Annotated in this window: 42 protein-coding genes, 1 tRNA gene and 4 pseudogenes; 24 read left to right on the top strand and 23 right to left on the bottom strand. The window is 66.8% G+C overall.

Going from position 1 to position 43,609, the window contains the following annotated elements; all coding sequences use genetic code 11:
* Positions 1-209: pseudogene (locus tag AWB94_RS12215) on the bottom strand (TadA family conjugal transfer-associated ATPase); the annotation flags it as partial.
* 114 nt (positions 210-323) lie between these two features.
* Here AWB94_RS12215 and AWB94_RS12220 point away from each other — a divergent pair.
* From AWB94_RS12220 to AWB94_RS12230, 3 genes are all read left to right on the top strand, one after another.
* Entirely contained in the window at positions 324-1,532 is a 1,209-nt protein-coding gene (locus AWB94_RS12220) for a tyrosine-type recombinase/integrase (RefSeq protein WP_062657867.1), read from the top strand.
* Between the two features lie 1,349 nt (positions 1,533-2,881).
* Positions 2,882-4,198: a tyrosine-type recombinase/integrase gene (locus AWB94_RS35795; protein WP_234811720.1), complete on the top strand. Its 1,317-nt coding sequence runs from the start codon at positions 2,882-2,884 to the stop codon at positions 4,196-4,198.
* On the top strand, positions 4,188-4,778 hold the full coding sequence (locus tag AWB94_RS12230) for a hypothetical protein (RefSeq protein WP_062657866.1): 591 nt from the start codon (positions 4,188-4,190) through the stop codon (positions 4,776-4,778). Before AWB94_RS35795 ends, AWB94_RS12230 begins: the two co-directional genes overlap by 11 nt.
* 86 nt (positions 4,779-4,864) lie before the next feature.
* On the opposite strand, the gene AWB94_RS12235 is transcribed toward AWB94_RS12230, so the two are convergent.
* A complete protein-coding gene (locus AWB94_RS12235; protein WP_062657865.1) occupies positions 4,865-6,376 on the bottom strand; it encodes an IS1634 family transposase in 1,512 nt (503 codons plus the stop codon).
* A 223-nt stretch (positions 6,377-6,599) separates the two neighbouring features.
* Entirely contained in the window at positions 6,600-6,845 is a 246-nt protein-coding gene (locus AWB94_RS12240; RefSeq protein ID WP_062657864.1) for a hypothetical protein, read from the bottom strand.
* Positions 6,846-7,000: 155 nt separating this feature from the next.
* Between AWB94_RS12240 and AWB94_RS12245 the strand changes: the two genes are divergently transcribed.
* The 3 genes and pseudogenes from AWB94_RS12245 to AWB94_RS12255 all read left to right on the top strand — a co-directional run bounded on the left by AWB94_RS12245 (position 7,001) and on the right by AWB94_RS12255 (position 8,527).
* A complete protein-coding gene (locus AWB94_RS12245; RefSeq protein ID WP_084395290.1) occupies positions 7,001-7,321 on the top strand; it encodes a type II toxin-antitoxin system Phd/YefM family antitoxin in 321 nt (106 codons plus the stop codon).
* A gap of 256 nt (positions 7,322-7,577) precedes the next feature.
* Positions 7,578-7,868: pseudogene (locus tag AWB94_RS12250) on the top strand (ABC transporter ATP-binding protein); the annotation flags it as partial.
* Between the two features lie 101 nt (positions 7,869-7,969).
* Entirely contained in the window at positions 7,970-8,527 is a 558-nt protein-coding gene (locus AWB94_RS12255; protein ID WP_062657861.1) for a TetR-like C-terminal domain-containing protein, read from the top strand.
* Here AWB94_RS12255 and AWB94_RS12260 read toward each other — a convergent pair.
* The 3 genes from AWB94_RS12260 to AWB94_RS12270 all read right to left on the bottom strand — a co-directional run bounded on the left by AWB94_RS12260 (position 8,524) and on the right by AWB94_RS12270 (position 10,789).
* Positions 8,524-9,747 (bottom strand): globin domain-containing protein, encoded by a 1,224-nt coding sequence (locus AWB94_RS12260; protein WP_062657860.1) that lies wholly within the window; start codon positions 9,745-9,747, stop codon positions 8,524-8,526. The two genes, AWB94_RS12255 and AWB94_RS12260, sit on opposite strands and share 4 nt — an antisense overlap.
* Entirely contained in the window at positions 9,744-10,202 is a 459-nt protein-coding gene (locus AWB94_RS12265; protein ID WP_062657859.1) for an RrF2 family transcriptional regulator, read from the bottom strand. Before AWB94_RS12265 ends, AWB94_RS12260 begins: the two co-directional genes overlap by 4 nt.
* Positions 10,203-10,300: 98 nt before the next feature.
* Positions 10,301-10,789 carry a pentapeptide repeat-containing protein gene (locus AWB94_RS12270; protein ID WP_234811723.1) on the bottom strand — a complete coding sequence of 163 codons (489 nt, stop codon included), beginning with the start codon at positions 10,787-10,789 and terminating at the stop codon, positions 10,301-10,303.
* Between the two features lie 56 nt (positions 10,790-10,845).
* Here AWB94_RS12270 and AWB94_RS12275 point away from each other — a divergent pair.
* Positions 10,846-12,048 (top strand): annotated as a pseudogene (locus AWB94_RS12275) (IS256 family transposase); the annotation flags it as partial.
* On the opposite strand, the gene AWB94_RS12280 reads toward AWB94_RS12275, so the two are convergent.
* The 5 genes and pseudogenes from AWB94_RS12280 to ssd form a co-directional block, all read right to left on the bottom strand.
* Positions 12,021-12,341 (bottom strand): hypothetical protein, encoded by a 321-nt coding sequence (locus tag AWB94_RS12280; protein WP_062657857.1) that lies wholly within the window; start codon positions 12,339-12,341, stop codon positions 12,021-12,023. The pseudogene AWB94_RS12275 and the gene AWB94_RS12280 overlap by 28 nt on opposite strands.
* Positions 12,331-12,555 carry a type II CBASS E2 protein gene (locus AWB94_RS36415; RefSeq protein ID WP_473143623.1) on the bottom strand — a complete coding sequence of 75 codons (225 nt, stop codon included), beginning with the start codon at positions 12,553-12,555 and terminating at the stop codon, positions 12,331-12,333. Before AWB94_RS36415 ends, AWB94_RS12280 begins: the two co-directional genes overlap by 11 nt.
* A 407-nt stretch (positions 12,556-12,962) precedes the next feature.
* Positions 12,963-13,760 (bottom strand): adenylate/guanylate cyclase domain-containing protein, encoded by a 798-nt coding sequence (locus tag AWB94_RS12290; protein ID WP_165605352.1) that lies wholly within the window; start codon positions 13,758-13,760, stop codon positions 12,963-12,965.
* A 208-nt stretch (positions 13,761-13,968) separates the two neighbouring features.
* Positions 13,969-14,820 (bottom strand): annotated as a pseudogene (locus tag AWB94_RS12295) (TadA family conjugal transfer-associated ATPase); the annotation flags it as partial.
* Positions 14,817-15,899, bottom strand: a complete 1,083-nt coding sequence (gene ssd, locus AWB94_RS12300) for a septum site-determining protein Ssd (protein WP_272937613.1) — start codon at positions 15,897-15,899, stop codon at positions 14,817-14,819. The gene ssd and the pseudogene AWB94_RS12295, both read right to left, overlap by 4 nt.
* A gap of 415 nt (positions 15,900-16,314) precedes the next feature.
* On the opposite strand from ssd, the gene AWB94_RS12305 reads away from it, so the two are divergent.
* Positions 16,315-17,181 carry an HAD-IB family hydrolase gene (locus AWB94_RS12305; protein ID WP_062657855.1) on the top strand — a complete coding sequence of 289 codons (867 nt, stop codon included), beginning with the start codon at positions 16,315-16,317 and terminating at the stop codon, positions 17,179-17,181.
* A 427-nt stretch (positions 17,182-17,608) separates the two neighbouring features.
* On the opposite strand, the gene AWB94_RS12315 is transcribed toward AWB94_RS12305, so the two are convergent.
* Complete coding sequence (locus AWB94_RS12315; RefSeq protein WP_062657854.1) at positions 17,609-18,352, bottom strand: Fic family protein; 744 nt, start codon at positions 18,350-18,352, stop codon at positions 17,609-17,611.
* Positions 18,353-18,476: 124 nt separating this feature from the next.
* Between AWB94_RS12315 and acs the strand changes: the two genes are divergently transcribed.
* Complete coding sequence (acs, locus tag AWB94_RS12320) at positions 18,477-20,438, top strand: acetate--CoA ligase (RefSeq protein WP_062657853.1); 1,962 nt, start codon at positions 18,477-18,479, stop codon at positions 20,436-20,438.
* A 40-nt stretch (positions 20,439-20,478) separates the two neighbouring features.
* Here the strand turns inward: acs and AWB94_RS12325 are convergent, their stop codons facing one another.
* The gene (locus AWB94_RS12325; protein ID WP_062657852.1) at positions 20,479-21,219 is read right to left on the bottom strand and encodes a S1 family peptidase; all 741 of its coding nucleotides are present in this window, start codon (positions 21,217-21,219) and stop codon (positions 20,479-20,481) included.
* Between the two features lie 52 nt (positions 21,220-21,271).
* On the opposite strand from AWB94_RS12325, the gene AWB94_RS12330 reads away from it, so the two are divergent.
* Both AWB94_RS12330 and AWB94_RS12335 read left to right on the top strand, forming a co-directional pair.
* A complete protein-coding gene (locus tag AWB94_RS12330; protein WP_024454592.1) occupies positions 21,272-21,772 on the top strand; it encodes a phage holin family protein in 501 nt (166 codons plus the stop codon).
* Positions 21,773-22,750 carry an alpha/beta fold hydrolase gene (locus tag AWB94_RS12335; protein ID WP_062657851.1) on the top strand — a complete coding sequence of 326 codons (978 nt, stop codon included), beginning with the start codon at positions 21,773-21,775 and terminating at the stop codon, positions 22,748-22,750.
* Here the strand turns inward: AWB94_RS12335 and marP are convergent.
* The 4 genes from marP to nth are packed head-to-tail and all read right to left on the bottom strand — an operon-like array spanning position 22,747 to position 26,136.
* Positions 22,747-23,934, bottom strand: a complete 1,188-nt coding sequence (marP, locus tag AWB94_RS12340) for an acid resistance serine protease MarP (RefSeq protein WP_062657850.1) — start codon at positions 23,932-23,934, stop codon at positions 22,747-22,749. The genes AWB94_RS12335 and marP overlap by 4 nt on opposite strands.
* The gene (locus AWB94_RS12345; protein ID WP_062657849.1) at positions 23,934-24,719 is read right to left on the bottom strand and encodes an NUDIX hydrolase; all 786 of its coding nucleotides are present in this window, start codon (positions 24,717-24,719) and stop codon (positions 23,934-23,936) included. The genes marP and AWB94_RS12345 overlap by 1 nt, the downstream gene beginning before the upstream one ends.
* A complete protein-coding gene (locus AWB94_RS12350; protein WP_062657848.1) occupies positions 24,716-25,363 on the bottom strand; it encodes a TlpA disulfide reductase family protein in 648 nt (215 codons plus the stop codon). The genes AWB94_RS12345 and AWB94_RS12350 overlap by 4 nt, the downstream gene beginning before the upstream one ends.
* Positions 25,360-26,136 (bottom strand): endonuclease III, encoded by a 777-nt coding sequence (nth, locus tag AWB94_RS12355; RefSeq protein ID WP_084395286.1) that lies wholly within the window; start codon positions 26,134-26,136, stop codon positions 25,360-25,362. Before nth ends, AWB94_RS12350 begins: the two co-directional genes overlap by 4 nt.
* Positions 26,137-26,607: 471 nt before the next feature.
* Here nth and crp point away from each other — a divergent pair, with 471 nt between their 5' ends.
* Positions 26,608-27,282, top strand: coding sequence for a cAMP-activated global transcriptional regulator CRP (crp, locus tag AWB94_RS12365; RefSeq protein WP_019510750.1), 675 nt, complete (start codon positions 26,608-26,610; stop codon positions 27,280-27,282).
* A 55-nt stretch (positions 27,283-27,337) separates the two neighbouring features.
* Here crp and AWB94_RS12370 read toward each other — a convergent pair whose 3' ends face one another.
* From AWB94_RS12370 to AWB94_RS34130, 3 genes are all read right to left on the bottom strand, one after another.
* On the bottom strand, positions 27,338-28,138 hold the full coding sequence (locus AWB94_RS12370) for an MBL fold metallo-hydrolase (protein WP_109762371.1): 801 nt from the start codon (positions 28,136-28,138) through the stop codon (positions 27,338-27,340).
* 101 nt (positions 28,139-28,239) lie between these two features.
* On the bottom strand, positions 28,240-28,698 hold the full coding sequence (locus AWB94_RS12375) for a RidA family protein (protein WP_062657844.1): 459 nt from the start codon (positions 28,696-28,698) through the stop codon (positions 28,240-28,242).
* Positions 28,695-28,856, bottom strand: coding sequence for a Sp36 family protein (locus AWB94_RS34130; protein ID WP_109762369.1), 162 nt, complete (start codon positions 28,854-28,856; stop codon positions 28,695-28,697). The genes AWB94_RS12375 and AWB94_RS34130 overlap by 4 nt, the downstream gene beginning before the upstream one ends.
* 48 nt (positions 28,857-28,904) lie before the next feature.
* On the opposite strand from AWB94_RS34130, the gene bagA reads away from it, so the two are divergent.
* Positions 28,905-29,915 (top strand): ATPase BagA, encoded by a 1,011-nt coding sequence (gene bagA / locus AWB94_RS12380; RefSeq protein WP_234811721.1) that lies wholly within the window; start codon positions 28,905-28,907, stop codon positions 29,913-29,915.
* 7 nt (positions 29,916-29,922) lie between these two features.
* A complete protein-coding gene (bagB, locus tag AWB94_RS12385; RefSeq protein WP_024454602.1) occupies positions 29,923-31,053 on the top strand; it encodes an ATPase BagB in 1,131 nt (376 codons plus the stop codon).
* Between the two features lie 53 nt (positions 31,054-31,106).
* Here the strand turns inward: bagB and AWB94_RS12390 are convergent, their stop codons facing one another.
* A complete protein-coding gene (locus tag AWB94_RS12390; RefSeq protein ID WP_062657868.1) occupies positions 31,107-31,463 on the bottom strand; it encodes a WhiB family transcriptional regulator in 357 nt (118 codons plus the stop codon).
* Between the two features lie 225 nt (positions 31,464-31,688).
* On the opposite strand from AWB94_RS12390, the gene ponA2 reads away from it, so the two are divergent.
* The 7 genes from ponA2 to AWB94_RS12425 all read left to right on the top strand — a co-directional run bounded on the left by ponA2 (position 31,689) and on the right by AWB94_RS12425 (position 38,737).
* Positions 31,689-34,139 carry a transglycosylase/D,D-transpeptidase PonA2 gene (gene ponA2, locus AWB94_RS12395; RefSeq protein WP_062657842.1) on the top strand — a complete coding sequence of 817 codons (2,451 nt, stop codon included), beginning with the start codon at positions 31,689-31,691 and terminating at the stop codon, positions 34,137-34,139.
* Between the two features lie 50 nt (positions 34,140-34,189).
* Positions 34,190-35,137 carry a metallophosphoesterase gene (locus AWB94_RS12400; protein ID WP_062657841.1) on the top strand — a complete coding sequence of 316 codons (948 nt, stop codon included), beginning with the start codon at positions 34,190-34,192 and terminating at the stop codon, positions 35,135-35,137.
* Positions 35,134-36,237 (top strand): L-cysteine desulfhydrase Cds1, encoded by a 1,104-nt coding sequence (gene cds1 / locus AWB94_RS12405; RefSeq protein ID WP_062657840.1) that lies wholly within the window; start codon positions 35,134-35,136, stop codon positions 36,235-36,237. Before AWB94_RS12400 ends, cds1 begins: the two co-directional genes overlap by 4 nt.
* A gap of 240 nt (positions 36,238-36,477) precedes the next feature.
* Positions 36,478-37,590: a sensor histidine kinase gene (locus AWB94_RS12410; RefSeq protein WP_062657839.1), complete on the top strand. Its 1,113-nt coding sequence runs from the start codon at positions 36,478-36,480 to the stop codon at positions 37,588-37,590.
* Entirely contained in the window at positions 37,587-38,249 is a 663-nt protein-coding gene (locus AWB94_RS12415) for a response regulator transcription factor (RefSeq protein WP_062657838.1), read from the top strand. The genes AWB94_RS12410 and AWB94_RS12415 overlap by 4 nt, the downstream gene beginning before the upstream one ends.
* Before the next feature lie 79 nt (positions 38,250-38,328).
* On the top strand, positions 38,329-38,592 hold the full coding sequence (locus AWB94_RS12420; RefSeq protein ID WP_201029569.1) for an SHOCT domain-containing protein: 264 nt from the start codon (positions 38,329-38,331) through the stop codon (positions 38,590-38,592).
* Between the two features lie 71 nt (positions 38,593-38,663).
* A tRNA-Pro gene (locus AWB94_RS12425) sits at positions 38,664-38,737 on the top strand.
* A gap of 52 nt (positions 38,738-38,789) precedes the next feature.
* On the opposite strand, the gene AWB94_RS12430 is transcribed toward AWB94_RS12425, so the two are convergent.
* Positions 38,790-40,085: a tyrosine-type recombinase/integrase gene (locus AWB94_RS12430; protein ID WP_234811722.1), complete on the bottom strand. Its 1,296-nt coding sequence runs from the start codon at positions 40,083-40,085 to the stop codon at positions 38,790-38,792.
* Positions 40,086-40,127: 42 nt separating this feature from the next.
* Between AWB94_RS12430 and AWB94_RS12435 the strand changes: the two genes are divergently transcribed.
* From AWB94_RS12435 to AWB94_RS12445, 3 genes are all read left to right on the top strand, one after another.
* Complete coding sequence (locus AWB94_RS12435) at positions 40,128-40,325, top strand: helix-turn-helix transcriptional regulator (RefSeq protein WP_062657835.1); 198 nt, start codon at positions 40,128-40,130, stop codon at positions 40,323-40,325.
* Positions 40,326-40,458: 133 nt separating this feature from the next.
* The gene (locus AWB94_RS12440; protein WP_062657834.1) at positions 40,459-42,042 is read left to right on the top strand and encodes an AICE element replication initiation protein; all 1,584 of its coding nucleotides are present in this window, start codon (positions 40,459-40,461) and stop codon (positions 42,040-42,042) included.
* Between the two features lie 78 nt (positions 42,043-42,120).
* Positions 42,121-42,588: a transposase gene (locus AWB94_RS12445; RefSeq protein ID WP_131805338.1), complete on the top strand. Its 468-nt coding sequence runs from the start codon at positions 42,121-42,123 to the stop codon at positions 42,586-42,588.
* A 5-nt stretch (positions 42,589-42,593) separates the two neighbouring features.
* Here AWB94_RS12445 and AWB94_RS34610 read toward each other — a convergent pair whose 3' ends face one another.
* A complete protein-coding gene (locus AWB94_RS34610) occupies positions 42,594-43,391 on the bottom strand; it encodes a hypothetical protein (RefSeq protein ID WP_133052865.1) in 798 nt (265 codons plus the stop codon).
* Positions 43,392-43,609 lie beyond the last annotated feature (218 nt).

Raw genomic sequence — 43,609 nt, forward strand, 5'->3', positions numbered from 1 at the left:
TGTGTTCCTCGTTGATTCCGCACCCTCAAACCAAGGGCGGTCACTGTCTTACACACAGCGATTCCCGTTACAGATAAGACCGCCGCCGCCAGCTGGCTGTGCAGCCCCGCACGGCCCAGCCCGCCGGAGCCGGCCAACGCCTCGAGCCGGGCGGGCACCTCGGCGGGGCGATTGGCGTGTACGGTTCCCGCTCCCCCGTCGTGACCGGTCTTACCGCCCGGCTTGCACGGCGTTCGCGACGTTCTTGGCGAGCCTCACCGAGCATGTCGCGAACGCGTGATAAGACTGCGTTCGTAACAATCACCGCTCCGGAAGGAGTCTTGGTGGGAGAGTTCGCCCGGTTTTCGGTACGGAAGATCCGCCACCCTGGCGGCCGGGTGTCTCATTGGATCGTTGACGCGAATTCTGAGGTCCACCGTCGTTCGCTGGATGTGCTCAAGCGCTACGGCCCGGGGACCCAGGCAACCTACGCCTACGGTTTGGCTGACCATCTCAACTGGGCGGCAGCAAATGGCAAGACCCCCGATCGCGTTACCCTTGACGACTTGTTGCGCTACATGAATGGCCTCACAGGTGCAGCAGAAGACGTATACGGCATCGCCTGGCGGCGGGCGGATCAATTGCCGTTAGGCCCGTCCGCAGCTAACAACGTTGCGACCATCGTGAAGGCGTACTACCTGTGCGTCGCCGCGAAATCACCCCAAGCGGTTCATCCGACGTTGATCGAGGGTCTCGGAGCCACTTCTGCAACCGTGCGTGGTAGGCGTACCGCCGCTAATCCGCTTTCGCCGAGGAAGCCGGCCCGCCGACCCCGCTATTTGTCTGACCAAGTTGTCGCAGCACTGTATGAGCCGGGTGTACTGCTCACAGCTCGTGACGTCATGATCGTGACTTGGCTTCATGACGGCGGTTTTCGGGTGGGCGGGTTATGCGGCCTCCGCTTCTCGGACCTTCATCTGAAACGCCACCATCCATGCGGTCAGCGTGCTGATCCGCACGTGCACCTTGTATCGCGCGACGACAACCCAAACGGAGCTCGCGCCAAGTCCAGATTTGTGTCGGGCGCGAGGCTCAGCGCAGACGGCCACGTGGTCGATGGGGTTATCCGAGCCGTGAGCCCGGACATGGTCAGCACTTTCTATGCCTACTTACTTGATGAATACCATCCGGTCCAATACGCGGTGACCCATGAGCAGGTGCTGATCCATACGCAGGGCACAACGGTAGGCGCTGCACTGACTACCGCTGGCATCCGCAAAATGCTGCGACGCGCATGCGGTCGGGCAGCGATTGATGTTCGGGTCACGCCCCACAGTTTTCGGCATAAGGCGGCCGCCGCGTTCTACGTCGCCTCGGACTTCAACGCTGACATGGTCGCACAGGAATTTGGTTGGGCTAGTCCAGAAATGGTGACCGATCTCTACGGCAAGTCCGCCAACCGTCACGCCATCACCTTCCTCAAGCAGGCCTGGGAGGCGACAGCACGTCCTCCAGTCGACGCGCATCTCAAGGAAAGTGGGGACGAATGGTGACCGCCATAGCTGAATTCGATACCGCCGCCATCCCAGTCGTCGATGCAAGCCCATCACCAGGGTTGAGTTTCGAACGGCGGTACGAAATCGTCAGCGAACAGTTCGCCGATTGGCTTTTGATGGAACCGATTCAATTCCCTCCGCAGCATCCGACCTATGGGTGGGCGTGTCGCGTTTCCGAGTGCGAAGGAGCAGTTGCGCCAACTCACACGACCTACCTCTGCGATAAGCACGCCAAGCAATATTCGCTGAGCAACCCCACCGCCGACGTCGAAGACTTCATTTCCAGCGCTGAACCGATCGATCGGTCACGAATCGGTTTCGCGCTTAAGCGGTTCCCCGAGTGCACAGTGGAGCACTGCAGTCGCGAGGCGAGCGGACGCGGCCTATGCACTGCGCACGGAAACTCGCTTGCGAAGGAAATAAAGCGTGGAGGATGCGAGATAGCGTGGCGCCGGGGCGTCGTCAGCCGGTTACCGGCGTTACAGAGGTGCTCGTTGACCGGTTGCGCGCACGATGGCGCTCTTCTCACGCCCGATGGTGGACGCATCTGCCGATCCCACCACAGTCAGTGGCGACACTGGTTACGCACCGTGGGGGGCTCAGCAGATCTGGCCGCGTGGCGCGATTACCTAACCTCGTCATTACTACGAGACTCGCTCGGTGACGTGCAGAGCCGAGGAAGGGCTAGTCTCAGCGCCCTGCCAGCTCGTCTGCAGGCAGAGATCCGTTTCGCGTTGCACCGGCATTGTCAGTTAAAACACCGCGTGAGAATAACCCCCGCCACAATTCGGGCCGGTGTCGATGCCTTGGCACGCCATAACATTCAATCACTGGCTGAGAACGACCAGATGCAGACGGTCCTGACCTCCTGTCAGAACGCGTTGGTCCGTCGGGGACTTACGGCGCTCGCGTTCGCTGCTCGAAGTCTCACTGCCACAGACACATCCGCAAAGGAAGAAGGCTGGTTCGATCCAGTCGTCGTCGGCGCTGCGCCGTTTCCGGACACGCAAACCCGTACGCGACGCAAGCCATGGGTCTTGACGGAAATCTCGCAGCGCTGGCTTCGCGACCTAGCTTGGGAGTTTTGCCGCGATATGGCCTTGCTGCCCGAGGGTAAGCGGCCGTCCGCAGCGACGGTCCACCAGCGGATGTGCGGAGCCGTTTGCCTATCAGGGTTTCTGCGTCAACATCGAGACGACGGGGGTGTAGACCCAGAAAAGCTAGGCCCAGACGACGCCAGCTTACTCAAAGAGGTGTGGGACATATGGTTTCGAGAGAAGATCCCTATAGCTCGACTGACCAATACTCCCCTCCGGCAAGCGCCTGTGCTGACAACGCTCACCCGGATGGTTTACATGAAGTCAATACGGATCCTGTTGCAGCACAGCCGTGATCGACGCCGCACCTGCCCGGAATTGGACTCGTTCACCCTTGCGTTGCCGATGATCTCACGACAACCCAACGCTCCCAGACCTCGACCGATGGCCTTCGGTGAGTTTCAGACCCTTGTTGCTCCGGCGAATATTCTCCGACTCGAGGCGGCAGATCGCGCTGACGTGGGGTTAGCTGACATCTGGCTGGTGCAGGCCTTCCAGGGCGGCCGAATCGGCGAGACTCTCGGATTACGGCTTGGCTGTATTGGTCTGGTGGGAAACGCTCAACCATATATTTGGCGCGACATCACCAAGAATCGAATTGTCGACCATGGCGTCCCCTGTCACTTGCCGGTTTACGAACGATTGCTCGCGCGACAGGAGAAGACCCGATCGAAGTTGCGTAGGCGATATGGCGCAAAATTGTCCACTCTCAGCCCGCGGGAAAGGCAGCGGGTCGAAGAGGGTTGGGAGCAGACGATGCCACTGTTCCCTCGCTCGGTGCGCAATCCGGACCTGGTCTTCGAACTCTCACAGGATGCGTTCCGGCGTTCATGGGGTCTCTGGCTGAAATCGCTGGGAGTGCGCAATCTCAAGACCCACCAAACTCGGGCGACCCTGGCGACCTCGTTGCTCAACAACGGTGCGCCGCCGGCCCTGGTTCGCCAGATGCTCGGACATTTTTCGCCCGAAGCGCTGGTGCACTATGCCAGCTACAACAACGAGTCGATGACGCGCCACCTTCAGCAGGTCTGGGCGGCCGGGCCAGGTATGGACAAACCGGGAACCATCTTGCTGCGACCCGCAGAACTTGGCGGATGCAACCCCAGGGCGGCTGCTGATCGGATTGACTTGACGGTAATACCGGTCGAGCACGGACTGTGCCGTTACGGGCCCGTCGTAGGCGGATCCCAATGCCCTAAAGCTAAGCACTGCACTACAGCACCAGATGGTCCGTGCGAACACTTCGTGCTAACTGGAGCCGACCTGACCTACTGGGAGCGCAAGCGCGACGCGGCCTACCATTTCGCCGAAGGTGCACCCAACAGCGACGCCCGCGACTACATCCTGAATCAGTGGGAGCCTTGGGAATCCGTCCTTAATAACCTCCGCGAAGCACTTAACGAACTCGGCCTCCTTGAGGAGGCCGAGAAGCTCGACTTGCGAACGCCACTACATGACTACTTCAATCCAATTTTCGCGACGGGGTGGCAAGTAACTGACTTGCACACGGGTGAAGCGAGCCACATACAAGCCTTGGAACAGGGAGCAGGAGAAGATGGGCAGTGATGCAAAGCCGCGTCGGCGACCGGTGGAAGCAATCGGATCCCGCACTCAGCGCAGCATCGAATGTGAACGGCGGGTCCGAAACGCATTGGCCCGACTCACCAAGAAGGGCGTCCCATTCACCGTTGAAGACGTCTGCGACCTCGCCGGGGTGAGCAAAACCTTCATCTACGACAAACGTCGTCCACTGTTGACGCAAGCCGTCATCCTCGCCAGAGACACGTCGCAAGATACCCCCACCGAACCTGCAACCGAAGAACTCGGCGCTGCGACCGCCTCCTGGCGGGAGCGCGCAATCAACGCCGAGGCGCTCGCAAAATCCCTCCGAAAGACCCTGCGGGACCGCGATGACCGGATCAGTGATCTCATCGGCCAGCTGTTCGATCCCCAGGGAAACCACCTGGCAGAGCAGAATGCCGAACTGCGTCGTCTCATGCGGACTCTGCATGAAAAGCTCCGCGCCGGAGAAGAAGAGAGCGCCAAACTCCGGCGATCCCTCGCCTCTGCTCGAGCGAACGTCAAGCACGAACGTGAACGAAACGTCACCGCACTTACGGCGGGAACATCGTACTCGCACAGCTGACCGCCGATCAACGGTGACGGCTACGTCGTATATCGACAGCCTTTGCGGCACTGCCGATTTAGTGCATCAGCCCGAGTTTTATCAATTTAGTGCGCAGCGTCTGACCTGATCTTGGCGAGCATTGCGGCGAGGTCGTTGGGGATACGTTCGGCGGCGGTGAGTGTGTGGTTGCCGGCGGCGATGGTGATGGTGCGGTAGCGGCGTGCGGTGCGGACGAATTTCTTGATGCTCCAGCCAGTTTGGGCTTCGATGTGGTGGCTGATGGCCATGGCGGCGAACACGATGCTCAGGTGGGCGTCGATCGATTCGCGGGTTCGGTGATAGATCGGACGAGCAGCCAGGTCGTGCTTGGACATCCGGAACGCCTTCTCGATGCGCCACAGTCGGTGGTAGGCGTCGATGATGAAGCTCGGGGGCTGCTCGACGAGGTTGGTGGTGTAGCCCTTCCACCCGGCCAGGGCGCGGGTCTTGGCCTCCAGCGTCCGGTTGACCGTCTTGGTTGCACCGGAGAGCTGGATGTAGCGGTTGCGTTTGACCGGGGCTTTGCCGTCCACGGCGCGCTGAGCCTTAGCGATCTGTTCATCGATCCCACGGCTGGTGCGTCGGGCCCGATCGGCACGGTACTGGTAGTGGATCATCCGGTCCGGTACCCCGCGGGCCTTCTCCGAAGTACTCGACGGCCATCGTTGGGTGAGGATCAGACCGTCGGGGATCTCGCGGCCGGGATGCTCTTTCTGCCATTCGGTCACTACGGAGGGCAGCTGCGGGATCTTCGAGCCGAGCACGTAGGTCAGCCCGGAGGCTTGCAAAGCGATCTGGTTGGCCTCCGAGATCATCCCGGCGTCGGCGACCACGGTGACATCGGCGAGCTGATGGGCTTTCTTGAATGCCGTGATGACGGGCAGCATGGTCGCGGTTTCGGCCTTGTTGCCCTCGAAGGCCTGCACCATCAGCGGCATCCCGGAGGCGTCGGTGAGCAGCCCGAGAGTGATCTGAGGTTCGAGTCGGCGTTCTTTGGAGAACCCCGGCTCGCGGAACCCGTCGCCGGCGTCGGTTTCGAAATACAAGGTGCTGACATCGAAGAGCACCAGGCTGGCCGGCCCGAGTTGAGCGTGGGCGGCGCAGGCAGATGAAAGTCCTTGCCGGAAAGCGGGTTTAGCGAACATCGGTAGCCGGCGGTTGAGCGTGGGATAGGACACCGGGGCGATGCCGGCTTCGTCGATCACCCGCAGCGAATCGGCCTTGCTGGTCGGTTCGATGATCCGGGCAAGCACCATCTGCCGGAACGCCTCATCACCTTCGGCGACTTCATCGAAACCCAGCAGCTCGTAGACATCGGACAGTGCCGACCACAGGTGCTGGGCACGCGAGGAGGTGATCGGCAACGGTTCGGCGTCGGCGCGGGTGCCCAGCCCGAGATCAAGCTGGTCCTGGCCACCAGCGATGCGCTGCACTCCGGCCGCTTTGAGCGCCGCGACACCGGCCTCGTCGTGGGCCGAGCCGAGGTGCTCGATGCTGCGAGAGCCACGCCGGTTGGACCACACGATCTGCACCGCGGTCGCCCCGGAGGCGGTCTTCACCGTGCGGACATGGGCCATCCGGGCAGCTTACGACCCGAAATTAGTGCGCAAGTTTCCGCTTCCAGCCCACCAACACCGCAGGTCACAGACCTACGCGGCCGCCGCCACCGAACTCTTGATAAAAGTCAGGTTACGGCGGGAACATCGTACTCGCACAGCTGACCGCCGATCAACGGTGACGGCTACGTCGTATATCGACAGCCTTTGCGGCACTGCCGATTTAGTGCATCAGCGCAGGGCGTTAGTTTGAGCGCCGCCGCCACGCGGCGTCCATAACCTCGGAATTGTTCACGTCATTGGCGGCGTCGGCGGCGCGGTGCAGATCGTCGACGGTCATGCTGCGCGGTGCTGTTGCCCGGTCGTGGAGTCCGGGCGAATCGGCGCTGGGCTGGTTCATCTGCTCGCGGATGGCAGCCACGCGAGCTGCACGTTGCGGATCGGCCAATAGTTTGGCCAGGCGTGCGCTGCCACGATCTTGGGCGGTCATGGTTAGTCTCCCTACGCCCGATGGACCCATGCACCGACCTGGGTATTGCATCGGCGGTGCACCCATCGAGTGCTGATCTGATTCGTCATGCATAAACGGTAGCTGGACGCCGAGCCATTCGGGCCGTCATTCAAAACAGTTAGCATCGGTCACTTGTGAAGCCGAACTCGATCACTGTGCGGGACATCCGGATCAATCTGGACGAGATTCTTTCTCGCATTGCAGCGGGAGAACATCTCGTCATCACTCAGCACGGTAAACCCGTTGCCGAGCTTCACCCCCTCCGGCCCGAAGAGGGTCGAAAAAGAGAGGTACCTCCGCCACGCCATCCCAAGCGTGCCGCCATCATGGGCGAGTACGACCGGCAACAACGCTTGCAGGCCATGGCATCAGCGATGAACGCGGCCGATGCTACGACGATGGATGAGTACCGGGCCGAAACCGCCGAGTGGGAAGAGCTCGCCAGTCGTCAATGAACGTGTCGATTCGCGCCGGATCAGTGCCGAGTGAACAAGTCGGCCACAGCAGATTACCGGCGGTCATGGCGCGCCTATTTCGCGTCGTCGCCGCTCAGCTACCCGTGCGGCGTGCCGGGTGGACCTGAGCTCCGGCGATCTGCTCCAGCTCGTCGATCACGATGCCATCGAGGCCAACGAAAGCACTGGCGGTGCTGGTCGGTCGTTGTTGGACGAGATCGTCCGCGACGGCGCCCGTCAGATGCTGGCCGCCGCGTTGAAGGTGGTCGCGGTGATGAGCCAGCTGGTGTTCTCCGGCGGCATGATCCCGGTGACCGACCGTCTGGTGCTCGACCAGATGTCGTGGCTGACTCCGGCACGGTGGGGCTTCGCCGCGTCCGCCTCGACCGTCGACCTGATCAAGCTGGTGCCCGGACCGCTGACGCCGAAGGACTCCCATTGGGAGCACACGGCCGGGGCGTGGTGGTTCGACATGGCGATGCTGTCACTGCTCAGCGTCTCGTACCTGACGTTCGTGCGCTGGCGGATCCGGCTCAAGGCCGCCTGACCAGGGTCGCGCGCAGTTCGGCACGTGAGTGTCCGAATCTTTCGGCATACTGTGCCAGGTTTCATAAGCTCGGCGGTGATGCCGAGAGGGGGTGGGGGGTTGTGTCGGAGGATGACGTACGCAAAAGAGCGCTCGACGCTGCGCTGGAGGAACTGCAGCAGTGGGGCGTCGACCGGTTCAGCATCGAAGCTGTGGCTCAGCGCGGCCGTCTCGATCCCGGCTTCATGCGCCAACAGTGGGGTACCGAAAGCCAGCTGATCATCGATGCGCTGTCGAGCTACAGCCAACTGATGGTCAGTCCACCCGACACCGGCTCGCTGTACGAGGATCTTTGCGAATTGGCGCTGGCGTTGGCGGACTACCTCAACGCGCCCGTGGGTCGGCGGATCGCGCGGATGCTGGTCATCGACAGCAAGTCGCAGGCAGCCGACGTGAGAACCCGCATCGCCTTCTACTCGATGCGGCGCGAAGTCATCGAGGTGATCTTCCGCCGCGCGGCAGAGCGCGGCGAGCTGCGGGCCGACGTCAAACCGGTCGTCGCGTTGCAGCTGTTGACCGCACCTCTGCACACCTTCGCGCTCTACCGCAACGACCAGGTCGACCCGGCGTACTGCCGTATGGTGGCCGACCTGGTCGCGCGCGCGATCACCGTCGCTTAACCCAGCAGCCAGTCGTTCGGGGAGAACAGCTCGCAGTGCACGCGCTCTGCGGTCACACCCTTGTCCAGCAGCTGAGTCCGGACTGCCTGCACGAAACCGTTTCCACCGCACAGGTACACCTGCACGTCGTCGGCGAGGTCGATGCCGGCGACGTTCATCAGGCCGGCGTGGACACCGGCGTTCCCGGCGGTCAGGCCGTCCTCGTACCAGATGTCCAGCGAGGCGTGCGTTAGTTGCTTGACGAGCTCGGACTGCCGCTCGCGCAGCGGGTGGCTCTGGTCGCTGCGGTCGGCGTGCAGTACCTGTACCCGGGCGTCCGGGGCGTGCGCCGCGAGGTGCTCGAGGAAACCGATCATCGGGGTGACGCCGATGCCTGCCGAGATCAACACCAGCGGCGCAGCACCGTCGGGTGCCGGCAGGTCACCGAACGGGACGGTGACGTCGAGGACGTCGCCGACGCAGATGTTGGCGGCGATCCAGTTCGACACCTCACCGGCAGGCTGCTCCCCCACCGCGGCGACCGGCCGGACGGCGAACGTCAGCTCACCGCTGCCGGCGGCGTTGACCAGGCTGTACTGGCGCAGCTGCCGGGCACCGTCGGGCATCGTGACACCGACCGAAACGTATTGGCCGGGGAGGAAATCCGGGAACGGCTGACCGGACGGAACGACGGTGACCAGCACCGCACCCGAGGGGTCGTCGACGCGGGCCTGCACCCGCGCCCGGCGGTAGACGTCGCCGTCGGCCACGCCCGCACCCCGGTAGAGGTCCTTCTCCAGCGCGATCAAGGTGTCGGCCATGATCCAGTACACCCGGTCCCAGGCCGCGGCGACATCCGCGGTGACGGTGTCGGCGCCCAGCACCGCGACGATCGCGGCGAACAGGTGCTCGTGCACGATCGAGTACTGGTCGGGCAAGATGCCCAGCGACGCATGCTTGTGCCCGATCCGCGACAGCAGCTCGGCCGGATGCGGCAGGTCGGGATCGACCAGGTGGGTGGCGAAGGTCGCGATCGACGCGGCCAGCGCCCGCTGCTGAGCGCCTTGGGCCTGGTTGCCGCGGTTGAACAGGTTGCGCAGCAGTTCCGGATGAGCGTCGAACATTCCGCGATAGAACTCGGTGGTGATCTCGTCGATGTGCGCCCCGATCAGCGGCAAGGTCGCGGACACCACCTCGGCGTGAGCGGGCTCCAGCTGGGCGGGAGTGGCGATGACGGTCATCGGGGGTTCCTTTCAATCGGCGGGGTGAAACTCACAGGAAGAACTTTCAGCGTGGGCCCGCGCGCCAGATCGCTGACGGTGAAGCGGTCGAGTTCGCTGTAGAACGCCTCTTTGGCGTCGGCCAGCGCGCGGCGCAGCCGGCAGGCGGCTACCAGCGGGCACGGATTCTCACCGCCGCACTCGACGACCTCACGGTCGCCTTCGAGGCGACGAACCAGCCAGCCGACGGACGCGGTGCGGCCGGCGTCGGTCAGTGTCAGACCTCCGACCCGTCCGCGCCGCGCCGACACCATGCCCAACTCGACCAGGCGGGACACGGCTTTGGCGACGTGGTTCTCCGATGCGGCGGCGCCGGTGGCGATCGACCTTGTGGTGATGCGCTGGCCGTCGGATTCGCCTGCGGCCAGCAGCATCATGGCCCGAAGGCCAAGGTCGGTGAACCGGGTGAGCTGCACGATTACGACGCTAGTAATTGCGCATCCGCGATGCGACTTTTACCGCTGTGGGGTCAAACACCTCGTTACGTGCGGCTTTTCCACCTGCTCGTTTGTGCTCAAACGCCTGAAATGTCGAGGGCGTGAGCGGCGGCGAAAGCCAGCGCCTGCGAGACGTCGACCTTCGCGCCGCGCAGTTGTGCGGTGGTCCACAGCGATGCGTCCACCCGGGCGCCCCGAAGATCGGAGCCCTCGAGTCGGGCCTGGGTGATCCGCGCGCCGCTCAGATCCGCTCCGGCGAGCACCGCTTCCCGGAGATCGGCATTGACCAGGTTGGCCTCGCGGAACCGGCACCCGGTCAGGTCGACCTTGCGCAGATCGGCACCGCCGAGCGCGGCCAACGTGAAATCCACCTCGACCAACGTGATCGGACGCATGCGGCACTCGGTGAACGACGAACCGAGAAAAGTGCAGTGCCGAAACGTGCTGTGCCACAGCGACGTCCGCCGGAACGTGCAGTTTCGGAACGCGGAGCCGATGTGCTCGGACTCCGAGAAGTCGACTCCGGAGAAGTCGCATTCGGTGAACACCACGCGCTCGGTGCGCAGCCGGCTGAAGTCCTCGTCGCGGAAGTTCTCGCCGCTGTACTCGCGGTCAGTCTCGACGGGCTGAGGTCGCCGCCTACGTGGCCCAGTTCGCCGATCAGCTCGATGAGAAGGGGCATCGGCTGGTGGTCCGCAACGGCTATCACCAGGCCCGCGAGGTGCTGACGGCAGCCGGGGCAGTTGAGGTGAAAGCACCGCGAGTCAACGACAAACGCGTCGACCCCGACACCGGTGAACGGAAACGGTTCTCCTCGGCGATCCTGCCGGCCTGGGCACGCAAGTCACCGCAGATGAGCGAAGTGCTGCCGCTGCTGTACCTGCACGGGCTGTCCACCAGCGACTTCACCCCCGCTCTGGAGCAGTTCCTGGGCTCGGGTGCCGGGCTCTCGGCCACCACGATCACCCGGCTGACCAGCCAGTGGCAGGACGAGGCCCGCGCGTTTGCCGCCCGGGACCTGTCGGGCACCGACTACGTCTACCTGTGGGTCGACGGCATCCACCTCAAGGTCCGCCTGGACCAGGAAAAGCTGTGTCTGCTGGTGATGCTCGGCGTGCGCGCGGACGGCCGCAAAGAGCTCGTGGCGATCACCGACGGCTACCGGGAATCGACCGAGTCGTGGGCTGATCTGCTGCGCGACTGTAAACGACGCGGCATGACCGCACCCGTGCTCGCCGTCGGCGATGGCGCACTCGGCTTCTGGAAAGCGGTACGCGAGGTGTTCCCGGCCACCAAAGAACAGCGGTGCTGGTTTCATAAGCAAGCCAATGTGCTTGCCGCCCTGCCGAAATCAGCGCACGCGTCGGCGTTGTCGGCACTCAAGGAGATCTACAACGCCGAGGATATCGACAAGGCCCAGGTCGCGGTCAAGGCCTTCACGGTCGACTTCGGGGCCAAGTACCCCAAGGCGGTCGCCAAGATCACCGACGATCTGGACACCCTACTGGAGTTCTACCACTATCCCGCCGAGCACTGGATCCACCTACGCACGACAAATCCGATCGAAAGCACCTTTGCCACAGTACGTTTGAGAACCAAGGTCACCAAGGGGCCGGGATCACGTGCGGCTGGTCTGGCCATGGCCTACAAGCTCATCGACGCCGCCGCGGCCCGCTGGCGTGCCGTCAACGCACCACACCTGGTCGCCCTGGTCCGCGCCGGCGCGGTCTTCCACAAGGGCAAACTGCTCGAACGCCCCACCGAAATCACCCCACCGACACCGCCCTCAGACGGCGATCAGCAAGCCGGAACGGAGGTCGCCTGAAACACGCCGATCCACAGGTACTGACAATTCCTCATGAACGAGAGCACTGTGAGCAGCGCGAACCCGCCGACGAGCAGACCAGCGGGGCACGGCCTGCTCATTGCCTTGAAGACCGCGGGAGCACTGCTGTTGAACATTGTCGCTGCGACACCAAGGCCGGCGGCCAGAATGGTTGCTTTGGTGTCTCCGAAACGCGCCCATCCGGCCATTTGGTCGATGGCCGCAATGCTCCCTGTGCCTTCGGATGTCTGCGGCGTCTGCCCTTCGCTTGCCGGGTCGGCGTCAGACAGCAACGGAATCGACGCCCTCGACCGGCCACTTTCGGGTGATCCGCCACTCGCTGTAGGCAGCCAACCAGTGCGCCGCCCATGCGGTTGCCGTTGCCACTGTGTGCTGGCTGGGATCCCAGTCGTCACGGTCGGCGACACATAGGCTTCCAGTAGTGAATAGGTGCGGCGGCTTCTGCCAGCGGCGTCCCGCGTTCGCCCCGAGCCGTGGCTGCGTCACGTGAACCCGCGGTAGACCTTTGATCGCGGCGGGTCATGATGAGCACGGTGAACCGGCCGCGGCCCGTATCGATGACGCCGCCCCAACTTGGCGGAGCCCCGTCGTCTGACGGAAGGTACAGGAACTCCGGGAAGGACTCCTTCATAGCGTCGACATGACGGGTGAGCGCCCCATGGTCTGCCCACCAGTCCACATGCGACTGGGCCAACACGTTGTCGGCCTCCTCCTCGCCACCATGAAACCTGTGCGGGGCTACGGCGGTAACAGGGCCGTAGTCCCTGTGAACCGGTCCGGAGGGCGTGGTTGTGACGTTATCGAAGACAACCCGCCCAGCGACCGTGACAAATCTGGGCACGTGAACGCCGTGATGGCGAGGTAGCGCGGGAATCGACATCATCATCTCCAGTTCATTGGATTGCGATCCGGCTCGAAGGGTGGCCATCGAGCTGCTCCACCGTCCCAGGGATGTGTGGAAGCGTTGTGCGCCAGCGATAGTCGTAAAAGCGGTAATAGCGCACTAGATGATCGCGTTGATACCGCTTCGGGGACTGTTCGTGTTCAATCAGCTGCGAGTCGGGCAACAATCGCTGCACGCCTTCGCCCACAACCACTTCCCACGACTTTGCCTGTTTCTCGCACTTGGCCGCAAAGTTGGCCGCGAACCCAATTACGTTCACTTCACTGTGATCCTGGCTTCCGGATCGAACAAACGTCAGCCGTCCGTAGTCGACTCCAGCGCGGGCTTGAACCCGCCGGATTCCTACCGCCTCGAGCCGCGGGTTCAGACCCTGTTCCACCGCATTCAACGCATGGGCACACGCACCAAGGGCCATCACCGCGTCTGCTTCGGGTTGGCCCGGCCCAAATCCCGCGAAGAGCCCGTCGCCCCGCAGGCCAAGTGGGAATCCGCCAAATCCGGAAACAATCTCGACGAAGGCACTCAGCACCGCGCGCGCGAGGTCAACTACTGCATCTTCGTCATCCCAAAAGGAGCGCCCGGTGAAATCGGTGAGATCGATGAACGCTACGGCGAGAGAAGCCAGCTTGCGGCCACCTACCTCAAGCTCTTCGAATTCCGGGTGGCCAAGTGCCTTCGACCGCAGCGACGGGGCCGCAGACGCCTGGATCGACCGGTAACCCGCTTGACGGCGCCAATAGTCGCCCATCACGGCATCACCGAACTGATCGGCCGTCAGTACCGTCATCGGCAGGCTCCAAATCCATAACCAGGTCGACCCACCAGCGGCCTGGCCAACGCCTCACAGCGTGACGCCAAGCCTGGTTGCTAGCCCCGAACAAGTATGGCCGAACCCACCGACAACCTATGGGAGGTCGACAACGTGTCGCGGACGCGTTCGCGACACATCTAGCTGCTGGAATCAGCTTCTGCTAACGCCACCAGTCGCTAACCGCGGTGTTGAGCGCGGCGAGCAGGTCGACCACCTCGGCCCCGCGTACCTCGCCGACGACGATGCGGTCCGGCCGCATCCGCAGTGCCTGCCGAACGAGGTCACGCACGGCGACCTCGCCGACGCCTTCGACGTTCGCGCCGCGCGCCACCAGCTTGACCACGTGCGGGTGCCGGGGTGCGAGTTCGGCGGCATCCTCGACGCACACGATCCGTTCGGCCGGGTCGATCGCGCCGAGCAGCGCCGCCAGCAGGGTGGTCTTCCCGGCCCCGGTACCGCCGGAGACGAGGAACGCCAGCCGGGCCCGCAGGATCGCGTCGAGCAGCCGCGCCGCCGGTTCGGCGATGGCGCCCGCGGCGATCAGCGCACCCAGATCCTGGTCGGCCGGCCGCAACACCCGCAGCGACAGGCAGGTGCCGGCCGCCGCGATCGGCGGCAGCACCGCGTGCAGGCGTACCGGATCCTCTCCCAGGCAGGTCAGCTGGCCGTCCACCCACGGCTGGCTCTCGTCGAGGCGGCGGCCCGCAGCGAGGGCCAACCGCTGCGCGAGCCGCCGCACCGCGCCTTCGTCGGCAAAGCGGATCTCGGTGCGCGACATGCCTTCTCCACGGTCCACCCATACCGCGTCGGGTGCGGTCACCAGGACGTCGGTGGTGCCGGGCAGGCGCAGCAGCGGGTCCAGCGGCCCGGCGCCGGTGAGCTCGGTCTGCAGCACCCGCATGGTGGCGAGGACATCGGTGTCACCGAGCAGACCACCGGATTCCGCGCGGATCGCGGCGGCGACGATCGCCGGATGCAACGGCGCGGCCTCGATCGCGAGCCGTTCCCGGACCCGGTCGATCAACGAGGCCGTCATCGCGGCACCGCCACCGGCTGCTGCCGCAGCAAGGTCAACACCCGGCCGGCGGCGGCCGCCAACGGTGATCTGGCGCGGATCCGCAGACCGCTGTGTTCCATCGTGGTGGCCAGCCCGGGTTGCGGGCGCATGGACGCCAGCAGCGGCACGCCGATGGTGCGCGCCACGTCGGTGGCACGCAGTCCGCCCGGCGACGGTCCACGGACCACCACGCCGATATTGGGGTTGACGGTGCCGACCCAACTCCCGATGACCCCGGACGCCGCGGTGGCCCGCACGTCCGCGGGAGTGACGAGTGCGACGAGATCGGCCGCCCGCAGGGCGGTCTCGGTTGCTGTTCCCGGCTGGCGCGCGACGTCGCAGACCACCGTCACCCCGGCACGTCGGCCCGCGTCGATGACCGACGCCAGCGGGGCGGGTGCGATCGGGGTTCCGGTCCGCGCACCGGACAACACCGTCACCCCGCGGCGTGTGGGTAGCGCGTCACGCAGCGCGGCGTACTCGAGCCGGCCGTCGTTGAGCGCGAGATCGGGCCACCGCAGGCCTGTTTCGTGCTCGCTGCCCAGCACCAGGTCGAGCCCGGCGCCCCACGGGTCTGCGTCGACGAGCAGCGAATCGGAAGCCGCCTGCGCCACCGCGGCGGCGAACACCGATGCGCCCGCACCACCGGTACCGCCGAGCACCGCCAGCACGGGGCCGCGGGGCGTACCCGCGCCGGGTGATTCGGGGGCGGCCGTCAGCGCGGCCATCAGCACCCCTTCCTGGCCGGGCAGCTGCAGCACCCGCTCGGCGCCGACCGCGACCGCCGATTCCCAGTCGGCGCGGCAATCTGCACGGGACAACAACAGCACCCGGTCCCGGCGCGGCAATCCGCGTGCCACGCAGCGGTCGGCGGCCAGGCGATCCACGAGTACCACCGGCGCGCCCGTCCACACCGCACGGCTGGACGGTTCACCTGCGTGCACCACCCGGACACCGGCGGCCGCCGCCACCCGATCGACCTCATCGCGGGCCGCCGCGTCGCCCAGCAGGGCCAGGACCGAGGTGGTCGGAGCCGGTGCGATCGGTGCTGGGGTCACCCGTTCACTGTGCAAACATCCGGCGAACGTGCGCCAGGGCCCGAGGAAAATCTGTGGATGAATCCCGAACTGTGCATGAACCGGAGATGCGGCCGATCGAGAACGACATTCCGCAACGAACGGGAGATTGACCGTCGGTGCGGTGGCGGGACACCCCGAGAAAAGGGACGACCCCCGCCAGGGGGGGAGGAGGCGGAGGTCGTCGTGTATCAGCCCCGGGGGGTCGGGCTGATCCACACCCAGCATAAGCCGGGTAATGCTCACTATACACACGGGTCAGTCGTGCGGCGCAAGTTGAACTTGCCTGTGAACGCACTTGAGAACGGAAAATCCAGCAGCCGGCAACACCTGGTGTGAGCTGCCACTTTCCCAGCTATGGGAATGGGCTCCCGCGGGCCGGGCATATGCTGGGCCCGTGACGGTTTCCGACCGGGCCGACGATGCGCCCGCCGCCGCTGATGGCCGCGCCGAATCGGGTCAACCGATCCGCACGGCGGCGTTCTTCGATCTCGACAAGACGGTGATCGCCAAGTCCAGCACCCTGGCGTTCAGCAAACCATTCTTCGAACAGGGCCTGTTGAACCGGCGCGCGGTGCTCAAGTCGTCGTATGCCCAGTTCCTGTTCCTGATGTCGGGCGCCGACCACGACCAGATGGACCGGATGCGAACGTACCTGACCGATATGTGCACCGGCTGGGATGTCGAGCAGGTGCGATCGGTGGTGGGTGAGGCCCTGCACGACATCGTCGACCCCCTGGTGTTCGCCGAAGCCGCCAACCTGATCGCCGACCACAAGCTGTGCGGACGCGACGTCGTCGTGGTGTCGGCGTCCGGCGAGGAGATCGTCGCGCCGATCGCCCGGGCGCTGGGCGCGACACACGCCATGGCCACCCGGATGGTCGTCGAGGACGGCAAGTACACCGGCGAGGTCGCGTTCTACTGCTACGGCGAGGGCAAGGTGGAGGCCATCCGCGAGCTTGCCGTGCGCGAGGGCTACGCGCTGGAGCACTGTTACGCGTACTCGGATTCGATCACCGATCTGCCGATGCTGGAGGCCGTCGGGCATCCGTCGGTGGTCAACCCCGACCGCGCGCTGCGCAAAGAGGCCGGTGCGCGGGACTGGCCGGTGCTGACGTTCAACCGGCCGGTTTCCCTGCGGGACCGGATCCCCGCGCCGTCAGGTGCGGCCGTCGCGACCACGTTCGCAGTCGGCTTGAGCGCACTGGCGGGCGGGGCACTGACATATTCGTTGTTGCGCCGGTTCATGTTTGGCGAACGCTGATACGACTGATACGACGCTCGGTCGTAGTGCCCGGCGCGGAGTAACGATCCGGAATCGGCATCAATTGACCCTTGATGTGACTGCGGTCACGTAGTACAAATGGAGTCACGGAAGCGCGGTAAGGCCAAGGCCACGCCGGAAGAGAAGGCGTAGTCTCCCGAGCCGAGCTCCCCAGCACGGATCCCGGCACCCACGCGGAGCACATACCGCGATAGAGGTAAAAGTGTTGCGGGCCTGCGGAATTGCGATAGCGGATGACATCGACGGTCCTTTGGGTGGGATCGCAGACAGAGCGCACCGCAAGAACGCCGAGGCCACCCACGCAACCCACAGAGCACGCTTGGTAACCGGAGTCCGTGCTAGCGGGCGGCGAGCCGAATCAGATGCAGGTCTGACACCGGAGCGCCGCCCGCTTTGTATTGCCCACCTACTTCTTCGCCGCCTCGGCGATCGAAAGTGCTTCTCGCGCACCGGCATGCAGGGCCTGGCTGCTCAGCACCAGCCACGCCCCCAACCCATTCGGCGTGCCTGAGGCGAACCCACGCGCGGCCGCCCGGTAGTTACCGGACTGCTTCATCCAGAACATCTCCGGAACGCCCAGGCCGTGCGGATCCAGCCCGCTGGACATGGTGATCAACCGCGACACCGCACGGGCCACCACACCGTCGGCCACCCCGAACGGCGCCAGGGTCAGCAGTTCCCCGTGCGCGACCGCCGCCAACACGAAGGCCGGCACCTTCGTCCCGCCGGTCACCAGGTCGGCCAGCAATTCCAACCGCGGACCGACCTCGGGATCGGGGCGGGGGCGACCCAGCCGCTCGTCGCCGTCGACCAGGTCGGCGGCGGCCAGCGCATGCAGCCGGGCCAGCGCCTGCAACGGGGCCCGCTTCCACACGCCCACCAGCGCGGTGGCCCCGCCCTCCAACGCCTCGGCCACCCGCAGGGCACCGGCCAGCACCGGGTCGGGCTGCCCGGAATCGGACAGGCTCAACGCACCGCCGTCGAGCACCGAAGAGGCCCGGGCCGCGCGCAGCGAGGCTTCGGCCGCCGTCGCCGGCCAACCGCGCAGGTTGGTGCGGTGCCGGTGCGCCCGGCCCAGCGCCTCGCGCGCCTGTTCGCCGGCGGCCGCCACGCCTTCCAGTGCAGCCAGCGGTGCAAGTGGATCGGTCACCGGGGTTACGCTAGCGGACCGCTGACCACCGATTCCCCGACCGTTCATCGCAGCCGTCCTGCCGCCCGCAGCAGGTTGTGACGCTCCAACACTCGTGCAACGTTCGGTGACTACGCTCACACCCATGAGTACTACGCCGCTGACGCATGCCGACGCCCCGTCCGCCTACCCGCCGCCCGCTGATTTCGCGGCGAATGCCAATGCCACCGGCCAGCTGTACGACGACGCAGCCGCCGACCGGCTCGCCTTCTGGGCAGCCCAGGCCAACCGGTTGTCGTGGCAGACCCCGTTCACCGAGGTGCTGGACTGGTCGGAGGCGCCGTTCGCGAAGTGGTTCGTCGGCGGCAAACTCAACGTCGCCTACAACTGCGTGGACCGTCATGTCGAGGCCGGCAACGGGGACCGGGTGGCGATCCACTGGGAGGGCGAACCGGTCGGCGATACCCGTGACATCACCTACGCACAACTCAAGGACGAGGTATCCAAGGCCGCGAACGCGCTGACCGGCCTCGGCCTGGTGGCCGGCGACCGGGTGGCCATCTACATGCCGATGGTGCCCGAGGCCATCGTGGCGATGCTGGCGTGCGCCCGCCTGGGCGTCATGCATTCGGTCGTGTTCGCCGGCTTCTCCGCCGCCGCACTGGGGGCCCGCATCGAGGACGCGGCGGCCAAGCTGGTGATCACCACCGACGGGCAGTACCGCCGCGGCAAGGCGGCCTCGCTCAAGGACGCCGTCGACGAAGCCGTCTCGGGCCAGTCGTCGGTCGAGCACGTATTGGTGGTGCGCCGCACCGGTATCGACGTGAACTGGACCGACGGCCGCGACCTGTGGTGGCACGAGACCGTGGAACCCCAGTCCCAACACCATGATCCGGAAGCCTTCGACTCCGAGCAGCCGCTGTTCCTGCTGTACACGTCGGGCACCACCGGCAAGCCCAAGGGCATCGTGCACACCTCCGGTGGCTACCTCACCCAGGCCGCCTACACCCACTACAACGTCTTCGACATCAAGGCCGAGACCGATGTGTACTGGTGCACCGCCGATATCGGCTGGGTCACCGGGCACACCTATATCGTGTACGGCCCGCTGGCCAACGGGGTCACCCAGGTGGTCTACGAGGGCACCCCCACCTCGCCGACCGAGCACCGCCATTTCGAGGTCATCGAAAAGTACGGCGTGACAATCTATTACACCGCCCCCACCCTGATCCGCACGTTCATGAAGCTCGGCCGCCAGATCCCGTCCGCGCACAACCTGTCCAGCCTGCGGCTGCTCGGCTCGGTCGGCGAGCCGATCAACCCGGAGGCCTGGCGCTGGTATCGAGAAGTCATCGGCGCCAACAAGACTCCGATCGTGGACACCTGGTGGCAGACCGAGACCGGGGCGATCATGATCTCCCCGTTGCCCGGTGTCACGGCCACCAAACCCGGATCGGCGATGGCCCCGCTGCCGGGTATCTCGGCCAAGATCGTCGACGACGAGGGCAACGAGCTGGTGCCCGGTGCCGACGAGGCCGAGCACGTCACCGGCTATCTGGTACTCGACGAGCCGTGGCCGGCGATGCTGCGCGGAATCTGGGGCGACCCCGAACGTTTCAAGGAGACCTACTGGTCCCGGTTCGCCGAGCAGGGCTGGTATTTCGCCGGTGACGGTGCCCGCTACGACAGCGACGGCAACATCTGGGTGCTGGGCCGCATCGACGACGTGATGAACATTTCCGGGCACCGGATCTCCACCGCCGAGGTGGAATCCGCGCTCGTCGGGCACTCCGGGGTGGCCGAGGCCGCCGTCGTCGGCGCCAGCGACGACACCACCGGCCAGGCGATCTGCGCATTCGTCATCCTCAAGGCGTCCGCGCACGGCGGTGCCGAGAACATGGTCGAGGAACTGCGCGCGCAGGTGGCCACGGAGATCTCACCGATCGCCAAACCGCGCGAGATCCATGTCGTGCCCGAGCTGCCCAAGACCCGCAGCGGCAAGATCATGCGCCGGCTGCTGCGCGACGTGGCCGAGGGCCGCGAGCTCGGCGACACCTCGACCCTGGTGGACCCCAGCGTGTTCGAGGCGATCCGCGCCAGCAAGTAGCAAGCCGGCTCAGGGCGAGCGAAGCGACGGGGAATCTGAGTCAGGGGACGGGAACGAATCCCGTCCCGGGGCGGTTCTTCGTCGCGATATCGCCCAGCACCGCGTTCATCGACACGGTGACCGCCGGCGTGTGCAGCGGCACGTACTTCACGATGCAGGTCGGCAGGTCCTCGGTGAAGGCGCCGTGGATCATGCCGACGAGCCGGTTGTTGACGGTGACAGGAGCCCCGGAATCGCCGGGCTGGCCGCACACCTGGTTCAGGATGGTGCCCGGATCCTTGCCCGGCCCCCAGGTCACCCCGCACGAATACCCGGTGGTCCGGCCCAGCTTGCACGCGACGTCGCCGAACGCCGGGTCCGGCCCGAGACCGTCGATGCGGAACCCGTTGACGGTGTCGACCGGGTGCACCTTGGCGGGGTCGAACTGGATGACGGCGTAGTCCAGGCCGTCGTTGCCGGCGACCATGGTGCCCAGCACCCCGGCCTGCGGCACGGCCTCGGAGCCGACCTGTGCGCCCGGCCCGCCGCAGTGCGCCGAGGTGAACCCGATGAGTTTGCCGGTCGCGTCGTTACCGATCGCGGTCAAGGTGCAGAAGGTGTCGCCGTTGATCACGATGCCGGATCCGCCACCGAGATCGACCGGGACGTCGGCGTGCGCGAGAGGGGCGAGAACGGTCGCGGCGAAAGCGGTGACCGCCCCGGCAAGCGCGTAAGCCGTCTTGTGCCGGCGGTGTCTCAATGCATCCCCAATTCGCTCGGGCCCCGAAGCAGCCGGCGCCATTCTATCGTCGGGCTGGATCGAGGGACGTCGCGCGACATGGCACCATAGCCCCATGACGACAGGGCAAAGCAAGAACGGCGTGCCGACCACCGTGGCATCCATTCCGCTCGTTGACCCGCATGCCCCGAAGGCCGATCCGTCGATCGGCGATCTGGTCAAGGACGCGACCGCGCAGGTGTCCACCTTGGTGCGGGCCGAGGTCGAGCTGGCCAAGGCCGAGATCACCCGCGACGTGAAGAAAGGCCTCACCGGCAGCATCTTCTTCATCGCCGCGCTGGTGGTGCTGTTCTACTCGACGTTCTTCTTCTTCTTCTTCCTCGCCGAGTTGCTCGACGAGTGGCTGTGGCGGTGGGTGGCGTTCCTGATCGTCTTCGCGCTCATGGTGATCACCACGGGGGCACTGGCCCTGTTCGGCTACCTGAAGGTGCGTCGGATCCGCGGGCCACGGCAGACCATCGAGACCGTCAAGGAGATCCCGGCCGCCCTGACCCCGGGACACGACAAGCCGGCCGAGCCGGCCCGCCCGGCGCCCACCGACCCATCGGGCTGGTAGATGCACCCGCCCGATCCGTCGGTGGTGTACATCGACGGCCCGTGGCGTCATCTGCAGGTCCACGCGAACGGTATCCGCTTCCACGTGGTGGAGGCCGAGCGCGAGCAGGCCGACCCCGACCGGCCACTGGTCATCCTGTTGCACGGGTTCGGCTCGTTCTGGTGGTCGTGGCGTCACCAACTCCGGGGCTTGGCCGGCATCGGGGTGAGCGAAGCGACGGGACAAAGCAGGAACGCCCGGGTGGTCGCGGTCGACCTGCGTGGCTACGGCGGCAGCGACAAGCCACCGCGCGGCTACGACGGCTGGACCCTGGCCGGGGACACGGCCGGCCTGGTGCGAGCGCTCGGGCACCGCACCGCAACCCTGGTGGGGCACGCCGACGGCGGGCTGGTGTGCTGGGCCACCTCCGTGCTGCACCCCCGGGTGGTGAAAGCGATCGCGCTGGTCAGCTCACCGCACCCGGTGGCGTTGCGGGCGTCCGCGCTGACCCGGCGCGATCAGGGCCGGGCGCTGTTGCCCTCGATGCTGCGCTATCAGCTGCCGTTCTGGCCCGAACGGGCGCTCGCCCGGGGCGACGCGGCCGAGCTGGAGCGCCTGGTCCGCACCAGGGCGAGCGCGAAATGGCAAGAGTCCCAAGACTTCACCGAGACCATCGAGCATCTGCGCACGGCCGCCCGGATCCCGGGCGCCACCCATTGCGCGCTGGAGTACCAGCGCTGGGCGGTACGCAGCCAGCTGCGCGGGGAGGGCCGCCGGTTCATGCGGTCCATGAAGCAGCCGCTGGCGATCCCCGTTCTGCACATGCGCGGTGACGCCGATCCGTACGTGCTCGCCGACCCGGTGCACCGGACCCGGCCGTATGCACCGCACGGGCACTTCGCCTCGATCGAGGGCGCCGGGCATTTCGCGCACGAGGAATGCCCGGCCACCGTCAACGCGCACCTGACCCGGTTCCTGGCGCAGGTCTACCCGCGTTAGGAGATGCACCTGCCGGTGGGCACCGGCGCGGTGTTGCCCACCTTCAGCCGCTGCTGCAGCACTTCCTCGGCGGTGAGCACGAACCCGGTATCGGCGTCGTCGACCGCCGCGCCGAACACCACACCGAGCACCTTGCCGTCGGTGTCGATCATCGGTCCGCCCGAATTGCCTTGTTTGACAGTGCCTCTGATGGTGTAGACGGTCCGGTTCACCGTGGTGGTGTGGTAGATGTCGGGGCCGTTGAGTTCGATGGTCTCGCGGATGCGCGCCGGCGTGGCGGCGAACTCCCCGCCGCCGGGATACCCCATCACCACGGCGTCGGTGCCCGGCTTGGCCTCGGCATCGTGGAAGAGCAGCGGCGGCGCGGGCAGGTCCGGCACCGCGAGGATCGAGATGTCCTCGTTCGGGTCATAGGACACCACGGTGGCGTCGTAGGTCTTGCCGTCCTCCTCGACCGTGACGGTCTCGGCGCCGGCCACCACGTGCGCATTCGACATCACCCGGTTCGGGGCAATGACGAAACCGCTTCCCTCGAGCACCTTTTGGCAGCTGGGTGCGACGCCGCGGATCTTGACCACGCTGCCCTTGGCTGCCGCGACGGTCGGCGAGTTGATCAATGCGGCATCCGGTGCGTCGACCGCGACGATCGGGGTGCGCCCGAACGGCGGCAGCAGATCGGGCAGCCCGGAGGTGTCCAGCAGGTTGGCCAGCCGGGTGGGCACCTTGCGCATCCACTCCGGTGCGATCCCGTTCACCTCCGTGAGCACCCGCGATCCGCGGACCGCGGCGCTCAGGCCGGGCTGGCTCGACGAGGTCAACGGTGCGGCCAGTAGCCACGCCGCGAGCAGCACCGCGACCAATTGCAGGGCCGCGCCCACCAGCGAGTCCAGGCCGCGCAACAGCCGGTTGTGGATGGCGCCGCGCACCGCCCGGCCGAGCACCACGCCGGCGATCTCGCCGATCACCACCAACGCCAGGATGAGGAACAGCGTCGCGAACAGCCGGGTACGGGGGCCGTCGATATGGCTGACGATGTGCGGCGCCAGCAGTACCCCGGCGACGGCACCGAGCGCCACGCCCACCAGCGACAGCACCGAGCCGAGGGCACCGGAACGCAGTCCGGACAGCGCGGCGACGCAGGCGAAGGCGAGGATGACGAGGTCAAGCCACTGAGACGAGGTCATTATTGCTCTACACCGTACTGGCTGGCCCGCCCAACCAGCGCCATTGCCTCGTCGAGTTCACGCACGTCGTCGGCGTCCCACGGCTGGGCCCAGCCCGCGACGTCGAGGATCGCCGAGATGACCTGACCGGTGAACCCCCACACCAGCATCTGGTTCAGCAGGAACGCAGGTCCGGCGAAGCGCCGGGTGTTCTGCTGCCGGTACACCATCAGCCGGTTCTCCGGGTTGACGAAGGCGCGGACCGGGACGCGCGCCACGATCGCCGTCTCCGCGGGGTCGACCACCGCGACGGGGCCGGGATCGGGTGAGTAGGCCAGCACGGGCACGACGTGAAAACCCGACGGCGGGATGAACATCCGGTCCAGCGTGGCCAGCGGTGTCAGCTTGGCGGCATCCAGCCCGGTCTCCTCGGTGGCCTCCCGCAGCGCGGTGCCCACCGGGCCGCCGTCGCCGGGATCGGCCGCGCCGCCGGGGAATGCCGCCTGACCCGAATGGTTGCGCAGCGTGGCGGCGCGGACTGTGACCAGCAGGTCGGCGTCGGGCGGGAGCGCCCCGGCGGGCGCGTCCGGGGGCCCGGAGAACAACACCAGCACCGCGGCGTCGCGTTTGGTCCCCGACCGGGTGGCAGTGGTGTTGGCCTCGGCGATGGCGGCGAGCACGTCGGCGGGCACGCGGCGCCGGTAGGCATCGGGCACCTGGTGGACATCGTCGACCAGGTGACGCAGCCACGGTGGGGCCGATCCCGGCTGTACGCCGGTGTTGTGGCCGGCATCGAGCGTGCTCATCCCGGCACTCCTATCGATGGATTCACCGCCGCGGCGATGTCGTCGGCGTCGGCGAACGGCCGGGGCAGGATTTCGGCCACGCTACCGTCCGCCCGCAGCACCACCGTCGCAGGCATCACGTTGGGCACCTTGAGGGCCGCGGCGACGCGGCGCCGGCCGTCCTGCAGCATCGGCAGGCGCACACCGAGTTCGGCCAGCCGCAGCAGACCGGCCGTCTCGTTCTCGTCCTGATGCACCGTCACGACGGTCACCGCCGATCCCATCCGGCGCTGGTATTCGGCCATGGCCGGCAGTTCGTCGGTACATGGCCCGCACCAGTAGGCCCACAGGTTCAGCACCACCGGGCGGCCCGCCAGCGCGGGGGCGAGGTCGACGGGCCTGCCGTCCCCCGCGCACTCCAGGGTGATGCCACGCAGGGCGGGCGGCCCGGGCTGCCCGGTGTCGGCAGGGCAGGGCGGCAGGTCGGCCTTGGCCCGCGGTTCCCGCAACGCTTCCGGGGTGTCGGCGTCGCGATGATCGCGCGCGGTGGGTGTTTCGGGCGCCGTGGGGGCGGTCTGCTCGGTGCCGATCTCCCGCCACAATCCGATGGCAAGGGCCGTGAAGATGATCAGCACCACCGCGGTCCAGCGCGCGGATCTGCTCACAGGCCGGCGAGGGCCAACAGGTGTTCGGTCTCCGGGCCTTTCACCAGAGCCGCCGCCGTCACCGGATCGGTGGGGCCTTCGCCGAACGACGGGCAATCCTTGGCCAGCACGCACACCCCGCAGGCGGGTCGCCGCGCATGGCAGACCCGGCGACCGTGGAAGATCACCCGGTGGCTCAGCAGCGTCCACTCCTTGCGCTCGATGAGCTCACCCACGATGTGCTCGACCTTCACCGGGTCCTGTTCGGCGGTCCATCGCCAGCGGCGCACCAGCCGGCCGAAGTGGGTGTCGACGGTGATGCCGGGGATGTCGAAGGCGTTGCCCAGCACCACATTGGCGGTCTTGCGGCCGACGCCGGGCAGCGTCACCAGATCGTCGAGATCGGCGGGTACCTCACCGTCGAACCGGGCCTCCAATTCCTGACCGAGGTTGATCAGCGAGTTGGCCTTGTTGCGGTAGAAGCCGGTGGGCCGGATCAGCTCCTCCAGTTCGGTGCGGTCGGCCTGGGCGTAGTCCAGCGCGGTGCGGTACTTCTGGAACAGCGCCGGGGTGGTGAGGTTGACGCGTTTGTCGGTGCACTGCGCCGACAGGATGGTCGCCACGATGAGCTCCAGTGGCGTGGTGAAATCCAGTTCGCAGTACACGTGCGGGAAGGCCGTGGCCAGCGTGCGGTTCATCCGGCGGGCCCGGCGGACCAGGCCGAGATGGGTTTCTGTGTCCCATCTGGCGGACCGCTTGGCTGCCGATTTGCTCCGGGCGGTGCGAACGCTCACCGGATCAGCGTACTGACGTGCCCTGGTCCTCGGGCGAACCGACGGGGTAGGACGACCCGCACTGCTGTGCTGACCGGTGACAAACCGTGATCTGGCTGAGACCTTCGCCGTGTTTACTCATCACTCGTGTCGTGGTTGCTGGTGGCGTTCGTTCCGGGGTTGCTGATGTTGGCAACTTTCGGTCTGGACCGCTTGGAAGCCGGGCTGCGTGAGCAGAATCCGGGGCCACGGACCAAGGACAATTTGCTGGACCGGGTACCCGCACCCCGCCCGACACCAGTGGAACCCGCCGGACTACCGACCCGGATATACCCTCCGACCGGACTGAATCCGCAGTTTCCGGCGACTCGCCAGGCCAATCGTGTGTAGCGTTGGCACGTCGCGGCGTGGCCAACAACTAGACTGAATGCGCTCACCAGCCTGCGTTGGCCGGCGCGCGTCATATCACCGAATTAGCTTAAGAGGGGCAACGTGGACGAGATCCTGGCCAGGGCCGGAATCTTCCAAGGAGTCGAACCCACTGCGGTCGCGGCACTGACCAAACAGCTGCAGCCCGTCGACTTCCCGCGCGGGCACACCGTGTTCGCCGAGGGCGAGCCCGGCGACCGGCTGTACATCATCACGTCCGGCAAGGTGAAGATCGGCCGTCGCTCACCGGACGGTCGTGAGAACCTGCTGACCATCATGGGTCCGTCCGACATGTTCGGTGAGCTCTCGATCTTCGACCCGGGCCCGCGTACCTCCAGCGCCACCACCATCACCGAGGTGCGCGCGGTGTCGATGGACCGCGAGGCGTTGCGCGCCTGGATCGCCGACCGCCCCGAGATCGCCGAGCAGCTGCTGCGCGTGTTGGCCCGCCGGCTGCGCCGCACCAACAACAACCTGGCCGACCTGATCTTCACCGACGTTCCCGGCCGGGTCGCCAAGCAGCTGTTGCAGCTGGCGCAGCGGTTCGGCACCCAGGAGGGTGGCGCCCTGCGCGTGACCCACGACCTGACCCAGGAGGAGATCGCCCAGCTGGTCGGCGCGTCCCGGGAGACGGTCAACAAGGCGCTGGCCGATTTCGCGCACCGCGGCTGGATCCGGCTGGAGGGCAAGAGCGTGCTGATCAGCGACAGCGAGCGGCTGGCGCGGCGCGCGCGCTGAGGACCTGCGATGTGTGGAGCGGCACCCGTAATCATTACGGGTGCCGCTCCACACATCACTGCCGCAGGTAGTCCAGCTGCGCCTGGGTCGACTTCTCGGCCGCGTCCCACAGTGTCGTGTCGACATCGGTGTAGACGTGCTCCACGATCTGGCGTGCGGTCGCGTCCTCACCCAGCACCCGCAGCGCCGCGCGGACCTGGTTCAACCGGTCTTCCCGGTGGGCCAGGTACGCCGCACTCACCGCGGCCAGGTCATCGAGCTCGGGACCGTGCCCGGGTAGCACCCGCCGACGGCCCAGTCCCTGCAGCCGGCGCAGTGAATCGAGGTAGGCCCCGAGGCTGCCGTCCTCGTTGTCGATGACGGTGGTGCCGCGGCCCAGCACGGTGTCGGCCGTCAGCACGGCACCTCGCCCGTCGCTGCGCCCGCCCTTGGCATCGTCGACCAGGAACGACAGCGAGTCCGCGGTGTGCCCGGGCGTGGCCATGACCGTGATACGCAGGCCCGCGGCATCGATCACCTCGCCGTCGGTCAGCGGGCCGCCCACACCGCGCAGAAAGCCACTGCCCACCGCGCGCACCACCGCTCCGGTGCGCTCGACGATGGCGTCGATACCGCCGGTGTGGTCCTCGTGTTTGTGGCTGATGAGTACCAGTGGGATCTTCCCGAGATCGGCCAGCCGGCCGATGTGCTCGGCATCGTCTGGCCCCGGGTCGACGATCACCATCTCATCACTGCCCGGCCCGCGCAGCACCCACGTGTTGGTGCCGTCCAACGTCATGATCCCGGGGTTGTCGCACAGCAGCACCGAGGCCGACTCGGTCACCGGCCTCAGCACTCCGTACGCGGGGTGGGTCACGCCTGGCTCGATACCTCGGGGTGGGATGCTCGGTCGCTCACGCGACCTCGGGGCTGGATGCTCGGTCGCTCACGCGACCTCGGGGCTGGATGCTCGGTCGCTCACGCGACCTCGACGACAATCTCGACCTCGACCGGCGCGTTGCGCGGCAACTCCGACACCCCGACGGCCGACCGGGCATGGGCTCCGGCATCGCCGAACACCTCACCGAAGAGCTCGGACGCGCCGTTGACGACACCCGGCTGCCCGGCGAAACCCGGTGCCGACGAGACGAATCCGACGACCTTGACGACCTTGGTCACCGCGTCGATACCGACCAGCGAGTGCACCGCGGCCAGCGCGTTGAGACCGCACACCCGCGCCAGCTCCTTGGCCTGCTCCGGGGTGACCTCGGCGCCGACCTTGCCGGTGGCCAACAGCTCACCGCCGGCGATCGGCAGCTGCCCCGCGGTGTAGACCAGGTTCCCGGTGCGCGTCGCGGGCACATAGGCGGCCAGCGGAGCGACGACGGCCGGCAGCTCGATACCGAGTTCGGCCAACCGCGCGGACCAACTGGTCACTTCGGCCGCTTGAGGTACGCCACGTGCTGCTCACCGGTGGGCCCGGGCAGCACCGACACCAGCTCCCAGCCGTCGGCACCCCACTGGTCCAGGATCTGCTTGGTGGCGTGGGTCAGCAACGGGACGGTGGCGTATTCCCACCGGGTCGGTTCGCTCATGCTGCAGAGCTTATCCGGCGCGTGTAGGCCCACCGTTAGCATGCACTGGTGGACCCTGCACCCAACCCGGTCGGCTGGCCAGCCCGCCTGACCGAGGCCCGCCTGCATTTCGTGTCGGGCAAGGGCGGTACCGGCAAATCGACCATCGCCGCGGCGCTGGCCCTGGCCCTGGCCTCGGGGGGACGCAAGGTCCTGCTGGTGGAAGTGGAGGGACGCCAAGGCATCGCCCAGCTCTTCGACGTGCCACCGCTGCCCTACCAAGAGGTGAAGGTCGCCACCGCCGACGGCGGCGGTCAGGTCAACGCCCTGGCCATCGACACCGAGGCCGCCTTCCTCGAATACCTCGACATGTTCTACAACCTGGGCATCGCCGGTCGGGCGATGCGCCGGATCGGCGCCGTCGAATTCGCCACCACGATCGCCCCGGGCCTACGCGATGTGCTGCTCACCGGGAAGATCAAGGAGATCGTCGTCCGCAACGAGAAGAAAAAGCCGGACGCCTACGACGCGATCGTCGTCGACGCGCCGCCGACGGGCCGGATCTCCCGATTCCTCGACGTCACCAAGGCGGTGTCCGAGCTGGCCAAGGGCGGTCCGGTGCACTCCCAGGCCGAGGGTGTGGTCAAGATCCTGCACTCGCCGCTGACCGCGGTGCATCTGGTGACGCTGCTGGAGGCCTTGCCCATCCAGGAGACCCTGGAGGCGATCGAGGAGTTGCGTGAACTGGATCTGCCGATCGGCAGCGTCATCGTCAACCGCAACATCCCGACGTATCTGCCCGCCGACGCGCTCGGAAAGGCAGCCGAGGGCGACATTGACGCCGACGCCGTCCGATCCGGATTGGAGAAGGTGGGAATCACGTTGTCCGACAGTGATTTTGCCGGCCTGCTCACCGAATCGATCCAGCACGCCACGTTGATCGCCGCCCGGACCGAGAGCGCCGAGCAGCTGCAGCAGCTCGACGTCGCCCGCCTGGACCTGCCGACCATCTCCGACGGTGTGGACCTCGGCAGCCTGTACGAGCTGGCCGAGGCGCTCGCCCAGCAGGGAGTGAGGTAGGACAACCATGAGCACCACACCCCCCACGCTCGACCTGGGCGCCATCCTGACCGACACGTCCAACCGCGTCGTGGTGTGTTGCGGCGCAGGCGGTGTCGGCAAGACCACGACGGCCGCGGCGATGGCGCTGCGCGCCGCCGAGTACGGCCGCACCGTGGTGGTCCTGACCATCGATCCGGCCAAGCGGCTGGCGCAGGCCCTGGGCATCGAAAGCCTCGGCAACACCCCGCAGCGGGTGCCGTTGGCACCGGAGGTCCCCGGCGAACTGCACGCGATGATGCTGGATATGCGGCGCACCTTCGACGAGATGGTGCTGCAGTACTCCGGCACCGACCGTGCGGACGCGATCCTGGAGAACCAGTTCTACCAAACCGTGGCCACCTCGCTGGCCGGCACGCAGGAGTACATGGCGATGGAGAAGCTCGGCCAGTTGTTGGCCGAGGACAAGTGGGATCTGGTGGTGGTCGACACGCCACCGTCGCGCAACGCCCTGGACTTCCTGGATGCCCCCAAGCGGCTCGGCAGCTTCATGGACAGCCGGCTGTGGCGACTGCTGCTGGCACCGGGCCGCGGCATCGGCCGCATCGTGACGGGCGCGGTGGGACTGGCCATGAAAGGCATGTCCACCGTGTTGGGATCCCAAATGCTCTCCGACGCAGCGGGATTCGTGCAATCACTGGACGCCACCTTCGGCGGTTTCCGGGAGAAGGCGGACCGCACGTACGAGCTGCTGAAGCGCAGGGGCACCCAGTTCGTGGTGGTGTCGGCGGCCGAACCGGACGCGCTGCGCGAGGCGTCGTTCTTCATCGACCGGCTGTCCCAGGAACACATGCCGCTGGCCGGCATGATCCTGAACCGGACCCATCCCACGCTGAGCAGCCTGCCCGGCGAGAAGGCCGAGCTGGCCGCCGATCAGTTGGATGCCCAGGCGCCGGGCGGACTGGCCGCGGCGGTGTTGCGGATCCACGCGGCGCGCGCGGCCACCGCCAAGCGGGAGGTGCGGCTGCTGGGCCGGTTCACCGGTGCCAATCCGCATGTCGCGATCGTCGGGGTGCCGTCGTTGCCGTTCGACGTGTCCGACCTGGAGGCGCTGCGCGCGATCGGCGACCAGCTGACGGGTGTCGCCGAATCCGCCTAGAAGCGGCGTCCACCCCGCGACTCGCGGGGTAGACGGCAGTGCGGTGCAGAGGGTCAGACGGCGCTGCGGTGCTTGCGCTGGGCGGCGAAGAACTCGGCCCAGGACACCACCTCGGGGTGCTGCTTGAGCAAGGCGCGGCGCTGACGCTCGGTCATCCCGCCCCACACCCCGAACTCGACCCGGTTGTCCAGCGCATCCGCCCCGCATTCGGCGATCACCGGGCAATGCCGGCAGATCACCGCGGCCTTGCGCTGGGCGGCGCCGCGCACGAACAGTTCGTCCGGGTCGGCCTGCCGGCAGCGGGCCTGGGACACCCACGCGATGCGGGCTTCGGCCTCGGCACTGTGCGTGGCACTGCCGGGTTGCTGGCCCGTGCCCGATTTGCGTATCGCAGTCGACGAAACTGACATCAGCAACCCTTTCGCTCCGGCGGGCCAGACCACGAGTGCGATCTACGCCACATTGCGTCCAATAGTGTTACCTGAATCGCAGTGTGTGTCCAAGCTAGGTGGTCAGAGGGGTTTTACGCAACAGTCAGATCACGATTTTTTGGGACGGGCGTGCCGCCGGGCCGTCCGTCGTACAAACGCACCGCTCGGAGGCCCTTCCAGGAAGGTCTGGTTAGTCTGTTACCCATGCCCGAGCAGCACACCGTGCGACCACCCGTTGCGGTGACGCTCATCAAGCTCGCATGGTGCTGCCTGCTGGCCAGCGTGATCGCGGCGGGATTGATGTTTCCCTTGGTGGGTGGTCTCGGGCTGATGTCCAACCGCGCCTCCGACGTCGTCGCCAACGGGTCGGCCCAGCTCGTGGAGGGCGAGGTGCCCGCGGTCTCGACGATGACCGACGCCCGCGGCAACCCGATCGCCTGGCTCTACACCCAGCGCCGGTTCGAGGTGCCCAGCGAGCAAATCGCCAACACCATGAAGCTGGCCATCGTGTCCATCGAGGACAAGCGATTCGCCGAACACAACGGGGTGGACTGGAAGGGCACGCTCACCGGTCTGGCCGGATATGCCTCCGGCGATCTGGACACCCGCGGCGGATCCACGCTGGAACAGCAGTACGTGAAGAACTACCAGTTGCTGGTGATCGCGCAGACCGACGCCGAGAAGCGTGCCGCGATCGAGACCACGCCGGCCCGCAAGCTGCGCGAGATCCGCATGGCACTGACCCTGGACAAGACGTTCACCAAACCGGAGATCCTGACCCGCTACCTGAATCTGGTGTCATTCGGCAACGGCGCGTTCGGAATCCAGGACGCGGCGCAGACGTACTTCGGCGTCAACGCCTCGGAGCTGAACTGGCAGCAGGCCGCCCTGCTGGCCGGCATGGTGCAGTCGACCAGCACGCTGAACCCGTACACCAACCCCGATGGCGCGCTCGCCCGTCGCAACCTGGTGCTGGACACCATGATCGAGAACATCCCGCAGGAGGCCGACGCGTTGCGGGCGGCCAAGCAGCAGCCGCTGGGCATCCTGCCGCAACCCAACGAACTGCCGCGCGGGTGTATCGCCGCCGGGGATCGGGCCTTCTTCTGCGACTACGTGCTGGACTATCTGGCCCGCGCCGGGATCAGCAAGGAGCAGGTGGCCAAGGGCGGCTACCTCATCCGCACCACGCTGGATCCCGACATCCAGGCCAACGTCAAATCGGCGGTCGACAGCATCGCCGCCCCCGATCTCACCGGCGTCGCCAGCGTGATGAGCGTCATCAAGCCGGGCAAGACCGCGCATCCGGTGGTGGCGATGGCCAGCAACCGCACCTACGGCCTCAACACCGATGCCGGCGAAACCATGCAGCCGCAGCCGTTCTCGCTGGTCGGCGACGGCGCCGGGTCCATCTTCAAGGTGTTCACCACCGCCGCAGCCCTCGACATGGGCATGGGCATCAACGCGACGCTGGACGCGCCGGCCCGGTTCGAGGCCAAGGGGCTCGGCAGCGGCGGCGCGAAGGGCTGCCCCGCGGCGACCTGGTGCGTGCAGAACGCCGGCAACTACCGCGGCCAGATGAGCGTCACCGACGCGCTGGCCACCTCGCCGAACACCGCCTTCGCCAAGCTGATCAGCCAGGTCGGGGTGCAGCGGACGGTGGACATGGCCGTCAAGCTGGGCCTGCGGTCCTATGCGCTGCCCGGCACCGCCCGCGACTACGACCCGGAGAGCAACGAGAGCCTGGCCGATTTCATCAAACGGCAGAACCTCGGGTCGTTCACGTTGGGCCCGGTCGAGGTGAACGCGCTCGAGCTGTCCAATGTGGCGGCGACGCTGGCCTCATCGGGCACCTGGTGCCCGCCCAATCCGGTCGACAAGGTCTTCGACCGGCACGGCCAGGAGGTCGCCGTGACCACCGAGACGTGTGAGCAGGTGGTGCCAGAGGGTCTGGCCAACACGCTGGCCAACGCCATGAGCCACGACGACCAGGGCAACGGCACGGCCGCCGGTTCGGCCGGCGCGGCGGGCTGGAACCTGCCGATGTCGGGTAAGACGGGAACCACCGAGGCGCACCGCTCGTCGGGATTCCTCGGGTTCACCAGCGCGTTCGCCGCCGCGAACTACATCTACGACGATTCCAGCACTCCTGGCGACCTGTGCTCGTTCCCGTTGCGGCAGTGCGGATCCGGTGACCTGTTCGGCGGTAACGAGCCCGCCAGGACCTGGTTCACCGCGATGAAACCGATCACCCCGGACACGGTGCAGCTGCCCCCGACCGATCCGCGGTACGTCGAGGGCGGCCCCGGCTCGAAGGTGCCCAGTGTCGCCGGCATGTCCCAGGACGCCGCCCGGCAGCGACTCAAGGACGCCGGGTTCCAGGTCGCCGACCAGGCCACCCCGGTGAACAGTGTGTCGTCGGCCGGAACCGTCGTGGGCACCTCGCCGTCCGGGCAGACCATTCCGGGGTCGATCATCACCATCCAGGTCAGCAACGGCATCCCGCCACCACCGCCGCCCCCGCCGATCGGCATCCCGGGCCTCGACCCGAACGCGCCGCCGCCACAGGTGGGCTCGACGGTCATCGAGATCCCCGGACTGCCGCCGATCACGGTGCCGGTGCTGGGGCCGCCGCCGCCACCGCCCCCGCCGTGATCACAGGTGATAGCCCGGCCCTGGTGCGCCGGTGGCAGTAGTCTTTTGACATGCCGTACGTGAAGAACACTGCCGCCGTCGCCGCAGGGGCCCTGGCCGCCGGCATCGGTTATGCGTCGCTGATCGAGCGCAACGCCTTCGCGCTGCGGGAGTTCACCATGCCGGTGCTCACGCCGGGCTCCACGCCGTTGCGGGTGCTGCACCTCAGTGATCTGCACATGCTGCCCCGGCAGCGCCGCAAGCAGGCGTGGCTGCGCGAGTTGGCGGCGCTGGAACCGGATTTCGTGGTCAACACGGGCGACAATCTGTCGCATCCGCGGTCGGTCCCGGCCGTCGTACAGGCGCTCGGGGATCTGCTCTCGGTGCCGGGGGTGTTCGTGTTCGGCAGCAACGACTATTTCGCCCCGCGCCCGAAGAACCCGGCGAACTATCTGTTCAAGAAGCACAAGCGCATCCACGGTGCCCCGCTGCCCTGGCAGGACCTGCGTGCGGCGTTCACCGAACGCGGCTGGCTGGACATGACCCACACCCGCCGCGAATTCGACGTGGCCGGACTGCGCATCGCCGCGGCCGGCGTGGACGATCCGCACCTGCGTCGCGACCGCTACGACACCATCGCCGGGCCGGCCAGCCCGACGGCGAACCTGCGGCTGGGCGTCACCCACTCGCCGGAACCCCGGGTGCTGGACCGGTTCGCCGCCGACGGCTATCAGCTGGTGATGGCCGGGCACACCCACGGCGGGCAGCTGTGCCTGCCGTTCTACGGCGCCGTCGTCACCAACTGCGACCTGGACCGCTCCCGGGTGAAGGGTCCCTCGCAGTGGGGTGCCGACATGAAGCTGCACGTGTCGGCGGGCATCGGCACCTCCCCGTATGCGCCGGTGCGGTTCTGCTGCCGGCCGGAGGCCACCCTGCTGACCCTGGTCGCCGCGCCGACCCGCGGATCGGCGCTGGGCACCACGGCGGGGCAGGCGCACCCGACCGTCACGGCACGGTGAGCCCCGGGGCGTTCAGCGACCGGAACCAACCGCGGGCCTGGGTGGACAACGCCGTCCGGCTGATCGAAGCCGACGCGCGGCGCAGCGCCGACACCCACCTGTTGCGCTATCCACTTCCCGACGCGTGGGCCGGCGGGGTGGACGTGCAGTTGTACCTCAAGGACGAGTCGACGCATATCACCGGCAGCCTCAAACACCGGTTGGCCCGGTCGCTGTTCCTGTACGCGTTGTGCAACGGGTGGATCGGTGAGCACACCACCGTCATCGAGGCGTCATCCGGTTCGACGGCCGTCTCCGAGGCCTACTTCGCCGCACTGCTGGGGCTGCCGTTCATCGCGGTGATGCCGTCCTCCACCAGCGTCAGCAAGATCAAGCTGATCGAATCACAAGGCGGCCGTTGCCATTTCGTGGCGAAGTCGGCCGAGGTGTACGCGGAGGCCGAGCGGCTGGCGGCGGAGACCGGCGGGCACTACCTGGACCAGTTCACCAACGCCGAACGGGCCACCGACTGGCGCGGCAACAACAACATCGCCGAGTCGATCTTCGACCAGATGCGGGATGAGGCCCACCCGGTGCCCGAGTGGGTGGTGGTCGGCGCGGGCACGGGCGGGACCAGCGCCACCATCGGCCGGTATCTGCGCTACCGCCGCTACCCCACCCGGTTGTGCGTGGTGGACCCGGAGAATTCGGCGTTCTACCCCGCCTACGAGCAGGGCCGCGCCGATATCGAGACCGGCGCGTCCTCCCGGATCGAAGGTATCGGCAGACCGCGGGTGGAGCCTTCGTTCCTGCCGGGTGTGGTGGATCGGATGGTGGCGGTGCCCGACGCCGCCTCGGTGGCGGCAGCACGCCACGTCAGCCGGGTGCTGGGCCGACCGGTGGGGCCGTCCACGGGCACCAACGTGTGGGGGGCATTCGCCCTGCTCGCCGAGATGATCGCGCAAGGACGCAGCGGATCGGTGGTGACGTTGCTGGCCGACAGCGGCAACCGCTACGCCGACACCTACTTCGACGACGAGTGGCTGAGCAGCCAGGGGCTGGATCCATCCGGACCGGCGTCGACACTCGCCGAGTTCGAACGTTCCGGAACCTGGCCCTGACCCTCGGCGCGGCCCGTCATGAAGAGCCATAACGCGGCCAAGGCGAAGAACCCGATATAGATCATGGCGCCCAGTCCGGTCATGTCTGCCTCACTCCGTCGAATCGATGTGGAATCGATCAGGCCGTTCCGGCCTTCGGAAGCTATAACGCACGGGACGCTCTAATTCTTTCCTAATCTTGGCAGTGATATACGTCGCGACACGGACGCCGCGCCCGCCGCGGGTGGCTACCGTGCGGGTATGGGCGCCGAACTCCGCACTCCCAGCGTGTGGCTGCCCGCGCTCGTCACCGCATTGATCCAGCTGGCCGGCACCTTCGGCGCCCGCCGGCGGTTCGACGGCCTGGCCGCGCTGCCCGTGACGCCGTACGCGGTGGTGTTGCTGCTGGCCGGCCCGGCGCTGCTGCTGGCCCGGCGCCGGTACCCGCTGCCGGTGCTGGCCGGCGTCCTCGCCGTGACGGTCGCCTACCTCCACGCGACGCACCGGCCGGGACCGGTGGTGCTCGCCCTGGTCATCGCGTTCCTCACCGCTGCGTCCACCGGGGCGCGCTGGCACACCTATCCGCTGCCGTTCATCGGCTGGGCGCTGTTCGTGTGGTGGCGGTCCCCACCCGCCGAGGCCGCGGGCGCGCTGGGCGCCTGGATGTTGGTGCTGCTGGCCATCGCCGAGGGTATTCGGCAACGCCGGGCCAGCCTGGAGGCCGGTCGTCAGCGGCGCGCGGCGATGGAACGGGACGCCGCCTCACAGGCCCGGTTGACCATCGCGCGTGAGCTGCACGACGTGCTGGCCCACAGCCTGTCGATGATCAACGTGCAATCCGCGGTGGCGCTCGAGCTGCTCGACACCCAGCCAGAACGGGCCGGCCCGGCCTTGTCCGCGATCAAAGATGCCAGCAGGCAGGCGATTTCGGATATGAACGCGCTGGTCGCCGCCCTGCGGACCGAATCCGGGGAGCCCACCGCGCCGACCCCGGGCATCACCGATCTGGACGCGCTGGTGGGCTTCACCCGCGCCACCGGCCTGACCGTCACCACGACGGTGTGCGGGCGGCCGCGCGCCGTGCCGGCGGTGATCGACAGCGCCGCCGCCCGCATCGTGCAGGAGTCGCTGACCAACGTGGTGCGCCACTCCACCGCGACCGCGGCGACGGTGACGATCACTTATGGCGACGACGCGCTCGAGGTGGCGGTCGACGACGACGGCCGGCCGGTACACACCGCAGGCACCGGCGGCAGCGGGATCGCCGGGATGCGGGAGCGGGCGCAGGCGCTGGGCGGGTCGCTGTCGGCGCGACGACTGCCCACCGGCGGATTCCGGGTGCACGCGGCGCTGCCGGTGGGTGACCCTCGATGATCCGGGTGCTGGTGGCCGACGACCAGGTGCTGGTGCGGGCCGGATTCGTCGCGCTGCTGGACGCCCAGCCCGATATCGAGGTGGCCGGGGAGGCCGCGACCGGAACGTCGGCGGTGGAGCTGACTCGCCGGCTGCAGCCCGATGTGGTGTTGATGGACATCCGGATGCCGGACCTGGACGGGCTGAGCGCCACCCGGGCGATCACCGCCGACCCGGCCCTGACCGGCGTGCGGGTGGTGGTGTTGACCACCTTCGAGCTGGACGAGTACGTGTTCGAGGCGATGCGGGCCGGCGCCAGCGGTTTCCTGGTCAAGCACAGCGAGCCCAGCGAGCTGGTGCGGGCCGTGCGGGTGGTCACCGAGGGTGATGCGCTGCTGTCACCGTCGGTGACGCGCCGGCTGATGGCCGAGTTCGCGTCTCGTGCCAAACCGCCGGCCGCAGTGTCCCTGCCGGACCTCACCGCACGGGAACGGGAGGTGATGACCCTGGTCGCCGAGGGGCTGACCAACGCCGAGATCGGTGCCCGGCTGTTCATGAGCCCGGCGACCGCGCGCACCCACGTCAGCCGGATCCTGACCAAGCTGGGCGCCCGGGACCGCACCCAACTGGTGGTGCTGGCCTACGAGAGCGGACTGGTCCGGCCCGGGTGGCAGGGCTGAGCGCTACGGCACGCGGCGTAGCGATGTCGACGCCTCGCGGCCGATGCCTGCCGCGGACACACCGAGCAGGCTGGACACCATGAACCTTTACGAATACCTGCCGCAGACCATGACCTTCGTCGCCGACGACGGGCGCCGGTTCGGCGCCGTGGCCTTCCACCCGTGGTTCCTGCTGGCCCGGCTGATCGTGCTGGCCCTGGTGGTCACCGCGATCTGGCTGATCGCGCGGCGGCTGCAGGGCCGCAAGGGCGAGAACACCCTGCGCGACGTGTACGCCCGCGGCGAGGTCGGCGAGGCGGAGTACCGGGAGCGGCTGGCGGTGCTGCGCGCAACCAGAAGGTAGCCGGGAGGCCCCGCCTGAGCAGCCGTTTGGCTTCGCGGTACCCCGGTGCGATACGCTGTCGTGGCTTCACGCGGGGTGTGGCGCAGCTTGGTAGCGTGCTTCGTTCGGGACGAAGAGGTCGTGGGTTCGAATCCCGCCACCCCGACTGGTGTGTTCGCAGGTAGAGGCCCTGACCGGGAATTCTGGTCGGGGCCTTCTTACTTCCCAGTCCGCAGCTGGTCCGCAGTGGATTCCAAAGACCGCATCCGCGCCGCATCTAGTGCAACCGAAACCTGCTCCAGGTCGTCCGGGAACAAGTCTGCATAGGTGTCCAGGGTCAGGACTGCGGACGCGTGCCCGAGCATCGTCTGGACGGCCTTGACGTTGGCCCCCGCGCTGATCGACAGCGACGCCGCCGTGTGGCGAAGGTCGTGCGGTGTCACGGTGGGGTACGCCGGGTCTGCTGCCTGGAGACGTTGGACGGCCACGTTGAAGACCCGCGGCCGCCACGTCGACACTCGCAGCAGTGCTCCTCCTGGCGATGTGAACACCAAGTCCTCACGCCGCTTACCCATCATGAGCACGGCCAGCGGCTCGGCCAGGAACGCCGGGAACGGCACCGAGCGACGTTCGTGGGATTTCGGCGACGACCACACCACACGTCCCTTCACCTCGGCGACCGCCTCACGGATATTCACCCTGCGACGCAGCATGTCGAATGACTCCACCCGCAGCGCTGCCATCTCGCCCCAGCGCAACCCGGTGTAGGCCAGAAATCGAACAACGATGGCGTACTCGCCGACCTCGCGGGCCAGAAGTTCCACCTGCCGGTGCGTCAGGTAGCCCCGTGCTCGGTGCTGTCGTCGCGGCGACTTCACTCCCATACGCGGATTGCGGGGGATCCGTCGATCGTCGACGGCCATCTCCAGAATCTGTCTCAGGACGCTAAGCGCATTCTCGATGGTGGCCGGTTTGGCTCCACCCGCCGCCAATTGCTGCACCCACGCCCTGATATCCGACGATTGCACGTCGGCTACTGCGACCGCGGCCCACCGGCCTTCGACGTAGCCCGACCATGCGAACGCGCGTGTCGCAACCGTCGTCTCCTTCAAATGGCCCTGGGTACCAAGCCACTTGGCGTGCAATTCACGGACGGTAATGCGCCCGGCTTTTGGCGCGACATAGGTTCCTATCGTCTGCGCGGCTGTGATCTCGTTGAGAAAGGCCTGAGCGTCCACCTTGCGGTCGAACGAACGGGTGTTCTCACCGCCTTGATCATCGACATACCGGGCCAACCATCGGCGCCCTTTGCCATTGCGCGCGGCAGGGGTCCCGTCCGATCGACGCCACCTGTCCTCGACGCCGGCGCGGCGGTTTCGTCGCTGCATGTGAGCCACCTCCGTTGGGTGCCAGATTCCCACCGACCACCGACAGCCGACGAAATCGTTCGACTGGAGCCAATTTATAGGCGAAGTTGAGGGTACTGGTGGACAAATGCAGGGCGCCACCACCACCGTTGGATTCGTTGACAGAACCCACTATTGAGGAGCAGCTACATGGATCTACTGAGTGCCAAACAGGTTTCAGACATCATCGGCATTCCCGTTGGAACTCTCCGCTACTGGCGCCACTGCGACATCGGACCGGCCAGTTTCACCTTGGGCCGCCGAGTCGTCTACCGGCGCGACGAAGTGCTGCGATGGATCTCGGAGCAAGAAAGCGCAACCCGGCGCGGAGGCGGAGACGCCGCGTGAACCGCACCCACGAAAAAGACCCCGGGGCCTAGCCGAGGTCTTTGTTCGAACCACCTGATCATCCGACACGGAAGTTCCACATGAGAATAGCTCGTCAACGCAGCCTGCATAAGCACCGTATGCAGGAAATCCTATGAGCGACAACACCGAGACGGACAAGAAGTCGGTAGCCGCACGCTTGGTCAGCATGGCACAGGAACGCTACCTGCTCGGGCTCTCAGAAGAGGGCGAGCCGTTCGGCGCTGACCGCGACCGCCCGCACTTGGTGATGCTGCTCCGCGCCGGCAAGGCCGGTCTACGCGCCGACCTCGCCGCACGGTACTTCGCCGAAACCGGCGCGGTCGCCGGCGGCCAGGCGCTGACTGACGCCACCCTGATCCTCGAAGGTTTGGCTGCCACGAAGCCGCCCGAACGCCTCAACCTCCGCGTCGCTGACGATGACGGCACCATTTACATCGACACCGGACGGCCCGATGGCCAGACGATTCGTATCCGACAGGGCCGGTGGACGCTCACCGAACGGGCACCTGTGCGCTTTCTGCGTACCAAGTTGACCGGGGCGATGCCGCTGCCGGCTCAGGGCGGGAATGTCGAGAAGCTCTGGGATTTCGTCAACGTCGACTTTGAAGACCGACCGGTCCTCCTTGCTGCCCTCGTTGCCGCTCTTGTCCAGACGGACGTCCCCCACCCGATCTTGGCGCTGTTCGCCGAGCAGGGCAGCGCCAAGAGCACAACCACGCGCATGCTGGTCGATCTCATCGACCCGTCACCGGTCCCCCTGCGGCAGGCACCGCGTGACTCCGACTCGTGGGTCACTGCAGCCTCCGGTTCGTGGGTCGTTGCCTTGGACAACCTGTCGACTATCTCGCCGTGGTTGTCGGATTCTCTGTGCCGCGCCGCCACCGGCGACGGCAACATCAAACGGGCGTTGTACACAGACTCCGATCTCGCAGTCATCAAATTTCGGCGGTGCGTCATCATCAACGGCATCGACGTCGGAGCAGTGCGGCCCGACCTCGCGGAGCGACTGGCGACTGTCGACCTGCGACGCATTGATCGCCACATGCGACAACCGGAAGCCACGATGCGACAACAGTGGCGCACGGCTCTACCAGGGATTTTGGGCGGGCTTCTCGATCTGGCCGCCGTCGTCCATCAACGGCTGGAAACCATTTCGGTCGACGTGTCGCCACGGATGGCGGACTTCAGTCGCACGCTGGCGGCCGTTGACGAGATTCTGTCGACCCATGGCTTCCGGCGTTACCTGTCACGCGCCAATCAACTCTCCGAAGACAGCCTGTCCGCCGACCCGTTCATCGAACAGCTACGGCTGCACATCCGGGAACCGCTCGTCGCAAAGTCCGGAGGCGACCTGCTGGCGACAGTCACGCCAACCGGCGACACCTGGCGCAGGCCGAAGGAGTGGCCCCGGAACGGGCGGGATGTCACGGCCGTCCTACGACGGCACGCACCCGCGCTACGGAGTCTGGGTTGGGCGATCGAAGACGATGGCGCTCGAAATCATCGGAATGTCCTGTTGTGGACCGTCTACCCGCCCTACAAAGATGTGTCGGCCAAACAACACTCGCAATCCTCGCGTCCCTCGCGCATTTCGGCTCCGCGGGAGCAGTCGTCCTCTGTTCAAGAGCTGCCCGCGCACCGCCAGACTGTCCCGAAGGGTCATTCAGCCGACGATCTAGACGTCGAGGCGTCGTGACCGCGCTTGTCGGGCTAGCGGCGTCGGCACCATCGGGCAGAATCTGGACCAGGTCCCTCAACGGGAGGAGTGGTCTTCGTGAGCACGCAATTCGACGCGATCGTCCAGGCGGTCATCCACGACTGGCCTGACTACGGGTGGTCAGGCCAGTTGGAGGCGGCCATCAAGCAGCTGTATCTGTCAGATCTTTCTTATCCAGCAACATGGTCCAGCGAACGCCGCGAGGAGTTCGCAGAGCGCCACGCCGGCGACGATGCGCTTCTTCTCACCACCTCGTTGGACGATCTCATCGATACCGTCACAGATCGCTATGCGCGCGATCACGGAGTTCTCCCCCATCGTGACGATGCGACCCTGCTTCTCGAAGCGGCGCGACGAGACGCAATCGACGAACTGGAGCTCCGCTTCGTGGCTGACCTGCCCGCCGAGATCGCCGCGCTGACAACGCACGGTTCGGGTAGGGCGGATGGCTCTCTGACTGCATGCGGGCCTGCACAGCGGCGGCGGGACAGCCGGGCGCGCCGCCGCCGTTCTCGGCGGCGCTGAGCTGTTCAGCTGCGGTACGGATAAACAACTTTGGCGAGATCACGCGTAGCCGTCAGGGTGGCCCGTTCGAGGTCCTTCCGACGTGCGCGCTCTGTGAGACTCACCAGTAACGCGCACAGCGCCCGTTCGTCACGGGAGGCGATGTCTGCGGCGTCGAGCGCGCTGATGGGGACAGAAGCGGGCGAATCCCTAGGAGTCGTGTCGAGATCGGTATCGGAGCCAGCTCGCGGCACCTCGACAACGCGGATAGGCGTTCCGTGGCGCTCGGCAGCCATGCGGGCCGCAGATGAGTCGCGTCGGCACGTGTCTGAGCAGTAGAGCCGGCGGCGTCCGCGACGTGGTCTATCTTCGCGATCCATCATCAGCGCATCGCATCTCACGCACCGCGGCCATTCGGTGTCCGCGCGAGCGTCCCGCCCTGCACCAGCGCGCGCAGCAGGTTGCGCCTTAACAGTTTTCGCAGCCTTGCTGCGCAGCAGCGCACGTATCTCGCGGACATCGACACCGACCAGCTCCGCGACGGCCGCCAACGTCGCGCCGCGCTCTCGCATGTCCTTGATCGACGCACAGGCATCCGCGTAGTAGCGGCTGCGCCTGAGCTGCGCCTCTGCCTCCACCTGTTGACGAGACTGCGCGACGCGACGCGCTTGCCATTCGTCCACATCCTGCAGGCGTCCGATCAACGTACGAACGGCGGTCGCGTCAGCTGTGTTGGCGCGATCCCGTTGTGCTCGTGACTCAATCGCTCGGCAGTGCGCCTCCCACGCGCGACGCCGAGCTTCCAACTTCGATACAGCAGCCATGTCGACAAGCTACGGAGAAACACGAGGATCGGTCCACGACCAGAGCCACCTTCGCCTCAAGTTCGTGCGTCGCTCAGCGTCATTTACCCCGTGCTCCCCACTGCTGCCGCCACTGCCGAGTACCCCGCCCCGCTTGCCACCGAGCAATGATCAGAACCTGTGGATGAGCCTCGGCGAGGCGGCGTGAAAGTGGGCGCACCTTCCCGAGGATGATCTGA

The organism is Mycolicibacterium canariasense, assembly GCF_002101555.1.
Lineage (GTDB): Bacteria > Actinomycetota > Actinomycetes > Mycobacteriales > Mycobacteriaceae > Mycobacterium > Mycobacterium canariasense.

Excerpts from the sequence above, each read along its gene's own strand:
- AWB94_RS12330 (WP_024454592.1), top strand. The coding sequence starts at position 21,272 with ATGACGACAGGGCAAAGCAAGAACGGCGTGCCGACCACCGTGGCATCC.
- AWB94_RS12260 (WP_062657860.1), bottom strand. The coding sequence starts at position 9,747 with ATGACCGTCATCGCCACTCCCGCCCAGCTGGAGCCCGCTCACGCCGAG.
- bagB (WP_024454602.1), top strand. The coding sequence starts at position 29,923 with ATGAGCACCACACCCCCCACGCTCGACCTGGGCGCCATCCTGACCGAC.
- AWB94_RS12415 (WP_062657838.1), top strand. The coding sequence starts at position 37,587 with ATGATCCGGGTGCTGGTGGCCGACGACCAGGTGCTGGTGCGGGCCGGA.
- AWB94_RS12290 (WP_165605352.1), bottom strand. The coding sequence starts at position 13,760 with ATGACGGTACTGACGGCCGATCAGTTCGGTGATGCCGTGATGGGCGAC.
- AWB94_RS12235 (WP_062657865.1), bottom strand. The coding sequence starts at position 6,376 with ATGGCCCATGTCCGCACGGTGAAGACCGCCTCCGGGGCGACCGCGGTG.
- AWB94_RS12345 (WP_062657849.1), bottom strand. The coding sequence starts at position 24,719 with ATGAGCACGCTCGATGCCGGCCACAACACCGGCGTACAGCCGGGATCG.
- AWB94_RS12390 (WP_062657868.1), bottom strand. The coding sequence starts at position 31,463 with ATGTCAGTTTCGTCGACTGCGATACGCAAATCGGGCACGGGCCAGCAA.
- AWB94_RS34130 (WP_109762369.1), bottom strand. The coding sequence starts at position 28,856 with ATGAGCGAACCGACCCGGTGGGAATACGCCACCGTCCCGTTGCTGACC.
- AWB94_RS12400 (WP_062657841.1), top strand. The coding sequence starts at position 34,190 with ATGCCGTACGTGAAGAACACTGCCGCCGTCGCCGCAGGGGCCCTGGCC.
- AWB94_RS12325 (WP_062657852.1), bottom strand. The coding sequence starts at position 21,219 with ATGGCGCCGGCTGCTTCGGGGCCCGAGCGAATTGGGGATGCATTGAGA.
- AWB94_RS34610 (WP_133052865.1), bottom strand. The coding sequence starts at position 43,391 with ATGGCTGCTGTATCGAAGTTGGAAGCTCGGCGTCGCGCGTGGGAGGCG.
- AWB94_RS12240 (WP_062657864.1), bottom strand. The coding sequence starts at position 6,845 with ATGACCGCCCAAGATCGTGGCAGCGCACGCCTGGCCAAACTATTGGCC.
- marP (WP_062657850.1), bottom strand. The coding sequence starts at position 23,934 with ATGACCTCGTCTCAGTGGCTTGACCTCGTCATCCTCGCCTTCGCCTGC.
- acs (WP_062657853.1), top strand. The coding sequence starts at position 18,477 with ATGAGTACTACGCCGCTGACGCATGCCGACGCCCCGTCCGCCTACCCG.
- AWB94_RS12335 (WP_062657851.1), top strand. The coding sequence starts at position 21,773 with ATGCACCCGCCCGATCCGTCGGTGGTGTACATCGACGGCCCGTGGCGT.
- AWB94_RS12410 (WP_062657839.1), top strand. The coding sequence starts at position 36,478 with ATGGGCGCCGAACTCCGCACTCCCAGCGTGTGGCTGCCCGCGCTCGTC.
- AWB94_RS12435 (WP_062657835.1), top strand. The coding sequence starts at position 40,128 with ATGGATCTACTGAGTGCCAAACAGGTTTCAGACATCATCGGCATTCCC.
- AWB94_RS12420 (WP_201029569.1), top strand. The coding sequence starts at position 38,329 with ATGAACCTTTACGAATACCTGCCGCAGACCATGACCTTCGTCGCCGAC.
- AWB94_RS12440 (WP_062657834.1), top strand. The coding sequence starts at position 40,459 with ATGAGCGACAACACCGAGACGGACAAGAAGTCGGTAGCCGCACGCTTG.
- AWB94_RS12230 (WP_062657866.1), top strand. The coding sequence starts at position 4,188 with ATGGGCAGTGATGCAAAGCCGCGTCGGCGACCGGTGGAAGCAATCGGA.
- ponA2 (WP_062657842.1), top strand. The coding sequence starts at position 31,689 with ATGCCCGAGCAGCACACCGTGCGACCACCCGTTGCGGTGACGCTCATC.
- AWB94_RS35795 (WP_234811720.1), top strand. The coding sequence starts at position 2,882 with ATGGTTTACATGAAGTCAATACGGATCCTGTTGCAGCACAGCCGTGAT.